Annotated in this window: 45 protein-coding genes and 1 pseudogene; 17 read left to right on the top strand and 29 right to left on the bottom strand. The window is 73.7% G+C overall.

Annotation, left to right across the window (positions count from 1 at the left end):
* Both AB0C69_RS03090 and AB0C69_RS03095 read right to left on the bottom strand, forming a co-directional pair.
* Window positions 1-1,090 (bottom strand): alpha/beta hydrolase (locus AB0C69_RS03090; protein ID WP_360349053.1); only part of this gene is annotated, 1,090 nt, incomplete at its 3' end.
* Window positions 1,091-1,192: 102 nt separating this feature from the next.
* A complete protein-coding gene (locus AB0C69_RS03095) occupies window positions 1,193-2,533 on the bottom strand; it encodes a glutamine synthetase family protein (RefSeq protein ID WP_360349056.1) in 1,341 nt (446 codons plus the stop codon).
* Window positions 2,534-2,684: 151 nt separating this feature from the next.
* On the opposite strand from AB0C69_RS03095, the gene AB0C69_RS03100 reads away from it, so the two are divergent.
* Entirely contained in the window at window positions 2,685-3,473 is a 789-nt protein-coding gene (locus AB0C69_RS03100) for an acetoacetate decarboxylase family protein (RefSeq protein ID WP_360349059.1), read from the top strand.
* Window positions 3,474-3,476: 3 nt separating this feature from the next.
* Here the strand turns inward: AB0C69_RS03100 and AB0C69_RS03105 are convergent, their stop codons facing one another.
* Window positions 3,477-4,097 (bottom strand): hypothetical protein, encoded by a 621-nt coding sequence (locus tag AB0C69_RS03105; protein ID WP_360349061.1) that lies wholly within the window; start codon window positions 4,095-4,097, stop codon window positions 3,477-3,479.
* A 196-nt stretch (window positions 4,098-4,293) separates the two neighbouring features.
* Between AB0C69_RS03105 and AB0C69_RS03110 the strand changes: the two genes are divergently transcribed.
* Window positions 4,294-4,866, top strand: coding sequence for a MarR family winged helix-turn-helix transcriptional regulator (locus AB0C69_RS03110; RefSeq protein ID WP_345175712.1), 573 nt, complete (start codon window positions 4,294-4,296; stop codon window positions 4,864-4,866).
* An 11-nt stretch (window positions 4,867-4,877) separates the two neighbouring features.
* Here the strand turns inward: AB0C69_RS03110 and AB0C69_RS03115 are convergent, their stop codons facing one another.
* Genes AB0C69_RS03115 through AB0C69_RS03125 form a run of 3 tightly spaced genes read right to left on the bottom strand, consistent with a single transcriptional unit; the run spans window position 4,878 to window position 8,061 of the window.
* Entirely contained in the window at window positions 4,878-5,723 is an 846-nt protein-coding gene (locus tag AB0C69_RS03115) for a fumarylacetoacetate hydrolase family protein (protein WP_360349064.1), read from the bottom strand.
* Entirely contained in the window at window positions 5,723-6,625 is a 903-nt protein-coding gene (locus AB0C69_RS03120; RefSeq protein ID WP_360349067.1) for a catechol 1,2-dioxygenase, read from the bottom strand. Before AB0C69_RS03120 ends, AB0C69_RS03115 begins: the two co-directional genes overlap by 1 nt.
* Complete coding sequence (locus AB0C69_RS03125) at window positions 6,613-8,061, bottom strand: aldehyde dehydrogenase (RefSeq protein WP_360349070.1); 1,449 nt, start codon at window positions 8,059-8,061, stop codon at window positions 6,613-6,615. Before AB0C69_RS03125 ends, AB0C69_RS03120 begins: the two co-directional genes overlap by 13 nt.
* 109 nt (window positions 8,062-8,170) lie before the next feature.
* On the opposite strand from AB0C69_RS03125, the gene AB0C69_RS03130 reads away from it, so the two are divergent.
* Window positions 8,171-9,628 carry an aldehyde dehydrogenase family protein gene (locus tag AB0C69_RS03130; RefSeq protein WP_360349073.1) on the top strand — a complete coding sequence of 486 codons (1,458 nt, stop codon included), beginning with the start codon at window positions 8,171-8,173 and terminating at the stop codon, window positions 9,626-9,628.
* Entirely contained in the window at window positions 9,625-10,311 is a 687-nt protein-coding gene (locus AB0C69_RS03135) for a gamma-glutamyl-gamma-aminobutyrate hydrolase family protein (protein WP_360349076.1), read from the top strand. Before AB0C69_RS03130 ends, AB0C69_RS03135 begins: the two co-directional genes overlap by 4 nt.
* 10 nt (window positions 10,312-10,321) lie before the next feature.
* On the opposite strand, the gene AB0C69_RS03140 is transcribed toward AB0C69_RS03135, so the two are convergent.
* Entirely contained in the window at window positions 10,322-10,936 is a 615-nt protein-coding gene (locus tag AB0C69_RS03140) for a methyltransferase domain-containing protein (protein WP_353830941.1), read from the bottom strand.
* On the bottom strand, window positions 10,933-12,411 hold the full coding sequence (locus AB0C69_RS03145; RefSeq protein WP_360349079.1) for a carboxyl transferase domain-containing protein: 1,479 nt from the start codon (window positions 12,409-12,411) through the stop codon (window positions 10,933-10,935). Before AB0C69_RS03145 ends, AB0C69_RS03140 begins: the two co-directional genes overlap by 4 nt.
* A 101-nt stretch (window positions 12,412-12,512) precedes the next feature.
* On the opposite strand from AB0C69_RS03145, the gene AB0C69_RS03150 reads away from it, so the two are divergent.
* Window positions 12,513-13,934 (top strand): amidase, encoded by a 1,422-nt coding sequence (locus tag AB0C69_RS03150; RefSeq protein WP_360349082.1) that lies wholly within the window; start codon window positions 12,513-12,515, stop codon window positions 13,932-13,934.
* Here the strand turns inward: AB0C69_RS03150 and AB0C69_RS03155 are convergent.
* Window positions 13,931-15,292 carry a HAMP domain-containing sensor histidine kinase gene (locus AB0C69_RS03155; protein ID WP_360349085.1) on the bottom strand — a complete coding sequence of 454 codons (1,362 nt, stop codon included), beginning with the start codon at window positions 15,290-15,292 and terminating at the stop codon, window positions 13,931-13,933. The genes AB0C69_RS03150 and AB0C69_RS03155 overlap by 4 nt on opposite strands.
* Window positions 15,293-15,624: 332 nt before the next feature.
* On the opposite strand from AB0C69_RS03155, the gene AB0C69_RS03160 reads away from it, so the two are divergent.
* Window positions 15,625-16,965, top strand: coding sequence for a serine/threonine-protein kinase (locus AB0C69_RS03160; RefSeq protein ID WP_360349088.1), 1,341 nt, complete (start codon window positions 15,625-15,627; stop codon window positions 16,963-16,965).
* A gap of 24 nt (window positions 16,966-16,989) precedes the next feature.
* Here the strand turns inward: AB0C69_RS03160 and AB0C69_RS03165 are convergent, their stop codons facing one another.
* Window positions 16,990-18,108, bottom strand: a complete 1,119-nt coding sequence (locus tag AB0C69_RS03165; RefSeq protein WP_345175729.1) for a PP2C family protein-serine/threonine phosphatase — start codon at window positions 18,106-18,108, stop codon at window positions 16,990-16,992.
* A gap of 131 nt (window positions 18,109-18,239) precedes the next feature.
* Here AB0C69_RS03165 and AB0C69_RS03170 point away from each other — a divergent pair, with 131 nt between their 5' ends.
* Window positions 18,240-18,473, top strand: coding sequence for a hypothetical protein (locus AB0C69_RS03170; RefSeq protein ID WP_345175731.1), 234 nt, complete (start codon window positions 18,240-18,242; stop codon window positions 18,471-18,473).
* 13 nt (window positions 18,474-18,486) lie between these two features.
* On the opposite strand, the gene AB0C69_RS03175 is transcribed toward AB0C69_RS03170, so the two are convergent.
* The 8 genes from AB0C69_RS03175 to AB0C69_RS03210 all read right to left on the bottom strand — a co-directional run bounded on the left by AB0C69_RS03175 (window position 18,487) and on the right by AB0C69_RS03210 (window position 24,535).
* Entirely contained in the window at window positions 18,487-18,963 is a 477-nt protein-coding gene (locus AB0C69_RS03175) for a ribose-5-phosphate isomerase (protein ID WP_345175732.1), read from the bottom strand.
* Between the two features lie 43 nt (window positions 18,964-19,006).
* Complete coding sequence (locus tag AB0C69_RS03180; RefSeq protein WP_360349093.1) at window positions 19,007-20,002, bottom strand: hypothetical protein; 996 nt, start codon at window positions 20,000-20,002, stop codon at window positions 19,007-19,009.
* Between the two features lie 62 nt (window positions 20,003-20,064).
* Window positions 20,065-21,009: an ATP-binding protein gene (locus AB0C69_RS03185; RefSeq protein ID WP_345175734.1), complete on the bottom strand. Its 945-nt coding sequence runs from the start codon at window positions 21,007-21,009 to the stop codon at window positions 20,065-20,067.
* Between the two features lie 183 nt (window positions 21,010-21,192).
* Entirely contained in the window at window positions 21,193-21,945 is a 753-nt protein-coding gene (locus tag AB0C69_RS03190) for an ABC transporter ATP-binding protein (protein WP_345175735.1), read from the bottom strand.
* On the bottom strand, window positions 21,942-22,706 hold the full coding sequence (gene cbiQ, locus AB0C69_RS03195; protein WP_353830945.1) for a cobalt ECF transporter T component CbiQ: 765 nt from the start codon (window positions 22,704-22,706) through the stop codon (window positions 21,942-21,944). Before cbiQ ends, AB0C69_RS03190 begins: the two co-directional genes overlap by 4 nt.
* Window positions 22,706-23,062, bottom strand: a complete 357-nt coding sequence (locus tag AB0C69_RS03200; RefSeq protein WP_360349098.1) for a PDGLE domain-containing protein — start codon at window positions 23,060-23,062, stop codon at window positions 22,706-22,708. Before AB0C69_RS03200 ends, cbiQ begins: the two co-directional genes overlap by 1 nt.
* Before the next feature lie 11 nt (window positions 23,063-23,073).
* Window positions 23,074-23,784, bottom strand: a complete 711-nt coding sequence (locus AB0C69_RS03205; RefSeq protein WP_353830947.1) for an energy-coupling factor ABC transporter permease — start codon at window positions 23,782-23,784, stop codon at window positions 23,074-23,076.
* Window positions 23,785-23,920: 136 nt separating this feature from the next.
* Entirely contained in the window at window positions 23,921-24,535 is a 615-nt protein-coding gene (locus AB0C69_RS03210; RefSeq protein ID WP_345175740.1) for a DsbA family protein, read from the bottom strand.
* 164 nt (window positions 24,536-24,699) lie between these two features.
* On the opposite strand from AB0C69_RS03210, the gene pepN reads away from it, so the two are divergent.
* Both pepN and AB0C69_RS03220 read left to right on the top strand, forming a co-directional pair.
* The gene (gene pepN / locus AB0C69_RS03215; RefSeq protein WP_360349103.1) at window positions 24,700-27,234 is read left to right on the top strand and encodes an aminopeptidase N; all 2,535 of its coding nucleotides are present in this window, start codon (window positions 24,700-24,702) and stop codon (window positions 27,232-27,234) included.
* 81 nt (window positions 27,235-27,315) lie between these two features.
* A complete protein-coding gene (locus AB0C69_RS03220; RefSeq protein ID WP_360349105.1) occupies window positions 27,316-28,308 on the top strand; it encodes a hypothetical protein in 993 nt (330 codons plus the stop codon).
* On the opposite strand, the gene malQ is transcribed toward AB0C69_RS03220, so the two are convergent.
* Both malQ and AB0C69_RS03230 read right to left on the bottom strand, forming a co-directional pair.
* On the bottom strand, window positions 28,289-30,391 hold the full coding sequence (gene malQ, locus AB0C69_RS03225) for a 4-alpha-glucanotransferase (RefSeq protein ID WP_360349108.1): 2,103 nt from the start codon (window positions 30,389-30,391) through the stop codon (window positions 28,289-28,291). The two genes, AB0C69_RS03220 and malQ, sit on opposite strands and share 20 nt — an antisense overlap.
* A 28-nt stretch (window positions 30,392-30,419) precedes the next feature.
* Window positions 30,420-31,844, bottom strand: coding sequence for an amidase (locus tag AB0C69_RS03230; protein WP_360349111.1), 1,425 nt, complete (start codon window positions 31,842-31,844; stop codon window positions 30,420-30,422).
* Window positions 31,845-32,208: 364 nt separating this feature from the next.
* On the opposite strand from AB0C69_RS03230, the gene AB0C69_RS03235 reads away from it, so the two are divergent.
* From AB0C69_RS03235 to AB0C69_RS03245, 3 genes are all read left to right on the top strand, one after another.
* Window positions 32,209-32,934 (top strand): nuclease-related domain-containing protein, encoded by a 726-nt coding sequence (locus AB0C69_RS03235; protein WP_345175746.1) that lies wholly within the window; start codon window positions 32,209-32,211, stop codon window positions 32,932-32,934.
* 246 nt (window positions 32,935-33,180) lie between these two features.
* Window positions 33,181-35,043: a dihydroxy-acid dehydratase gene (ilvD, locus tag AB0C69_RS03240; protein WP_360349114.1), complete on the top strand. Its 1,863-nt coding sequence runs from the start codon at window positions 33,181-33,183 to the stop codon at window positions 35,041-35,043.
* A 97-nt stretch (window positions 35,044-35,140) separates the two neighbouring features.
* On the top strand, window positions 35,141-35,488 hold the full coding sequence (locus AB0C69_RS03245) for a DUF1330 domain-containing protein (RefSeq protein ID WP_360349117.1): 348 nt from the start codon (window positions 35,141-35,143) through the stop codon (window positions 35,486-35,488).
* A 42-nt stretch (window positions 35,489-35,530) separates the two neighbouring features.
* Here the strand turns inward: AB0C69_RS03245 and AB0C69_RS03250 are convergent, their stop codons facing one another.
* Window positions 35,531-35,749, bottom strand: a complete 219-nt coding sequence (locus AB0C69_RS03250) for a zinc ribbon domain-containing protein (protein WP_360349120.1) — start codon at window positions 35,747-35,749, stop codon at window positions 35,531-35,533.
* Between the two features lie 31 nt (window positions 35,750-35,780).
* A complete protein-coding gene (locus tag AB0C69_RS03255; RefSeq protein ID WP_345175751.1) occupies window positions 35,781-36,290 on the bottom strand; it encodes an HNH endonuclease in 510 nt (169 codons plus the stop codon).
* Between the two features lie 261 nt (window positions 36,291-36,551).
* On the opposite strand from AB0C69_RS03255, the gene AB0C69_RS03260 reads away from it, so the two are divergent.
* The 4 genes from AB0C69_RS03260 (at window position 36,552) to AB0C69_RS03275 (ending at window position 41,239) form a co-directional block, all read left to right on the top strand.
* The gene (locus AB0C69_RS03260) at window positions 36,552-38,771 is read left to right on the top strand and encodes a prolyl oligopeptidase family serine peptidase (RefSeq protein ID WP_360349123.1); all 2,220 of its coding nucleotides are present in this window, start codon (window positions 36,552-36,554) and stop codon (window positions 38,769-38,771) included.
* Window positions 38,772-38,976: 205 nt separating this feature from the next.
* The gene (locus tag AB0C69_RS03265; protein ID WP_345174280.1) at window positions 38,977-39,441 is read left to right on the top strand and encodes an Rrf2 family transcriptional regulator; all 465 of its coding nucleotides are present in this window, start codon (window positions 38,977-38,979) and stop codon (window positions 39,439-39,441) included.
* 1 nt (window position 39,442) lies between these two features.
* Window positions 39,443-40,234 carry a DNA-formamidopyrimidine glycosylase family protein gene (locus tag AB0C69_RS03270; protein WP_360349126.1) on the top strand — a complete coding sequence of 264 codons (792 nt, stop codon included), beginning with the start codon at window positions 39,443-39,445 and terminating at the stop codon, window positions 40,232-40,234.
* A 126-nt stretch (window positions 40,235-40,360) separates the two neighbouring features.
* A complete protein-coding gene (locus tag AB0C69_RS03275) occupies window positions 40,361-41,239 on the top strand; it encodes a LysR family transcriptional regulator (RefSeq protein ID WP_360349129.1) in 879 nt (292 codons plus the stop codon).
* On the opposite strand, the gene AB0C69_RS03280 is transcribed toward AB0C69_RS03275, so the two are convergent.
* The 5 genes from AB0C69_RS03280 to AB0C69_RS03300 all read right to left on the bottom strand — a co-directional run bounded on the left by AB0C69_RS03280 (window position 41,240) and on the right by AB0C69_RS03300 (window position 45,161).
* Complete coding sequence (locus tag AB0C69_RS03280; RefSeq protein ID WP_360349132.1) at window positions 41,240-41,740, bottom strand: hypothetical protein; 501 nt, start codon at window positions 41,738-41,740, stop codon at window positions 41,240-41,242. It lies immediately after the preceding gene.
* Between the two features lie 93 nt (window positions 41,741-41,833).
* Window positions 41,834-42,301, bottom strand: a complete 468-nt coding sequence (locus AB0C69_RS03285; protein WP_345174272.1) for a DNA starvation/stationary phase protection protein — start codon at window positions 42,299-42,301, stop codon at window positions 41,834-41,836.
* Between the two features lie 130 nt (window positions 42,302-42,431).
* Window positions 42,432-42,785 (bottom strand): helix-turn-helix transcriptional regulator, encoded by a 354-nt coding sequence (locus AB0C69_RS03290; RefSeq protein ID WP_089313015.1) that lies wholly within the window; start codon window positions 42,783-42,785, stop codon window positions 42,432-42,434.
* A gap of 111 nt (window positions 42,786-42,896) precedes the next feature.
* Window positions 42,897-44,192 (bottom strand): CinA family nicotinamide mononucleotide deamidase-related protein, encoded by a 1,296-nt coding sequence (locus AB0C69_RS03295; RefSeq protein ID WP_360349137.1) that lies wholly within the window; start codon window positions 44,190-44,192, stop codon window positions 42,897-42,899.
* Window positions 44,193-44,648: 456 nt separating this feature from the next.
* Entirely contained in the window at window positions 44,649-45,161 is a 513-nt protein-coding gene (locus tag AB0C69_RS03300; protein WP_360349140.1) for a DUF1990 domain-containing protein, read from the bottom strand.
* Window positions 45,162-45,247: 86 nt separating this feature from the next.
* Between AB0C69_RS03300 and AB0C69_RS03305 the strand changes: the two genes are divergently transcribed.
* Complete coding sequence (locus tag AB0C69_RS03305) at window positions 45,248-46,033, top strand: MOSC N-terminal beta barrel domain-containing protein (RefSeq protein WP_360349143.1); 786 nt, start codon at window positions 45,248-45,250, stop codon at window positions 46,031-46,033.
* Between the two features lie 21 nt (window positions 46,034-46,054).
* On the opposite strand, the gene pgsA is transcribed toward AB0C69_RS03305, so the two are convergent.
* Both pgsA and AB0C69_RS03315 read right to left on the bottom strand, forming a co-directional pair.
* A complete protein-coding gene (gene pgsA, locus AB0C69_RS03310) occupies window positions 46,055-46,648 on the bottom strand; it encodes a CDP-diacylglycerol--glycerol-3-phosphate 3-phosphatidyltransferase (RefSeq protein WP_345174265.1) in 594 nt (197 codons plus the stop codon).
* Window positions 46,645-47,568: pseudogene (locus AB0C69_RS03315) on the bottom strand (MiaB/RimO family radical SAM methylthiotransferase); the annotation flags it as partial. The gene pgsA and the pseudogene AB0C69_RS03315, both read right to left, overlap by 4 nt.
* Between the last annotated feature and the right edge of the window lie 109 nt (window positions 47,569-47,677).

Here is a 47,677-nt window from a genome sequence, read left to right on the forward strand (position 1 = left end):
ACGAGATGCTCGGCACGCTGGTGCTGCGCACCGCCGACGAGGTCGACGACGCCGACCAGCGGATCCTGGAGCGGGCGGCGCTCGTCACCTCGCTGAACCTGCTGTTCCAGCGCAGCGCCACCGAGGCCGAGGGCCTGTTCGCGAACCCGTGGATGAGGTCCTCCTGCCGCCGCAGGGCGACGGGCACGCCCGCCTCGCGCAGCCGCTCGGCGAACTCCTCCCCCTCGTCCCGCAGCGGGTCGAACCCGGCGGTGACGAGGTAGGTGGGCGGGAAGCCGGAGAGGTCCTCGGCGACCAGCGGCGAGGCGGCCGGCTCGGCGCGCCGCGCCTCCGGGCAGTAGTGGTCGCTGAACCACGTCATGTCTTCGTCGGTCAGGTAGAACCCTTCGGCGAACAGGTCCCGGGACCGCCGCAGCACGGCCATGTCGACCGCCGGGTAGTACAGCAGCGCGAAGTCCGGCGTCCGCCGCGCCGTCAGCCCCACCACCGCCGCGAGGTTGCCGCCCGCGCTGTCGCCTCCGACCGCGACGGCTCCCGGGTCGGCGCCGAGGTCGCCGGCGTGGGACGCCGCGTACTCGTAGGCGGCCAGGGCGTCGTCGGCCGCCGCCGGGTACGGGTGCTCGGGCGCGAGACGGTAGTCCACCGACAGCACCCGCACCTCCGCGTGCACGGCGAGATAACGGCACACCGTGTCATGGGTGTCGAGGCTCCCGATGACCCAGCCGCCGCCGTGGTAGAAGACGAGCAGCGGCGAGCCCTCCGCGAGACCCTTCGGCGTGTAGAGCCGCGCCGGCACGCCGCCCGCGTCCACGTCCCGCGTCCGGACGGGGCGCGCCGGCACCTTAGGCAGGTACGCCTGCCCTCGGGCGATCCCGCGCCGCGCGTCCTCGACCGTGCCCCCGGCCAGCCTCCGCTCGCCCTCCAGCCGCATCATCGCGAGCAGCAGCTGCGCGTCCAGCGCCAGCTCCTGCCCGTCCCGCCGGACCGGCGCCCCGGCGACGAGCCGCTTCACCGGCCCCGGCAGCGCGAACACGGCGCGGAGCACGGCCCCGGTCACCCCCGGCGGCACCTTCTCGGTCAACGACGCCACACCAGCCTCCAGCCCTCGGGTCCCGGACACCGTACTCTCCAGTAGCCAGGCGGCACAGCCCCGGGCGCGAGCGCGTGTGACCACCTGGTCGTACGGGCCCGGTCAGAGGTGGTAGGCGTACTCGCGGAACTCCCAGTCGGTGACGTGCCGCCGGAATCGCGCGACCTCGTCCCGCTTGTAGGCCAGGAAAGCGGTCGCGAACTCCCGGCCGAGCACCTCGGTGAGCGCCTCGTCGGCGGCGAGCGCGTCGAGCGCCGCGGGCAGGTCGGCGGGCAGGACGGGCGCCTTCGCGGCGTCGTAGCCGTAGCCCTCCAGCGGCGGCGGCGCGGACGCCTTGTCGCGGATCCCCAGGTAGACGGCCGCGATCAGGCCGGCGACGCCCAGGTAGGGATTGGCGGAGGCGTCCCCGAGGCGCACCTCCAGCCGGGCCGCGGCGCCGCGCTCGGGCGGGATCCGGAGCATGGCGCTGCGGTTGTCCAGGCCCCAGTCGATCAGCCAGGGGGCGAGGCTGCCCGGGCCGAACCGCTTGTAGGAGTTGATCGTGGGGTTCAGCAGCGCGGCCAGGGCCGGGGCGTGCTCCAGCACCCCGGCGATCGCGTGGTGGGCGGTCTCGGACAGCCCGTCCGGCCCCCCGCCCTCGAAGACGTTGCGCCCGTCCGCCTCCAGGCAGGAGAGGTGGACGTGGAAGCCCGAGCCGCCGTCGTCGTTGAACGGCTTGGCCATGAAGGTGGCGAGCCGGCCGTCCAGCCGGGCGATCTCCTGGACGGCCGCCTTGAACCGGAACGCGCGGTCGGCGGCGTCGAGCGCGCCGGAGTGCGCGAGGTTGATCTCGAACTGGCCGCCGCCGAACTCGTGGTTGCCCATCGTGACGCCGAGGCCGAGGTCGCGCAGGTGCCGGAGCGTGCGCAGCAGGTGCCCGTCCGGGTCGCCCTTGCGGCCGGCGGTGTAGACGTTGCCGGGCGCGTCCCCGTACCGGCGCCAGCCGGTGGGAGAGGACGGGTCGGGCTCGCAGAGGTAGTACTCCAACTCGGGTCCGGCGACGGCCTCCAGCCCGAGTTCCCGCAGCTTCCCGATCGCCCGCCGCAGCACCTCCCGGGGCCCCTCGGGGCACGGCTCGCGGCTTCCGGGCTCGCACGCGTCGCCGATGCAGGACGCGACGCCGTCCTCCCAGGGGACGGGGGCGAGCGTCGACAGGTCGGGCCGCACGCAGATGTCGGGGAGCCCGGCGTCCAGCCCGCCCGGCACCTCGACGGTGCCGCCGCCCGGGGTCGTGTGGAAGACCGCCCGGCAGAACGACAGGCCGTGCTCGACCGCCTGGGGGAGCCGCTCGACGAGCACGTCCCGGGCGCGCTCGACGCCGATCAGGTCGGTGTAGGACACCCGGACCACGTCGATCCCGTCGGCGGCCAGCCGCTTCACCACGTCCTCGACCGGTCGGCTCACGGGCACTCCCCTCAGTTCATTTGGGACCAAACCATATGGCGGGCGGCGGTCCCTGGCAAGGGTCGCGACGAGAGGACCAGACCACGGGGCGGGGTGGCGGAACCGGGCGCCGCGGGCATATCGTATGGGCCCAAACGAATGGAGATACGTGGTGGCGACCGTGCGAGGCTTCCTGCACCCCAAGACCGCGACGGGGCGCTCGTCGCTCGTCCCGAGCCCGCCGTGGCACTACTCGGGCGACCTGCTCACGGTCGAGTACCGCACCGACCCGGCCCGCGTGGCCGAGCTGCTGCCCGCGCCGCTGTCCCCCGCCCCGGACGACCCGGGCGCCGTCGCGCTGATCTGGGCCGACTGGCAGTCCTGCGCGGAGTCCGGCGAGGAGCTGCTGGACCCCGTCCGGGCGCAGTACAAGGAGTGCTTCGCCGTCGTCCGCTGCTCGTTCGAGGGGCGCACCTACTCGCGCTGCGTCCACATCTGGGTCGACAAGGACTTCGCCATCGCGCGGGGCCTGCACCAGGGCTACCCGAAGAAGCTCGGCTCGATCCACCAGACCCGCCCGCACCCCTACGGCCGGGCCGCGCCCCGCATCGCCGCGGGCGAGCGGTTCGGCGCCACCCTCGCCGCCGCCGACCGCCGCCTGGCCGAAGCGGTGGTCACGCTGCACGGACCGTCCGAGACGAACGGCTTCGTCAACGGGCACCCGATGGCCCACCACCGCTTCCTGCCGTCCGTCGAGCCGGGCGGCGCGCCGTCCCTGGACGAGCTGATCGAGTCGGGCGCCTCCTCCTTCGAGGCGGGCCAGGCGTGGAAGGGCGAGGCCGACCTGCGCCTGTTCGACTCCCCCACCGAGGAGCTGTCCCGCCTGACGGTCGAGGAGCCCATCGCCGCCTACTACCGCCAGGTGGGCGTGGTGTGGAACGGCGGCCGCCGCCTGGCCTGACCGTCAGGACGCGCGTGCCCGGCGCCGCCAGTAGGCGAGCGTGACGGCGGCGAGCAGCGGCCCCCACGCCACCAGCGGCGCGTAGGCGACGACGCCGAGCACGCCCTGCCAGTCGTGGAAGTGGATGGGGAAGCCCTCGGGCAACGGGCGCCCCTGGATGGTCTCCTGGAACACCAGGCAGTTCACGACGGAGGCCGTCCACATCGGGGTCAGGATCGCGGCGCCCACGAGACCCGGGACCACGGCGGCCGCGACCGGCACGCGCCGTCCCCGAAGGCCCGGCAGCCACCGCGGGAACACCTCTCCCCAGCCGGCGACCATCCCGACGGCGGTGAACGCCACCGCCTCCGACAGGATCGACAGCAGCACCACGTACGCCTCCAGCGGCACCCAGCCGGGAAGGTCGCCTTTCGCGGTCCCCGAGTCCAGGCCGTCGCCGCTGAGGATCGGCAGGTGGAGGGCGAAGGCGGCGATCCGCCACAGTCCCGACGGCAGGACGGTGAACGGCACGGCCAGGGCCGCGATCCGCGCCCAGCGCGGGACGCCCGCGACCGGCGCGTGCGCGGCTTCCCAGCCCGCGCGCAGCCGCGCGAACGGAACCGATGGCGTGCTCGCAAGGGTCATGGCCCCACCCTCGCGCCCGCCCCGGCCGCGTTGATCACCCGCGGGCGCCACGCCCCTCCCCCGCACGGGGGAATCCCGGAACGGGGTCACGGGGATCGTACGGAGTCGAACGACCGCCGACGGGAGTAGATTCGCCTTCGGTCCGCCGGAGGCGCGCGAGCGGTTCGCCGGCGCCGGACCCTACGGGAGGACGCACGTGACCGGGCACCACACCCTGCAAGAGACCGAGCAGGCCATCCAGCGGCGGCTCGGGGACGTCCCGCTGCGGCACGACGCGATGATGGCGGTGTCCAACATCTACCGCGCCGCCGCCGCGATCCGGCAGCACTTCGAGAGCTCGGTCCTGCGCGGCGCCGACCTGACGTGGACGTCGTTCGTCGTCCTGTGGGTGGTGTGGATCTGGGACGAGATGGAGACGCGGCACGTCGCCGAGGAGGCCGGGATCTCCAAGGGCACGCTCACCGGGGTCGTGAAGACGCTGGAGGGGCGCGGCCTGATCGAGCGCGGCTCGCACGCGACGGACGGGCGGCTGGTCCTGCTGCGGCTGACCGGCAAGGGGCAGGAGCTGATGCGGGAGATGTTCCCCGCGTTCAACGCCGAGGAGGCGTTCGTGGTGGAGGGGCTGAGCGGTGAGGAGAACCGCGCCCTCGCCGGGACGCTCCGGTCGGTGGTCGAGCACCTGGAGGAGGAGGGCGAGGAGCGGCGGGCCGCGCTGCGCGAGCAGTCGCCGCCGCCGCCCCGGCGCTCGGGCCGCCGCTCGCGCGCCTGACGCCCTCCCGCTCACCCGCGCGGCGGGCGGACGCCCCGGAACTCCCAGTCTCCGCCGAACGCGGTGGAGACGACCTCCTCGGACTCGGTGGGCTGCGCGCCGCAGTCGTCCCGCACGGGGGCGGGCCCGGCGACGATGTGGTTGCGGAGCCGTCCGAGCCCCTCGGCCTCGACCTCGACGACGTCGCCGGGCCGGACGGGACGCGAGTTCGCCGGCGTGCCGGACAGCAGCACGTCCCCCGGATACAGCGTGATGGTGCGGGCGATGTCGGCGACGAGGTAGTGCATGTCCCACTCCATCTCGTCGGTGCTGCCGTCCTGCACGAGCTCGCCGTTCACGTACGTGCGCAGGTACTTTCCGCGGAAGTCCCAGTCGGTGACCAGGCCCGGCCCCAGGGGGCACAGGGTGTCGGAGCCCTTCACGCGCAGCATCGAGCCCGCGTCGGTGTCGCGGAAGTCGTGCAGGCCGTAGTCGTTCGCGACCGTGTAGCCGGCGATGTGGGCGCCGGCCTCCTGGGGGGAGACGTTGCGGGCCGTCCGGCCGATGACGATCGCGATCTCGCCCTCGTAGTTCAGGTACCGGCACCGCTCCGGGCGGACGACGGCGCCGCCGTGCGCGTTCAGCGCCGAGACCGGCTTGTGGAAGTAGGTCGGCGCGGGCGGCAGCTCCGTCCGGAACTCCTCCACCCGGCTGCGGTGGTTGAGGTGCACCGCGACCACCTTCGACGGCTCGCACGGCGGCAGGTGGACGGCGTCGGCCGCCCGCACCCGGCGGCCGTCCGCGGCGAGGAGGTCGTCACCGTCCCGGACGACCTGGGTCGCGGCGCCCTCCAGCAGGATTCTCCGGTACTCGGTCATCAGGCCGTCCATCCGTTCGCGGGGCGGTCGAACCAGATGTGCACCTGGCCCGTTCCGACGGAGTTCTCGTAGTCGCTGTAGAGGCGCCCGGGGGCGGTGCAGGCGTGCTCGCCGAGGGCGCCGATCATCATGAGGTAGTGGCCGAAGCGGGCCTCGGGCCTGAAGGCCAGGAAGTCCGGCATGGTGTCGAGGACGCGGGCGTGGTCGCCGTTCCCGAGCCAGGCGATGCGCTGCTCGTCGGCGGCCCGCGCCTGCGGCGTGAAGATGTGCTCGGGGCCGGACGCCTCGTGGTCGCGGATCACGCGCAGCGGCCAGAAGGTGTGCGACAGCGCGCCGGAGGCGATCAGCAGGACGCGCCGGCCGGTCGCGGCGACGGCGTCGCCGAGGGCGCGGCCGAGGCGCAGGAAGTCCTCGGTGTCGGCGGTCTGGCACACGCCGATCGAGATCCACCGCTTCCCCGGCACGCCCAGGTAGGGGTCGTCGCGGACGCCGAGGTGCGTCCACAGGTTGACGGTCGCGTAGTAGATCGGCAGGTGGGGGTCGTCGATCGGGGTGATGTACGTCCCGTGCCGGCCGGCGTAGCGCGCCACCGCGCGGGCCAGCTCGGGGTCGCCGGGGATGTCGTAGGGCATGCGGCACATGCCGCGCGGCAGTTCCTCGGACGTGTAGAGCCCGGCGCGGCGGTCCTGCGCCGTGGTGACGAACTCGACGGTGGTGGCCCAGTGCGAGTCGAGGACGACGACGGTGTCGTAGTCGTCCCGCTCGAAGACGTCCGCGCGGAGCCTGTGCAGGCCGGAGACGAGCGTGGTGTCCTCGCCGCCGTTCAGCTCGCGGCGCGTGGCCTCGGGCAGCACGATCGTGGGGACGTGCGCGAGGAGCCCCGCGCCGACTACCTCGCCCATGGCGCCGTCACCGTGTTCTTCAGGTCGCAGTAGAAGTCGAAGCTCCAGTCGCCGCCCTCGCGCCCGACCCCCGACTGCCGGGACCCGCCGAACGGGGCCCGCAGGTCGCGGACGAAGAAGCAGTTGACCCACACCGTCCCGGCCACGAGCCGCCCGGTGACGCGCCGCGCGCGCTCCGGGTCGCCCGTGGCGAGGGTGGCGGCGAGGCCGAACCGGGTGCCGTTCGCCATGGCGACGGCCTGGTCCTCGGAGTCGAAGGTCTGGAGGGTGAGGACGGGCCCGAAGACCTCCTCGGTGAGGATCTCCGCTCCCTCGGGGGCGCCGGTGAACAGCGTGGGCCGGTAGTAGAGGCCGCCCAGGTCGTCGTTCGGGCCCCCGCCGAGGAGGGCGCGGGCCCCGGCGTCCTTGGCGCGCCGGACGAATCCGTCCACCCGTTCGAGGTGGCGGCGGTGGATCTGCGGGCCGACGTCGGTGGACTCGTCGCGGGGGTCGCCCTGCCGGAGCCTGGACGCCTTCTCGACGAACCGCGCGGTGAACTCGTCCGCGACGGACGACTCGACGAGCAGCCGGGTGCCCGCGAGGCACACCTGGCCCGCGTTGTCGTACTGCTCGACCGCGAGGTCCGCTGCCAGGTCGAGGTCGGCGTCGGCGAAGACGAGCAACGGCGACTTGCCGCCCAGCTCCAGCGACAGCGGCGTCAGGTTCGCCGCGGCCGCGGCCGCGATCGTGCGGGCCGTGGGCACCGAGCCGGTGAAGCTGATCCGCCGCACGTCGGGGTGCGCGGTGAGCGGCCCGCCGACCTCCGCGCCGTAGCCCTGGACGACGTTGAGCACCCCGTCCGGCAGCCCCGCCTCGGCGGCGACGCCGGCCAGCAGGGACGCGGTGAGCGGCGTCCACTCGGCGGGCTTCAGCACGACGGTGTTCCCGGCGGCCAGGGCGGGCGCGATCTTCCAGGTGGCGAGCATCAGCGGCGCGTTCCACGGGGTGATGAGCGCGCAGACGCCCGCCGGGTCCCAGCTGACGTGGTTGGTGTGCCCGCGGGTGTCGAAGTCGTCGTGGCCGAGGCCGAGCAGCCGGTCGGCGAAGAACCGGAAGTTGTGCGCGACGCGGGGCATGACGCCGCGCCGGTGGGAGCGGACGAGCGCCCCGTTGTCGGCCGTCTCGACCCGGGCGAGCTCCTCGGCGCGCTTCTCCACGCCGTCGGCGACGGCGTGCAGCAGCCGCGCCCGCTCGTCCCTGCCCGTCCGGGCCCAGGCGGGGAACGCCCGGCGCGCGGCGGCGACCGCCGCGTCCACCTCGGCCGGACCGCCCCGCGCGATCTCGGCGATCGGCCGCTCGTCGATCGGGGAGACGTCGGTGAACACCGCGGCGGAGGCGGCGCGCTCACCGCCGATCCAGTGCCCGGTCTCGACGGCGACGCCCGCGACTGTTGCCATCGCTGCGCACCTCCAGTTTGTTTGGCCCCAAATAATCTAGGAAGCGGGGATGGCGGCGGTCAAGCCGTCCCAGCTATTGTTCGGGACCAAACGACTTGAGGGAGGGTCCGTGCCCGACGTCCCCTACGAGGAATGGCGCGCCCGCGCCGCCGGGCTCGCCCCGCACACCGGCCACCACATCGACGGGAAGTCCACCGGCTCCGGCTCGGTCCCCGTCGTGGCGCCCCGCGACGGGGCGACGATCGCGCACGTCGCGTCGGGCGGGGCGGCGGAGGTGGACGCGGCCGTCGCCGCCGCGCGCCGCGCCTTCGACACCGGCCCCTGGCCCCGCCTCGCGCCCGCCGAGCGCAAGGCCGCCCTCCTGCGCTGGGCCGGGCTCGTCGAACGCGACCGCGCGACGCTCGCCCTGCTGGTCAGCCTGGAGATGGGCAAACCGGTCTCCGAGGCGTACGGGATCGAGCTGCGCGCCGTCGCCGGATGCCTGCGCTGGTACGCCGAGATCGCCGACAAGCGGCTGGACGAGGCCCCCCGCACCGCCTCCTCGTCCCTGGCCCTGGTGAGCTGCGAACCCGCCGGCGTCGTCGCGGCCGTCGTCCCGTGGAACTTCCCGCTGACGATGGCCGCCTGGAAGGTCGCCCCGGCGCTGGCCGCGGGCTGCACGGTCGTGCTGAAGCCCGCCGAGGAGTCGCCGCTGTCGGCGCTGCACCTGGCCGCGCTCGCCGCCGAGGCGGGCCTGCCGCCCGGGGCGTTCAACGTCGTCAACGGCCCCGGCGAGACCGCGGGCCGCGCCCTCGGCGAGCACCCGTCCGTCGACGTCCTGGCGTTCACCGGCTCCACCGAGGTGGGGCGGCACTTCCTGCGCTACGCCGCCGCCTCCAACCTCAAGCGCGTCTGGCTCGAACTCGGCGGCAAGTCGCCCAACATCATCCTTCCGGACGCCCCGGACCTGGACGCCGCCGCCGACACGGCCGCCTGGGGGATCTTCTTCAACGCCGGCGAGATGTGCACGGCCCCGTCCCGGCTGCTCGTCCACCGCTCGGTCGCCTCCCGCGTCCTGGACCGGGTCGTCGCCCGCGCCGAGTCGCTCCGGGTGGGCGACCCGCTCGACCCCGCCACCGAGATGGGCCCGCTGGTCTCGCCCGCCCACCACGCCCGCGTCGTGTCGCACGTGGAGGCGGCCCGCGCGGACGGCGCCGGCGGGCGCGCCGACGGCCGGTTCATGGCCCCCACCGTGTTCGACCGGGTCGACCCGGGGATGCGGATCGCGCGCGAGGAGGTCTTCGGGCCCGTCCTGGCCGTCCTGGAGTTCGACGACGTCGACGAGGCGGTCGGCCTGGCCAACGACACCGACTACGGCCTCGCCGCCGCCGTCTGGACCTCCGACCTCTCGACGGCGCACCGCGTCTCCCGCGCCCTGCGCGCCGGGACGGTCTGGGTGAACTGCTACGAGGAGGGCGACATGAGCGTCCCGTTCGGCGGCGTCAAGCTCTCGGGCCACGGCCGCGACAAGTCCCTGCACGCCATGGACAAGTACACCGACCTCAAGACGACGTGGATCGAGCTGTGAGGCCCCTCATCGCGCTTCCCGCCCGGTTCTCCGCGAGCGCCTCGGCCCTGCGGCACCGGGCCGAGGTCGCGTCCCGGGCCCTGGTCGAGGCGGTGCACCGGGCGGGCGGCGAACCGTTCCTCATGCACCCGGCCTCGCCGTTCGACCCGTCCCGGCTGGAGCGCTGCGACGGCGTCCTGCTGCCCGGCGGCGGCGACCTGCACCCCCGCCGCTACGGGGCCGCGTCCGCGCACGAGGCCCTGTACGACGTGGACGACGAGCAGGACGCCTTCGACCTCGCCCTGGCCGCCCACGCCCTGGACGCGGGCCTGCCGACCCTCGCCGTCTGCCGCGGCCTCCAGGTGGTGAACGCGGTGCTCGGCGGCACCCTCCACCAGCACATGGAGCCCGACCACCGGCACCGGGTCCACTCCGTGCCGGTCAGGCCCGGCACCCTGCTCGCCAAGACCCTCGACGCCGAGGAGACCGTCGTGTCCTGCTATCACCACCAGTCGATCGCGGCCCTCGCCCCGGCCCTGGCCCCCACCGCCCGCGCCGCCGACGGCACCGTCGAGGCCGCCGAGCTCGCGGACGCGCGGGCGTGGTTCCTGGGCGTCCAGTGGCATCCCGAGGACACCGCCGCCACCGACCGCGACCAGCAGGCGCTCTTCACGGCCCTGGTCCAGGCGTCCGCCCGGCGGTGACCGCCGCGCGTCAGGGCTTGCGGACCAGGAGGCTGCCGGCGGGGACCGGGCGCTCGTTCTCCGCCGGACGGCGCAGGAGCCGCGCCACCTCCACCAGCCCCGCCTGGGCGGCCAGTTCGGCCATGACGTCGACGGGCCGGCGGTAGGCGAGGGCGACCTTGTGGTCGAACGCCTCCGCCTCGTCCTCGTCGGTCGACTGGAACCCGACCAGGAGCAGGCCGCCGGGGGCCAGCACCCGGTGGAACTCCGCGAAGGCGCGCGGGATCTCCTCCGGCCCCAGGTGGATGGTCGAGTACCACGACAGGACGCCCGCCAGGCCGCCGTCCGGGAGGTCGAGCGCCGTGATGTCGCCCTCGTCGAAGCGCAGGTGCGGGTGGTCGGCGCGGGCGCGGGCGATCATGGCGGGCGACAGGTCGAGCCCGAACGCGTCCAGGCCGAGGCCGTGCAGCAGCGCCGTCCCGCGGCCGGGGCCGCAGCCGAGGTCGGCGACCGGCCCGGCCGGGACCATCGCCGCGAACGCGGTGATCATCGCCCGGTCCAGATGGAGCTCGTCGAGCGCGTCGCGGAAGAGGTCGGCGTACAGGTCGGCGATGGCGTCGTAGGCGCTGGAGACGGTCTCGGTCATGATCCAGGACGGTAGCGCGCCTGGCGGGCGGCCGGGCCGGTGGGCGCGAGACCCGACAGCCCCCGCTCCACCGCCGCGGCGGCCCGGCGGCAGAACGCCTCCGGCTCGTCGGCGGCGTCCGGGCGCTCGTCGACGAGCACGTCCGCCAGCCCGCCGCGCAGCAGGTCCGCCGACCGGACGCCCTGCGCCTCGGCCATCTCGCCGGCCCGCGCCGGGGTCCGGTGGACGATCAGCGAGGCGCCCTCGGGCGGCAGCGGCGACAGCCAGGCGTGCCGGGCCACCAGGACGCGGTCGGCGGGCAGGAGCGCCAGCGCGGCGCCGCCCGTGCCCTCGCCCAGCAGCAGGCAGAGCGTCGGCGCCGGCAGGGTGATCAGATCGGCCAGGCAGCGGGCGATCTCACCCGCGAGCCCGCCCTCCTCCGCCTCGGCCGACAGGACGGCGCCGGGCGTGTCGACCACCGTGACCAGCGGAAGGCCCAGCTCCGCGGCCAGCCGCATCCCGCGCCGCGCGACCCGCAGCCCGGCCGGGCCGAGCGGGTGGCCGCCGCGCTGACCGCGCCGGTCCTGCCCCACCAGGACGCACGGCGCCGCCCCGAAACGGGCCAGGGCGAGCAGCAGGCCGGGCTCCGCCTCCCCCTGGCCGGTGCCCGACAGGGGCGTCACGTCCGCGGCCCCGAAGCGCAGCAGCTCGCGGACGCCCGGACGGTCCGGGCGGCGCGACCGCTCGATCGAGTCCCACGCCGTCCCCTCCGGCGGAACGCCCGCGGGCGGAGGCGAGGGCGCGGGCGCCGAGGGCGGCCGCCCGCACAGGACGTCCAGCGCGGCGGACGCCACCCCCGCGAGGTCGTCGATGGCCACCACGGCGTCCAGCAGGCCCTTGGCCGCCAGGTTCTCGGCGACCTGCACCCCCGGCGGGAACGGCTCTCCGTGCAGGCCCTCGTAGACGCGGGGGCCGAGGAACCCGATCAGCGCGCCGGGCTCGGCGGCCGTCACGTGCCCGAGCGACCCCCACGACGCGAACACCCCGCCGGTCGTCGGATGCCTCAGGTAGACCAGGTAGGGCAGGCCGGCGGCCCGGTGGGCCATGACGGCGGCGGTGATGCGGGCCATCTGCACGAACGCGGCCGTCCCCTCCTGCATGCGGGTGCCGCCGGAGCACGGCGCGGCCAGCAGCGGCAGTCCCTCGGCGGTGGCGCGCCCGACGGCCGCGACGATCCGGTCCGCGGTGGCGAGTCCGATCGAGCCCGCGAGGAACCGGAACTCCGACACGACGAACGCGACGCGGCGCCCGCGCAGCAGGCCCTCCCCCGTCAGGACGGCCTCGTCGCAGCCGCTGCGCTCGCGGGCGGCCGCGAGAGCCTCGGCGTACGCGGAGGCGGGGGGCGGCTCCCCGGCGGGCGGAACGTCCCAGGACGTCCAGGCTCCCTCGTCCAGCACGCGGCGCAGCAGGTCGCGCGCCCCGACACGATCCGTCACGAAGCCCCTTCCGCCGGTCCCTCCTGCATGATGTCCTCACCCGGGGACCGCCGGGCGCCCGGGGTGGACACTGGTGGGGACCCCGCGCACGAGGAGGGCATGTGTCCGAGGAGATCTGCTTTTCGTCCGCCCGCGAACTGGCGCGCCGGATCCGCGCCCGCGAACTGTCGGCGCGCGAGGTCCTACAGGCGCATCTCGACCAGATCGAAAGGACGAACCCGCAGGTCAACGCCATCGTCACGCTGGTCGCCGAACGGGCGGAACGGCAGGCGCGCGAGGCCGACGAGCGGCTGGCGGCCGGAGAGCGGCCGGGCCCGCTGCACGGCCTGCCCGTGGCGCACAAGGACACCCACGCCACCGCCGGAATCCGCACCACCTCCGGTTCGCCGATCTTCGCCGACCACGTCCCGGACCGCGACGAACTCGTCGTCGAGCGGATCCGCGCCGCGGGCGCCGTCACGCTCGGCAAGACGAACACGCCGGAGTTCGCCGCCGGGTCCCACACCTTCAACCCGGTGTTCGGCCTGACCCGCAACCCCTACGACCCGTCCCGGTCGGCGGGCGGCAGCAGCGGCGGCGCCGCGGCCGCTCTGGCGTGCGGCATGCAGCCGCTCGCCGACGGCGGCGACATGGGCGGCTCGCTGCGCAACCCCGCCTCGTTCTGCAACGTCGTCGGGCTGCGCCCGTCGCCGGGCCGGGTGCCGTCCTGGCCGGTCCTCGCGGGCTGGTCGACGCTGGGCGTGCAGGGGCCGATGGCCCGGAACGTCGCGGACGCCGCGCTGCTGCTGTCGGTGCTCGCCGGCCCCGACCCGCGCAGCCCGATCGCGCTGGAGACGCCCGGGGCGGCGTTCGCCGCGCCGCTGGACCGCGACATCGCCGGGCTGCGCCTCGCCTGGTCCCCCGACCTCGGCGGGACGATCCCCGTCGACCCGGCCGTCACCGGCGTGCTCGCGCCCGCCGCCAAGGTGTTCGAGGAGCTCGGCTGCGCCGTCGAGGAGGCCTCGCCCGACCTGACCGGCGCCGACGAGGTCTTCCGCACCCTGCGCGCCTGGCACTGGGACATCACCCTGCGCCCCCTGCTGGACGAGCGCCGCGCCGACTTCAAGCCCTCCCTGGCCGAGAACATCGACGCCGGGCGCTCCCTCACCGGCGCCGACCTCGGCCGCGCCGAGACGCTCCACACGGCGCTGTTCCACCGCGTCCGGGAGTTCTTCGAGCGCTACGACGCGCTGCTGCTGCCGGTCAGCCAGGTCCCGCCCTTCGACGCCGGCGCCGAGTACCCGGGCGAGGTCGCCGGGCGGCCGATGCGCGACTACCTGGAGTGGATGCGGTCGTGCTTCCTCATCTCGGCGACCGGGTGCCCCGCCCTGTCGGTGCCCGCCGGGTTCACCTCCGACGGGCTGCCGGTGGGCCTGCAGATCGTCGGCCCCCACCACGCGGACCTGGCCGTCCTGCGGATCGGCCACGCGTTCGAGCGGGCGACCCGGCACGGCGACCGGCGACCGCCCCTCGCCCTGCCCTAGACCTCCTCACGGGGGATGCGCAGGACGAACCGGGCGCCCTGGTCGCTGTCGGCGGCCACGAGCGTGCCGCCGTGCGCGCGGGCGATGTCGCGGGAGATCGTCAGCCCGAGGCCGGTGCCGCCGCGGTCCAGCTCGCGGCCCTCGGCGAGCCGGTGGAACCGCCAGAAGATGCGCTCGCGGTCCTCCGGCGCGACCCCCGAGCCGTCGTCGCGGACCTCCAGCACCGCCTCCGGCCCGTCCGCGGTCACCCGCACCCAGATCCGCGACTCCGCGTGCCGCTCCGCGTTGTCCAGCAGGTTCGTCAGCAGCCGGACGAGCTGGGCCTCGGTGACCCGGACCACGACGCCCTCGTCCGCCGCGACCTCGACCGGGATCCGCCGGGGCCGCCGGCTCACCTCCGCCCGGACCAGCTCGCCGAGGTCGACCCGCTCCCGCGGGACGTGTACGCCCGCGCCCAGCCTCGCCAGGATGAGCAGGTCGCCGACGATGCCCTGCAACCGGTCGGCGTCGGCGAGGGCCGCCCGGGCGACCGCCGGCCAGTCCTCGTCCTCCGGCTGCTCCAGCGCCGCCTCCAGCTGGGTGCGCAGACCCGTCAGCGGGCTGCGCAGCTCGTGCGAGACGTCCGCGACGAACGCGCGCTGCCGCGTGAGGACGTCCTCCAGCCGGTTCAGCATCACGTTCACCGACTCGGCGAGCTCGGACACCTCGTCGTTGGGCGCCGGAACGGTCACCCGGCGGTCGGCCCCGCCGGTGATCTCCGTCATCTCGGCGCTCATCACCCGGACCGGCCGCAGCGCCCGCCGCACCGACAGCGACACGATCCAGCCCACCACGGTCGTCGCGACCAGCACCGTCACGACGAGCAGGGCGAGGAAGACCGGCCTGGAGCGGGTGACCGTCGTGATGGGGGCGCCGACGTAGACCGTGCGGGTGCCGAAGCGGGTGTCGACCCGCTCGGTGACGAAGTAGAAGTCCGCGAGCCCCTGGAACCGCACGGTGTGGTACTCGGGGCGGCCCGCCACCGGTGAGACCGGGACCTTCACGGGGCCGTGGCCGTGCAGCGTGTCGCTGGCCGCGAGCACGCCGCCCTCGCCGTCCTGGACCTGGAGCAGCGGGAAACCGGGGTCCTCGACGCGGATCGTCCCCCGCACGTCGGTCTCGCGCACGAGCGTGGAGAGGTCGGTCACGACCAGGGTGCCGCGGTCGTGCAGCCCGCGGTAGACGGTGCCGCGGAGGACCTGGTAGAAGAGCGTGACGCCGCCGACGAGCAGCAGCGCGACGATGAGGGTGGCGGCCGCGGTCACGCGGGTCCGCACCGACCAGGACGCCGGCGACAGCCGGTCCCCGAGTATCCGCACCCGGCGCCCCTCCCCCTCCGGCTCGCGAGCGGCGGCCGGTGCCGCGCCGCGTCGACGCGCCGGGGGGAGGGCGCAGGACGGTTCTTACCGGGCCGTTGCCCTGCAAAACATCGCCACATATCGGACCGGCGCCCGTGCGGGCGGCGCCTCCCACCCCTGGGGAGCCGCCCACACGGGCACCGCTTCCCTCACTGTGCACGCCTCCGATGCACGGGGTGCTACATCGACGTGACGATCACGTTTCCACCCTTCTTCGGAAAAACCCGCCATAATTCGCCGCCGATAGGGGATGGGTGGGCGGGAGAGACGGAAGGGGGGTGCTGGAGCACCGCATGGACACTGACTTCAGGCCACTCGAACCCGCCGACCCCCGAGAGGTCGGCGGCCACCGACTGCTGGGCAGGCTCGGATCCGGCGGCATGGGGACGGTCTTCCTCGGAGCCGACCCGGTGTCGGGCGGGCGCGTCGCGGTCAAGACGATCCATCCGCACCTCGCCGAGGACCCGTCCTACCGGCGGCGCTTCCGCGACGAGGCGCACCTCGCGAGCCGGGTCGCCTCGTTCTGCACCGCGCGCGTCCTCGCGCAGGGCGAGCAGGACGGTCTGCCCTACCTCGTCACCGACTACGTCGGAGGCGTGTCCCTGCACGACAGGCTCACCTCCGGCGGCCCGCTGCCGCCCGCCGACCTGCACGGCGTCGCCGTGGGCGTCGCCTCGGCGCTCGCCGCGATCCACGCGGCGGGGCTCGTGCACCGCGACCTCAAGCCCGCCAACGTGATGCTCACCCTGTCCGGCTGCCGCGTCATCGACTTCGGCATCGCGGGCAGCCAGGACGCCCCGGACGATGCCGCCACGACCGGCCAGGTGTTCGGCACCCCCGGGTGGATCGCCCCGGAGGTGCTCGTCGGGGGCGCCTCGTCCCAGGCGGCCGACATCTTCGCCTGGGGCTGCCTCATCGCCCACGCCGGGACGGGGCAGATGCCGATCGGCGGCGACCCCGCGACGCTGCGCACCGCCGCCGGGGACGCCGACCTGTCCGGTCTCCCGGACGCGCTGGTCCCGCTCGTCCGGTGGGCGCTGGCGGAGGACCCGGCGGACCGCCCCACCGCGACCGACCTGCTCCTCGCCCTCGTCGAGCAGCCGCAGCCGCACGCCGCGGCCCGTCCCGCGGCGCGCCCCGCGCCTCCGGCCGGCCCGCCGCGCACCGCTCCCCGGCGCTCCCTCACCCCGCACTCACGGCGGCGGCGCCCCACGCCCGCGCCCGCGACGCCGTCGCGGAGGTCGGGCGCCGAGGACACCGACACCAGGGCGTTCACGCCGCTCGGCGTGGCGGACGTCACGACGTCCACCCGCGCGCGCCTGCTGGCGGGCGCCGGGGCCGCGGCGGGCACCCTCCTGCTCGGAGCGGTCGTCCTCGGGATCACCGGCGCCAAGGCCCCTCCGCCGTCCTCGCCGGGGACGCCGGCCCCGTCCGCGCCGGCGGTCTCCGCCGCGCCGACGAAGAAGGCGAGCGCCGTCAGGGCCGGAACGTCCAAGCGGCCCCTGGCGAAGACCGCCAAGCAGAAGCCGGTCCAGAAGCCGAAGCAGAAGCAGAAGGCGCAGGAGAAGAAGCCGAAGACGAAGCCGAAGCACGCGGCGAAGCACGGCAAGGCGAAGGGAAAGTCCAAGCGCTGAGCCCGGCCCCCAGGGCCGCGCTCGTCAGGTGCGCCAGATCAGGACGAGGGCGCAGTCGTCGTCGCGCGCCGCGGCCATGGTCTCCACCAGCTCCCGCGCGCCGCGGCCGAACCCCTGCGGGACGAGCCGCTCCGCCTCGCCGAGCAGCCGGTCGATCCCGGCGTCGAGGTCGCTGCCGGGCGACTCCACCAGGCCGTCGGTGTACAGGAGCAGCGCGTCGCCCGGACGCAGCTGCCCCCGCTCGGGCACGCAGTTCAGGTCGGGCACCACGCCCAGCACCACGCCCTTGGCCGAGCTGACCCGCCAGGCGCCGCTGCCCGCGTCGAACTGGACGGCGGGCGGGTGCCCCGCCGACTCGACCGTGTACTCCCCCGTGCGCAGGTCGACCACGACGTGCACGGCCGTCACGAAGCCCTCGTCCCACTGCTGGCGGTGCAGGTACACGTTGCAGGCGGGGAGGAAGTTCTCGGGCTGGACCGATCCAAGCAGGCCGCCGAAGGCCCCCGAGAGCATCAGCGCCCTGGTTCCGGCGTCGGTGCCCTTGCCCGACACGTCGACCAGCGCGACCTCCAGCGTGTCGCCGTCGGAGGCCGACACCACGAAGTCGCCGCCGAACGAGGAGCCTCCCGCCTGGAGCATCACGACCTGCGAGTTCCAGCCGTCGGGCAGCCGCGGCATCTCGCCGTGCCGCCGGAGCCGGTCGCGCAGCTCCAGCAGCATCGAGTCGCCGCGCAGGCCCTGCACGCCGAGCTGCTGGCGGGTCCGGGCGAGGGTGACGGCGAGCACCGCGGTGATGCTCAGCGTGGCGATCATGCCGAGCCCGAAGGCGGCGACGTCCTTCCAGACGTTGTAGGCGGCCATCGCCGCCACCACGGCCAGCAGCGCGGCCAGGCTCCGCACCTTCAGCAGCAGCCCGCCGACCACCACGATCAGCACCAGCGCGCCGGACGGCGCCAGCCCGCGCGAGTCGCCGGACGTGGCGATGCCGATCGCGAGCGCGAGGAGCGCCAGCGGCACGAAGACGTACCGGTCCCGGGTGAGGGTGCCCCGCCTGAGCCAGCGGTAGAGCACGACCAGGAACGGAACTCTGCGCAGCACGGCACGCACACGCGGCGGGAGCAGCTGCACCAGACGTTGAAGCATGACTCCGGCACTGTATCGAGCAATGCGCCCGGTCGGTCAGTATCCGAGGGCACCGGTGACGCACTGTCACGATCGTGCTACGCGAAATCGGGGTAGATGTCGCTTTGCGACTATCTCGGAGGGAGCGGCCCATGGTCCAGCCGGGCATGCGGATCACGGTGGACGCGGCGATGCGGGCCCGCGACGTCTCGCGCCCGCGCGCCGGGAGCGGGAGCCCGCCCGCGGCGGGCCCCGGACCCGGCGCCGCCTCCGGATCGAACCCGAGCAAGCCCGGCGACACCGGCAGGCGGACCAAGGCCGAGAAGAACGAGCGGCGCCGCCTCGACAAGCGCGGCGCCCGCAGGCCCTCCGAGAACGGCTCCTAGGCGGGGCGGCCGGTCAGCCCTCCCGCGGCAGCGGGGGCAGCTCGCCGGAGTGCTCGTAGGCGCTGAGCATCCTGATCCGCCGGGTGTGGCGCGGCTCCTTGGAGTAGGACGTCGCGAGGAACAGCTCCACGAAGCGGGTCGCGGTGTCGAGGTCGTGCTGCCGCGCCCCGAGCGCGATGATGTTCGCGTCGTTGTGCTCGCGGGCGAGCGTTGCGGTGTCCTCGTTCCAGACCAGGGCCGCACGCGCGCCCTTGACCTTGTTCGCCGCGATCGCCTCGCCGTTGCCGGAGCCGCCGATCACGATGCCGAGCGCTCCCGGCTCCGCCACCGTCCGCTCGGCCGCCCGCAGGACGAACGGCGGGTAGTCGTCCACGGCGTCGTACACGAACGCGCCGCAGTCGACGGCCTCATGCCCGTTCGCCTTCAGCCAGGAGACCAGGTGCTCCTTCAGTTCGAAGCCGGCATGGTCGGATCCAAGAAACACGCGCATGCGCCCGATTGTCGCAGGCCCCCGCCGGGCCCGCGCGCGCGGGTCAGGCGTCGTCGTCCCGCCTGCGGTCGATCATGGTCCGGTCGGCGGGATCGGGATCGTCGTCCTCGGGGGCGTCCTTCGGTTCGTCCTTCGGACCGTCCTCGCGGCCTTCCTGCGGGCCCTCCCCAGGGCTCTCCTTCGGCTCCTCCGGCGCCCCCTCCGAGCTCTCCCCAGGCGCCGCGTCCGGCTCCTCGGGCGTCTCGGGAGGCGTCCGTTCCTGCGGCGGTGCGGACGGCTGCGGCGGGACGGGCGGCACGCCGAACTGCCCCGGCTGCGGGGCCTGCCCGGGCTGCGGCGGCTGCGGCGGGACGGGCGGGGCGCCCCAGGCCGGCTGCTGTGGCTGCCCCTGCGGCGGGACGTAGGGGACGGCCGAGGGGTGCGGCGGCATCTGCTGCGGATAGGGAGGCTGCTGCATCGGCACGCCCGGCTGGGCCATGGAGGGCTGCGCCGGGGCGTAGGGCTGTCGGGGCCCGGCCTCGCGGGTGCGGGCGAGGAAGAACCCGGCCAGCGCGCCGAGCCCGGCCAGCCAGCCGAAGGCGAAGCCGAAGGAGGCGCCCTGGCCGACCGTGGAGCTGAAGGTCCGGCCGAACGACCCGTCGTGGAACTCGAACGCCCAGCGGGTCAGCGGGGCGGCCACGATTCCGGAGACGCCGCCCGCGACGACCGCCGCCCACCAGCCGATGATCAGGGCGCCGAACGGGCCGCGCTCCGGATCGGCCAGCCGGGCGCCCGCCAGGACCAGCCCGACCAGCACGGCGAAGAAGACGAGCAGGCTGAAGTCCTCCGCGAACGCCCCCTTCACGCCGGGCCCTTCCATCGGCGTGAGCCGCCAGGCGAGCGTGAGCAGCCACGACACGACCGGTCCGATGCCCTCGTCGTACCTGAGGTCGCTCCTGTTGATCTGCTCGACGACCCACTGGTTTCCGAAGAGGAGGGCGAGGAGGGCCATGGGAACCACCGCGCCGCCCGTCATCGCGAGCATCCGCCGCATCGTCATGGCGGGCAGAGTAGTGCGGTTCGGTCTCCGCCGGTAGGGCCCGCGCTACCCGCTGTAGGCGCTCAGGAGGCGGGGACGGGGAAGCGGAACCCGGGGTCGACCTGCGCCTCCAGGTCCTCTCCGGCGGCCCGGCTGGCCCAGCTCCGCGCGTTCTTGACGTGGAACTCCACGGCCTGCCGCTGGAACTCGTCCCAGTCCTTGACGCGGCCGTCCACCTCGGCGCGCATGCGGTCGAGGGCGGCGGTGTTGCCGTCCTCCAGCGCGACGCCCTCACGGCCCTGCTCCAGCGCCCGGACGGCGGCGGACTGGCCGACCCAGGTGAGCAGGTCGTCGCCGACGTGCTCGCGCAGGTAGGCGACGTCCTCCTCGGACTGCACCTTGTTGCCGACGACGCGGATGGCGACGTCGTAGTCGCGGGCGTACTCGGTGTACTGCCGGTAGACGCCGACGCCCTTGCGGGTGGGCTCGGCGACCAGGAACATCAGGTCGAACCGCGTGAACAGCCCGGAGGCGAACGTGTCGGCGCCGGCGGTCATGTCGACGACGACGTACTCGCCCGCCCCGTCCACCAGGTGGTTGAGGTAGAGCTCCACCGCGCCGGTCTTGGAGTGGTAGCACGCCACGCCGAGGTCGTCGTCGTTGAACGGGCCGGTGGCGAGCAGCGTGACGCCGTCGACCTCCTGGCCCGCCTCGTGGAAGGGGTCGTCGCCGCGGAACCGCAGCAGCCGCGACCCGGAGCCGGGCGGGGTGGTCTTGACCATCGCTTCCGCGGAGGAGATGCGCGGGTTGGCGCCGCGCAGGTGCTCCTTGAGCTCGGGGAGCCGGTCGCCCAGCGCGGGGATCTTGGCGGCGCGGCCCTCGTCGAGCCCGAGCGCCACGCCGAGGTGCTGGTTGATGTCGGCGTCGATGGCGACCACGGGCAGCCCCCGTCCGGCCAGATGGCGGACGAACAGCGCCGACAGGGTGGTCTTGCCGCTGCCGCCCTTGCCGACGAACGCAACCTTCACGAATGCCCCCATTCTGGATATGAAAACCGTTACCACTGTCAGGACACGAGTCTCCCGGAGCGGGGCCGGGCAGGCAAGCGGAACGGCCGAAGTGCCGTCGATCGGCGCGGGGGCAGGGCAAGGCAGGGGGCGCTGCGGGGATGCTGCGGAGGGTGCTGCGGGGGTGCTGCGGGGGTGCGGCGGTCAGCGCGGCGCCGCGGCCGGGTCGAACCCGAAGGGCAGCTCCAGGCGGTGCGCCGCCAGCAGCCCGGCGTCGCCGAGCAGTTCGCGGGTGGGCCGGTCGGCCGCGATGACCCCGCCGGAGAGGATCACCGACCGCGGGCACAGTTCGGCCGCGTACGGCAGGTCGTGCGTGACCATCAGGACCGTCACGTCCAGGCTCAGCAGGATCTCGGCGAGCTCGCGGCGGCTGGCCGGGTCCAGGTTGGACGACGGCTCGTCCAGCACGAGGATCTCCGGCTCCATCGCCAGGACGGTGGCGACGGCGACGCGGCGGCGCTGGCCGAAGCTGAGGTGCTGCGGCGGGCGGTCGGCGGCGTCCAGCATGCCGACGCGGGCGAGCGCGTCCCGCACCCGGCGGTCCAGGTCCTCGCCGCGCAGGCCGAGGTTGGCGGGGCCGAACGCGACGTCCTCCCGGACGGTCGGCATGAACAGCTGGTCGTCGGGATCCTGGAAGACGATCCCGACGCGGCGGCGGATCTCCCGCAGCGCCTTCCTGTCCTTCGGGTCGACGGCGAGGCCGCCCACCCGGACCTCGCCCAGGCCGCCGTGCAGGATGCCGTTCAGGTGCAGGACGAGCGTGGTCTTCCCGGCGCCGTTCGGCCCGAGCAGCGCGACGCGCTCCCCGCGCCCGACCGCCAGGTCGACGCCGAACAGCGCCTGCGTTCCGTCGGGGTACGCGTAGGCGAGGCCCTTCACCTCGAGCGACAGGGTCATGGGGCCATCCAAGCAGCCAGCGCGACGAGCGCGGCGGCCGAGGGCAGCGCGGCGGCGGCCGTCCACTGCGCGGCGGTCGCGCCCGCGCCGTCGACGGCGGGCATCCGGCCGTCGTACCCGCGGCTGATCATGGCCAGGTGGACGCGCTCGCCGCGCTCGTAGGAGCGCAGGAACAGGGCGCCCACGGATCGGGCGAGCACCCCCGTCGCGCGGATGTCGCGGGCCTCGAAGCCGCGGGCCGCCCGCGCGACCCTCATCCGGCCGAGCTCCGCGGCGACGACGTCGCCGTAGCGCAGCATGAACCCGGCGATCTGCGTGATGAGCTGCGGCATCCGCAGCCGTTCGATGCCGAGCAGCAGCAGCCGCGGCTCGGTCGTCGCGGCCAGCAGGATCGACGCGACGACACCGAGGGTGCCCTTGGCGAGGATGTTCCAGGCGCCCCACAGCCCGCTCTCGCTGAGCCGCAGTCCCAGGACGGTGACCTTCTCGCCGTTCGCGACGAACGGCATGAGGAAGGCGAACGCGACGAACGGCACCTCGATGACGATCCGCCGCGCGACCGTCCCGAACGGGATCCGGGCCGCCGCGGTGACCGCCGCGAGCAGCAGCGCGTACACGCCGAAGGCCCAGATCCGCTCGCGCGGCGTGGCGACGACCAGCAGCACGAACGCCAGGACGGCGACGAGCTTGCACTGCGGCGGCAGCCGGTGCACCGGCGAGGCGCCCGGCACGTAGAGCCGGTGCGCGTGGCCCGCGCCCATCAGCCCTTCCGGGACGGCTCGGACGGCGCCTCGGTCTCCCGCTCCGGAGCCGTCCGGTCGGCGGCCGTGCCGCGCCCCCGGACCGTCCAGAACAGCCCGCCGCCCACGAGGAGGACCAGGCCCACACCGATCACGCCGGACAGCCCGCCGGACAGCCGCGCGTCGTCGACGCCCTTGACGCCGTAGTCGCCGAGCGGCGAGTCCTTGAGCGAGTGGTCCTTCTCCTTGGCGCTGATGCCCTTGTCCTCGGCGACCTTCTCCAGGCCGTCGGGGTTCGCGCTGGCGTAGTAGCTGACGATCCCGGCCAGGACGAGGGAGACGAGCAGGAACCCGGCGAAGAAGCGCTTGGTGGTCATCGTGGTCCTCCTCAGGCCCGGGACGGCTTCGGTTCGGCGGCGTTCCGCCCGCCCGTGCGCAGCTCCAGCGGCTTCATCAGCCCGCGCGCCCCGTGCACCAGGTCGGGCCGGACGGCGAGCACGCTCGACACGGTCACCGCGGTGATCAGCGCCTCGCCGATGCCGATCAGCACGTGCACGCCGATCATCGCGGCGGCGACCTTCCCGATCGAGACGTCGGCCGTCCCCCCGGCCGCGTAGATCAGCGTGAAGGCGACGGCCGCGGCGGGCACCGAGACGACGGCCGCGGCGAACGACGCCCCGGACACCGACGCGCGCGTCTTGGGCAGCACCCGCAGCAGGAGCCGGAACAGGCCGTAGCCGACGGCCACCGTGACCAGCGCCATCGTGGTGACGTTGACGCCCAGCGCGGTCAGGCCCCCGTCCGCGAACAGCAGCGCCTGCATGAGCAGGACCACCGACACGCACAGGACGCCGGTATAGGGCCCGACGAGGATCGCGGCGAGCGTGCCGCCGAGCAGATGCCCGCTCGTCCCGGACGCGACCGGGAAGTTGAGCATCTGCGCGGCGAACACGAACGCGGCCGTCAGCCCGGCGAGCGGCGCGGTGCGGTCGTCCAGTTCCCGCCGGGCGCCGCGCAGCGCGACCCCGACCCCGGCCACCGCGACGGCGCCCGCCGCGAGCGAGACCGGCGCGTCGATGAATCCGTCCGGTACATGCACGACTCAACCACCCCTACCTCTTTGCAGCCAGCAGGACCAGTTTGTCGGCATAGACCTCGTAGTTGCAACATCCTCGCAATAGCAACCGATGTGTGGCCCGCCGGCGAGGCCTCCCGGGGACGTCCCCGGGCGGCGCTCAGTCGAAGCTCGGGTCTTCCGTCCTCGTGCGCTTCAGCTCGAAGAAACCGGGCGTGCTCGCGACCGCCAGGACGCCGTCGAAGAGCTTGACGGCGGCCTCGCCGCGCGGGATCGGGGTGACGACGGGGCCGAAGAAGGCGTGGCCCTCGACCTCGATCACCGGGGTGCCGACCTCCTGGCCGACGCGGTCGATCCCGTCCTTGTGGGAGGCGCGCACGGCGTCGTCGTAGTCGGTGGACTCGGCGGCGTCCGCGAGGGCCGGGTCGAGGCCCGCCGCGGTCAGCGACGCCTCGAAGAACGCGCGGTCGAACTTCTGCCGCTCGTGATGCCTGCGGGTGCCCAGCTCGGTGTAGAGCCGCCCGAGCACCTCGGGGCCGTACTTCTGCTCGGCGGCGACGCACACGCGGACGGGGCCCCAGGCGTCGGCGAGCATCCGCCGGTAGTTCTCGGGGATGTCCTTGTCCTCGTTGAGGACGGCCAGGCTCATCACATGCCAGCGCACGTCGATCGGCCGCTGCTCCTGCACTTCCAGGATCCATCGGGAGGTGATCCACGCCCAGGGGCAGAGGGGGTCGAACCAGAAGTCAACGGGTGTGGGAGCGTCCTCGGGCAACGTGGCCTCCTAGAGAGTGTGCATGTCCTCAAGCGACAACCCGGGGGCGCTCGTCCCGATTCCCGTCGGCGAGAGGTCGCCGAAGTCCGTGGCGGACGGGCCGTAGGGTCGTCCGGTTGGTAGACATGGGGACACCAAGCCTTTAAGCCGACCAAGGAGTTCATGTGGCAGGCAACCTCACGCGCGACGAGGCGCGGGAACGGGCCAGGCTGCTCAGCGTCGCGTCGTACGCGGTCGACCTGGACCTCACGACGGGCGAGGAGCGGTTCGGCTCCACCACCGTGGTCAGGTTCGGGAGCGCCGAGACCGGCGCGTCGACCTTCATCGACCTGCACGGCGCCGTCGTGCGGGAGGTGACCCTGAACGGCGAGTCCCTGGACCCCGCGTCCTACGACGCCGAGAAGGGCCGGATCCCGCTGCCGGGCCTGGCGGCCGACAACGAGCTGCGGGTCGTGGCCGACTGCGCGTACTCCCGGTCGGGTGAGGGCCTGCACCGGTTCGTCGACCCGGTCGACGACAGCGTCTACCTGTACTCGCAGTTCGAGACGGCCGACGCGCACCGCATGTTCACCTGCTTCGACCAGCCCGACCTCAAGGCCACCTTCGAGCTGACCGTGAAGGCGCCGGAGAACTGGGAGGTCGTCACCAACGAGGCCGCCGAGACGGCCGGAGGCGGGACGTGGCACTTCCTGCCCACGCCGCAGATCTCCACCTACATCACCGCGCTCGTGGCCGGGCCGTACCACGTCGTCCGCGACGAGTACCGCCGCGAGGACGGCACCGTCATCCCCCTCGGCGTGTACTGCCGCGCCTCGCTGGCGGAGCACCTCGACGCCGACGCGATCGTCGACGTGACCCGCCAGGGCTTCGGCTACTTCGAGAAGGTGTTCGGCCGCCCGTACCCGTTCTCGAAGTACGACCAGCTCTTCGTGCCCGAGTTCAACGCGGGCGCCATGGAGAACGCGGGCTGCGTGACGTTCCTGGAGGACTACGTCTTCCGGTCCCGGGTGACCGACGCGGCCTACGAGCGGCGCGCCGAGACGATCCTGCACGAGATGGCGCACATGTGGTTCGGCGACCTCGTCACCATGCGCTGGTGGGACGACCTCTGGCTGAACGAGTCGTTCGCCACGTACATGAGCGTCCTGTGCCAGGCGGAGGCCACCAAGTGGAAGGGCTCGTGGACGACGTTCGCGAACCTGGAGAAGGCGTGGGCCTACCGGCAGGACCAGCTGCCGTCCACCCACCCGATCTCCGCCGACATCCCCGACATCCGCGCGGTCGAGGTGAACTTCGACGGGATCACCTACGCCAAGGGCGCGTCCGTCCTGAAGCAGCTCGTGGCCTATGTCGGCCTCGACAACTTCCTGGAGGGCGTGCGGCGCTACTTCGACCGGCACGCGTGGGGCAACACCGTCCTCACCGACCTGCTGGGGGCGCTGGAGGAGACGTCCGGCCGCGACCTGGCGTCCTGGTCGAAGGAGTGGCTGGAGACCGCCGGGGTCAACACGATGCGGCCCGAGTACGAGGTCGACGGCGAGGGGAACTTCTCCTCGTTCACCGTCCTCCAGGAGGCAAAGGCCGACTACCCGACGCTGCGCGCGCATCGCCTGGCCATCGGCCTGTACGACAAGACCGCCGACGGACTCGTGCGGCGCGACCGGGTCGAACTGGACGTGGTCGGGGCCCGCACCGAGGTCCCGCAGCTCGTCGGCAAGAAGCGGCCCGACCTGGTCCTGGTCAACGACGACGACCTCACCTACGCCAAGGTCCGCCTGGACGAGCACTCCCTGAAGACGCTGATCGAGGACATCGGCGAGGTCAGGGACAGCCTGCCGCGCGCCCTGTGCTGGTCGGCGGCGTGGGACATGACCCGCGACGCCGAGATGGCGACGCGCGACTACGTCCGGCTCGTCGTCAAGGGGATCCGCGGCGTCACCGACATCTCGGTCACGCAGACGCTGCTGCGGCAGGCGCGCACCGCCGTCCAGCAGTACGCCGACCCGGGGTGGCGCGAGGAGGGCCTCGCCCTGATGGCCGACACCCTGGCGGACCTGGCGCGCGAGGCCGAGCCCGGCTCGGACCTCCAGCTGGCCTACACCCTGGCGTTCACCGGGTCGGCGGTCACCGGCGAGCACCTGGCGTTCGTCCAGGGCCTGCTGGACGGCTCGCAGGTCCTCGACGGCCTCACCGTCGACACCGACCTGCGCTGGGCGCTGCTGCGCCGCCTCGTCACCACCGGCAAGGCGGGCGAGGCCGAGATCGACGCCGAGCACGAGCGGGACCGCACCGCCGCCGGGGAGCGGCACGCCGCCGCCTGCAAGGCCGCGATCCCCACCCCCGAGGCCAAGGCGGCCGCCTGGGAGCGGATCATCGCGGGCGACCTGCCGAACGCCGTCTTCCGGGCGACGCTCGGCGGCTTCGTCGAGCCTGACCAGGCCGCGCTGCTCGTCCCCTATGTCGACCGGTACTTCGCCGAGGTCGGGCGCGTGTGGAAGGAGTGGACCAGCGACATGTCCCAGACGTTCGCCGAGGTCGCCTACCCGTTCCTGGTGATCGAGCAGTCCACGGTCGACCGCACCGACGCCTACATCGCGGAGAACGACCCGCCGGCGGCGCTGCGGCGGCTGCTGTCGGAGGGGCGCGACGGCGTCGCGCGCGCCCTGCGCGCCCGCGCGAAGGACGCCGCCTCGGCCTGACCCGGCCGCGCCCGTCCCAGCGAACCGGCCCAAAGGCCCCGTGACCATGCGATCGTTGCATGGTCACGGGGAGGGGACGAAGTGGAGACGGCTCGCGACGTTCTGACGGCGCTGGCGCGGCGCTACGCCTTCGGCGATCTGGAGGCGCTGCTGAGCCAGGGCACCCTGGCCGCGGACGGCCGCTCCGCGCCGGTCGCGGCGCTGTGCGCGTTCGGGCAGCGCGTCCTGGACCTGGACGCCGAGGACTTCGGCATGCCCGAGGAGGCCGGCGAGGTCCCGCGGGACCTCCTCGACCGGGCCCGCGCCAGCCGCATGCCGCAGGCCCCGCGGGAGCACCCCCGCGGAGCGCTCGCCAGCCTCCGGCCCGCGTACTCGTTGCTGCTGGAGGTCATCGCGATCCGCTGGCACCGCCGCGACATGGCCGCACTCGTCGCCGCCGTCCACATCGCCGGCGAGTACCTGCCGATGCTGGCCTGGGAGCCCGTCCTCGGCCACGCGGGCGACCCGGCGCTGATCGGTTCCGCCGTGCGCGGCGAGGGCAGCCGCTTCGGCGTCCCCGTCGAGCCGGGGTCGGTCCGCATGTGCGACCACACCCGGCCGGAGCGCTCCGCCTGCGAGCGCACCCTGCGGGTCGCCAAGGAGCCGCCGTCCGGCTGGCGCGCCTACCTCGACCGCCAGCACAGCCAGGTCTCGGCCGCGCTCGGCGACTGCGCCGCCCGCTGCCGCACCCCCTGCACGGTCATGACCCGCCTGGACGGCCTCGTCCGCGCCGACCTCAGCGACCGCTGCCGGCTCGCCGCCGACTTCGCCGACGGCGCCCTGGTGAAGCTGCGGCACGCCGCGCCGGTCGGCCACGGGTTCGGCGTCCCCTCGCCCGAGGAGGTCCAGGCCGCCTGGACCCGCGCCCGCAGGTCCCTGGCCCGGCATCCGCTGGGCAAGTCCGCATTGGCGGACGACGACTCCTACCCCCTGCCGGGCCTGCCGGCCGTCTTCTCGGCGATCGCCGCCGCCGACCTGCGCCCCGACACGCTCCTGCGCGACGTCACCGAGCGCATCACGTCGACGCTCGCCTGAAGAGCCTGAGCGTCCCGCGGTTCCTGAGGTCGTCCAGGAGGACGGGGCGGCCCTCCGCGTCCCCCAGCGGGACCCGCCAGTTCGGGTACTCGTCGACGGTGCCCGGCTGGTTCTGGGTGCGGCGCTCGCCCACGGCGTCGGCCAGGGAGACGCCGACGAGACGGGCGGGCGTCCGGGTGAGGAACTCCTGCAGCCCGGTGACGATCTCCTCGTCGTAGGCGCCGGAGCCGTCCGCCAGCGCCCGCACGACCACGGCCGGCTCGGCGGCCAGCAGGCCCTCGGCGTGCAGCACGGCGAGCCAGTCGGCCAGCTGGCGGCGGTGGTCGTCCTCCTCCTCGGCGCGGGGACGGGTGAGCAGCCCGAGGCGGTCGCGCAGGTCGATGTGGTCGCCGTGCACGAACCCGGTGATCGGCGGCATGTCGTGGGTGCCGACGGTCGCCAGGGACAGCTCCCGCCACCGGCCCGGCGGCTTGGGCCGGCCCCGCTCGTCCCGTTCGAACCACAGCAGGGACGTGCCGAGGACGCCGCTGTCGGCCAGCGCCTCCCGGACCTCCGGCTCGACGGTGCCGAGGTCCTCCCCGACGACGACGGCGCCGAAGCGCTCGGCCTCCCAGGCCAGCGATCCGAGCAGCGCGTCGCGGTCGTAGCGGACGTAGGTGCCGTCGGCGGGGGACGCCCCCTCGGGCACCCACCACAGGCGCGACACCTGCATCGCGTGGTCCAGGCGGATCCCGCCGGCGTGCCGCAGCGCGGCGGCGGCCATCTCGCGGAAGGGCCGGTAGGCGTCGAGGGCGAGCGCGCCCGGCCGCCACGGCTGCTGCCCCCAGTCCTGCCCGCGCTGGTTGAACTCGTCGGGAGGCGCGCCGACGCTCATCCCGGCCGCGCATGAGTCGCGGTACATCCAGGCGTCGGCGCTGCCGTGCGGCACCCCGACCGCCAGGTCGTGGACGATCCCGAGGGGCATCCCGGCGTCCCGGGCCGTGCGCTGCGCCTCCGCGAGCTGCCCGTCCAGCCTCCACTGGAGCCACTCGTGGAAACCGGCACGGGCGTGGTACCGGGGGGCGTCCACCACTCCGTGGTCGTGGGCGCTCCGCAGCCCGGACGGCCAGCGCCGCCAGTCCGTGGACCCCTGCTCCTCGCTGATGGCGCACCACGTCGAGAAGCTCGCGAGGGCGGCGCCCTCCCTCCGCCGGAACTCCTCGAACCCCGGGTCGCGGTCCCGGCGGCGGCGGTGCATCGCCTCCAGGGCCTCCAGCTTCACGGCCCACACGGCGTCCCGGTCCAGCAGGCCCTCCTGGGCGCGCAGCTTGGCGGCGACGGCCTCGAACCGCTCCCGGTCCGCGGCGGGCAGCTCGGCGTACTCGGGCATGTCCTCGATCCGCAGATAGAGCGGCGAGGGGAAGCGGCGGCTCATCGGCGAGTACGGGGACGCCCCGATCGGCGGGACGGGCTCGGTCGCGTGCAGCGGATTGACCAGCACGAAGCCCGCGCCGAGCTCCCGGCCGCTCCAGTCCGCGAGGTCCGCCAGGTCGCGCAGGTCGCCGAGCCCCCACGACGCCGCGGAGCGCACCGAGTACAGCTGCGCCGTGAACCCCCACATCCTCGGCGGCGGCCGCAGCGCGCCGGGCGCCACCAGCAGTTGCGTGTACCGCGTCCGCTCCCCGTTCCGGACGCGCAGGCCGCGCCAGCCGGGCGGGACGTCCGCGAGCCCGTCCAGGGGCTCGAAGGAGCGCTCGGCGGGCGGCACGTGGGCGCGCTGCGGCGCCAGGACCTCGTCCGTGCCGGTCTCGATCTCCACCTCGGCGGCGCCGTCCAGGTGACCGCCGAGCGCGGCGCGGATCCGCCCGGCGGTGCCGGCGCCGGCCCGGCGGACGACGACGGCCGGCGGGAGCTCCCGCGCCCGCTCCCGGTGGCGGTCGAGCTCCGCCCGGACGGCGGAGGGGGTGGAGGCGTCCACCCCGAGGGCCGCGAGGACGGCGGCGAGCGTGTCGCGCGAGACCTCCGTCACCCGTCCCCGCCAGTCCTCGTAGCGCGTCGCGACGCCGTGCAGCCCGGCCAGTCTGATCAGTTCGTCGTCAGCCACGCCTGCACCATGCCCGGTGCGGGGCGCGTCACGCCGTCCAGACCGGGGGCTTGCGGCCGATCCAGGGGCGGGCCTCCTCCAGCTGCGCGGACAGCGAGATCAGCGTGCCCTCCCCGCCGAGCCGCCCGGCGAGCATGACCCCGATGGGCAGGCCCTCGGCGTTCCAGTGCAGCGGGACGTTCACCGCGGGCTGCCCCGAGATGTTGTACATGGCGCAGAACGGGGTGAAGTGCGTCTGCCGCCGGAAGTTCTCCTCCGGGTCCTGGTCGTGGAAGTAGCCGACCGGCACCGGCGGCATGGCGAGCGTGGGGTGCAGGATCGCGTCGAACTCGTCCATCACCGGGAACGCCGCGCGCAGCGCCCCCTGGAGCGCGGCGTGGGCCTGGAACAGCTGCGGCGCCGTCGTCTTCTCGCCGTAGCCGCGCAGCCAGCGGGTCAGCGGCTGGAGCAGCTCCTCGCTCCCCTCGGGGACGGGCGTCATCGTCGCCATCACGCCCCACAGGGTCGCGAAGTGCGGGACGAGATCGGAGCCGAGCACATCCGGCAGCTCCACGACCTCGTGGCCGAGCTCCTCGAGGAGGGCGGACGCGTCCTTGTAGGCGGCGACGCAGTCGGGGTGGACCTCGACGTCCGGCACCGGCGGCCGGAGGCTCCGCGCGATCCGCAGCCGGCCCGGCGCGCGGTCGGCGCGGGCGAGGAACGGCCCGTCCGCCTCCGGCGCCCGGTACAGGTCGCCGGGCATGGGGCCCGCCATGACGTCCAGCATGAGGGCGGCGTCGCGGACGGTCCGCGCGATCGGCCCGTTGGTGGAGAGGCCGAACAGGTCGGGGATGACCGGTCCCTGGGAGATCCGGCCGCGGGTCGGCTTGATCCCGAACAGCCCGCACACGCTGCTCGGGATCCGGATCGAGCCGCCGCCGTCGCTGCCCTGCGCGATCGGCGCCAGCCCGGACGCGACCGCCGCCGCGGCCCCGCCGCTCGAACCGCCGGCCGACCGGGACGGGTCCCACGGCGTGCGGGCCGGGGGCGACACGGCGCCCTCGGTGTAGCAGGGCAGCCCGAACTCGGGGGACGCGGTCTTGCCGAGCAGCACCGTCCCGGCCGCCGCGAGCTTCGCCACCACGTGGTCGTCGGCGAACCCGGTCAGGTCGGCGTAGACCGCCGAGCCGAACGTCATCCGGACGCCGTCCACCATGTTCAGGTCCTTGATCGGCACCGGGACGCCGTGCAGCGGCGGCAGCTCCGCCGCGTCCGCCGTCTCCAGCACCGCCTTCTCGGCGCGGCGCGCCTCCTCGCGGGCGCGGTCGGCGGTGACCGTCACGTAGGCGCCCACCTGCTCGTCCAGCCGTTCGATGCGGGCCAGGTAGTGGTCGGCGATCTCGACCGGGGAGACGTCCCGGGCGCGGACGGCGGCGGCCATGCGTGTGGCGCTGAGGTCATGAATCTGTGTCACGATCCGGAACGCTAGACGCCGTGTGCGCGGGCATCAAAGAGGGCACACACGACAGCAGCGGCGGAAGGAGATTAATACTGGCCTACCCGACCGTGCCGTAAGAGAATCACTGACGTGGGGCGACAAAACATTAACCCGGCATGACTGGTCGCCCACCCTCCCGATGATTACTCTGCGCACGGAGGATCATGCCCCCGAAGGGAAAGGAACACGGAGCGTCACCATGGCGACCATGGAGCGGGGCAACACGCAGAATGCCAGGGCGCGACCCGAGTCCGAGGAGGCGCGTGAGCACGATGACACTCATGAACACGATGACATTCGTGAACTCGATGAGACGCGTGAGCACGATGACCAGCCCCCGGTGAAGGAGCGGCTGGAGGCGAGCGCCGCCGCGGCGATGCTCGACGATCCGAAGATCCGGCGCTGGGCGTACCGGATCGGCGCGGCGGTCGTCGCCGGCGCCGCCGCCCTCGCCCTGACCAGCTGGCGGCTCGGGCTGACGGTCGCGGTGCTCGTCGTCATCGGCGACTACGTGCGGCAGTCCCGCAAGAGCTCCACCGTGACCGCCTGGCAGAAGTCCTCGGCGGCGGAACGGCGCACCGAGCGGCAACTGAAGTCCCTGCGGCGCAACGGATACCTCGTGCTGCACGCGCGGGCGGTCCCCCGCGACGACGAGGGCGTCAGCGACGGGCGGATCGACCACCTGGTCATCGGGCCGAGCGGCGTCTACGCCATCGACTCGGAGAAGTGGGACAAGCGCCTCCCCGTGCGCACCATGTCCCACCTCAAGCTCTTCCACGGCCCCTTCAACAAGAAGGACCGGCTGGACGAGGCGCGCTGGGAGGCCCAGATGGCGAGCATCATCCTCGCCGAGCGGGTCGGCTTCGACGTGCCGGTGCAGCCCTCCGTGGCGATCTACGGCCCGTCCATCCCGTGGAAGGTCATGCGGGTGCGCGACGTCGACGTCTACGCGGGCAACCGGGCGCGCTCGTACCTGCGCCGCCGTCCGAAGATCCTCACCGAGAGCGACGTGCAGCGCATCTTCCAGGCGGCCGAGGACGCTCTGCCGCCGAAGTACCCCGACTGAGGCCGAGGGCGGCCCCGTTCCGGGCCGCCCGCCGCAAAGCCGGGACACCGTCGTCCCGGCTTTTTTCCTGCCCTCCTGCGGTTGGTAGCATCGAAGGCCACGGGCCGGCCCGGGCGCGACCTCCGCTGAGCCGGCGGCAGCGCCGCGACCCGCCGCTGCGCGTATCCCTTCCAGGCGACCCGCCCGCCCACGCCGAACCATGCGCGGCCCGTCGTCCCCGCACGTCCCAGGTTTGGAGAGGTCGAAATGCCACCGCTCAGGTCACGCACGGTCACCCATGGCAGGAACATGGCGGGCGCCCGCGCGCTCATGCGGGCCAGCGGCGTGGAACGCGAGGACTTCGGCAAGCCGATCGTCGCGGTGGCCAACAGCTTCACCCAGTTCGTGCCCGGCCACGTCCACCTCGACGAGGTCGGCAAGGTCGTCGCCGGCGCCGTCCGGGAGGCCGGCGGCGTGCCCCGCGAGTTCAACACGATCGCGGTCGACGACGGCATCGCGATGGGCCACGACGGCATGCTGTACTCGCTGCCCTCCCGCGAGGTGATCGCCGACGCGATCGAGTACATGGTCAACGCGCACTGCGCCGACGCCCTGGTCTGCGTCTCCAACTGCGACAAGATCACCCCGGGGATGCTGCTGGCCGCGCTGCGCCTGAACATCCCGACCGTGTTCGTCTCCGGCGGCCCGATGGAGGCCGGCAAGCCCGTCGAGGGCGTCATGGGCGGCAACAAGCTCGACCTGATCGACCCGATCATCGCCTCGGCCGACGCCTCCCTGCCGGAGGACAAGCTGCTGGAGATGGAGGAGAGCGCCTGCCCGACCTGCGGTTCCTGCTCGGGCATGTTCACCGCCAACTCGATGAACTGCCTCACCGAGGCGATCGGGCTGGCGCTGCCCGGCAACGGGACCGTCCTCGCCACCCACACCGCCCGCCGCCGCCTCTACGAGGACGCCGGCCGCACCGTGGTCGAGATCGCCAAGCGCTACTACGACGGCGACGACGAGTCCGTCCTGCCGCTGAACATCGCCACCCGCGAGGCGTTCGAGAACGCCATGGTCCTCGACGTCGCGATGGGCGGGTCCACCAACACGATCCTGCACCTGCTCGCCGCCGCCACCGAGGGCGGCGTCGACTTCGGGCTCGCCGACATCGACGCGATCTCCCGCCGCGTCCCGTGCGTCTGCAAGCTGGCCCCCGCCACCGCCAAGTACCACGTCGAGGACTGCCACCGTGCCGGCGGCATCCCGGCCCTGCTGGGCGAGCTGAACCGCGCCGGCCTGCTGAACGCGTCGGCCCACTCGGTCCACTCCGCGTCCCTCGACGAGTTCCTCGCCAAGTGGGACGTCCGCTCCCCCGACGTCCTGCCGGAGGCCGTCGAGCTGTTCCACGCCGCGCCCGGCGGCGTCCGCAGCACCTCGGCGTTCTCGCAGAGCGCCCGCTGGGAGTCGCTCGACCTCGACCGCGAGAACGGCTGCATCCGCTCCGCCGAGCACGCCTACACCGCCGACGGCGGCCTGGCCGTCCTGCGCGGCAACATCGCCCCCGACGGCGCGATCGTCAAGACCGCCGGAGTGGACGAGGAGCTGTGGACCTTCACCGGCCCCGCCGTCGTCTTCGAGTCGCAGGACGACGCCGTCGAGGGCATCCTCGGCGGCAAGATCAAGGCCGGCGACGTCATCGTGATCCGCTACGAGGGCCCGAAGGGCGGGCCCGGCATGCAGGAGATGCTGTACCCGACGAGCTTCCTCAAGGGCCGCGGGCTCGGCAAGGCGTGCGCGCTGATCACCGACGGCCGGTTCTCCGGCGGCACGTCCGGGCTGTCCATCGGGCACGCCTCCCCCGAGGCCGCGGGCGGCGGGATCATCGCCCTCGTCGAGGACGGCGACCGCGTCGTGATCGACATCCCGAACCGCGTGCTGGAGCTGGACGTCCCGGCCGACGAGCTGGAGATCCGCCGCGAGAAGCTGCTCGCCGACCTCGGCGGCTACCGGCCCCGCGACCGCCACCGCCCGGTGAGCGCCGCCCTGCGCGCCTACGCCGCGATGGCCACGTCCGCCTCGACCGGCGCCGCGCGCGACGTCTCCCAGCTCGACCACCTCAACGGCTGAGCGGTTACCTGGCGGGTAATCGCGCTCATTCCCCGCTTGGGGCAAAGTGGTGGGTGTCGGGCAGACCAGCCCGGCCCCACCACTGAAGGAGACCGCGATGACCGCCTACGCCCTTGCCCACATGACCCCCCAGCCGCCGCTGCCCGAGGACGTCTTCGTCTACATGGAGAGCATCCAGGAGACCATGGACCCGTTCGGCGGCCGGTTCATCGTGCACGCCAGCGAGACCGAGGTGGTCGAGGGCCCGTTCGACGGCGCCTACGTCATCATCGAGTTCCCCGACATGGACAAGGCCCGCGACTGGTACAACTCGGACGCCTACCAGGCGATCGCGGCGAAGCGCAGCGACCACATTCCCGGACACCTCGTGCTGCTCCAGGGCGTCCCGCGGGACTACGACGTCGCCGCGACCGGCAAGGCGCTGCGCGCGGCCCAGGCCGGTTGACCGGTCAGGCACTGACCGGTCGGCAACAGAGCAGGTCGGCGGTCAGGAGCAGCAGCCTCCGCCACAGCAGCCCCCGCCCCCGCTCGGCGGGGGCTGGGGAGCCCCGCCGCGGGAGGAGCCGGTGACGGCGACCGTGGACAGGAGCTTGACGGTGTCGTCGTGGCCGTCCGGGCACGGGGCCGGGTCGGACGCGTTGATCATCGGGCGGGAGACCTCGAAGGTCGACCCGCACGCGCGGCAGCGGTAGTCATAGCGAGGCACGCCCCCAGGATACGTCCCCCCGGTGTGCGCGTCAGGCCGCGGGCTCGGTCACATAGGCGGCCCACTGCGGGTCGCCGTCGTTGACGAGGCCGATGAGCCGCCAGTGCGCGCCCCTCGGAACGGCCGGGGTGACGCTGAGCGTCCAGCCCAGCTCCGACAGCAGGCGGTCGGCCTTGCTGTGGTTGCACGTCATGCAGGAGGCCACGCAGTTCTCCCACACGTGCTGGCCGCCTCGGCTGCGCGGATGGACGTGGTCGATCGTCTCGGCGCGGCGCCCGCAGTAGACGCAGCGGAAGTTGTCGCGGCGCATCAGCGCCGCGCGGGTCAGGGGCACGCGGGTGCGAAAGGGGATGCGGACGTAGCGGCGGAGCCGGATGACGGACGGGATCTCGACCGTCATCGTGGCCGAGTGGAGCACGGCACCGGAGGTGTCGTGATGGACGATCTCCGCCTTCTCGCGAAGCACGAGGCAGACCGCCCTCCGCAGAGGAAGCGTGGTGAGGGGTTCGTACGTCGCGTTGAGGAGGAGGACCTGTCGCATCAGACGCCCTCCGCCGGGCCGCGTTCTGCGTTCGCCTCGGTGGTCGCGGCGCAGCGCGCCTCCCACCGAGGCCCGATTATCGTCTCCGGCACCTGCGCACTCGCCATGAGGACCTCCCCAGGGGCGAACCGACCAGAATCAGTGTGGCGTCTGAGGGAGGTCGTCCGCTACCCCAATAATCCCCATCCGCACACCGCTCGAACACGGAACCCGCGGGGAGTACCGGGGCGGGCAGCGCTAAACGCCCAATAAAGTGCATCCATGACGCCGTATCCGTCCGCGCAGCGCCAGGACATCGTCGAGGACATCCACGGCCACCGGGTCGCCGACCCCTACCGCTGGCTGGAGGACCCGGACAGCGCCGAGACCGCCGAGTGGCGCGCCGCGCAGGACCGGCTCTTCCACGAGACCATCGACACGCTGCCCGGCCGGGACGCCCTGCGGGCCCGCCTGCTCGAACTGCTCGGCGCGGGAAGCGTCGGAGCCCCCGTGTGGCGGGGCGAGCGGCGCTTCTTCACCCGCCGCTCCGCCGACCAGGAGCACCCGGTGCTCTACACCGTCGACCCCGACGGCTCCGAACGCGCCCTGGTCGACCCCACGGCCCTCGACCCCGCCGGGACGACGACGCTGGACGGCTGGCAGCCCGACAAGGAGGGCCGCCTCCTCGCGTACAAGGTGTCGACCGGCGGCGACGAGGAGTCGCTGCTGTACGTCATCGACGTCGCCACGGGCGACCGGGTGGAGGGGCCCATCGACCGGGCCCGGTACTCCTCGGTGGCCTGGCTGCCGGGCGGCGAGGCGTACTACTACACGCGCCGCCTGCCCGTGGAGGACGTCCCGGCGGGCGAGGAGCAGTACCACCGCCGCGTCTACCTGCACCGCGTCGGCACCGAACCCGACGCCCACGACGTGCTGGTCTTCGGCGACGGCCTGGACAAGACCAACTACTACGGGGTCGGCGTCAGCCGCGACGGCCGCTGGCTCACGATCTCCGCGTCGCAGGGCACCGCGCCCCGCAACGACCTGTGGATCGCCGACCTGACCGCGTCCGCCCCCGAGGCGCCCGCGCTGCGGGCCGTGCAGGAGGGCGTCGACGCCTCCACCGGCGTCCACGTGGGCCGCGACGGCCGCGCCTACGTCTTCACCGACCGCGACGCGCCCCGGTCACGCCTGTGCGTCGCCGACCCGTCCGACCTCTCCTACGGGACGTGGCGGGACCTGCTCCCCCAGGACACCGAGGCCGTCCTGACCGACTTCGCGATCCTGGACGACCTGGAGCGCCCCGTCCTGCTCGCCGGGTGGACCCGCCACGCGATCAGCGAGATCACCGTCCACGACCTGGCGTCCGGGGAGCGGCTCGGCGCCGTCCCGACCCCCGGCCTCGGTTCCATCGGCGGCATCGTCGAGCGGCCCGAGGGCGGGCACGAGGCCTGGTTCGGCTACACCGACGGCGTGACCCCCTCCTCCGTCCTGCGCTACGACGCGCGCACCGGCGAGACGACGCCGTGGGCGTCCGCGCCGGGCACGGTCGACGTCCCCGAGATCGAGACGCGCCAGGTCGTCTACACCTCCCGGGACGGGACGCAGGTGCGCATGCTCGTCTCGTCCCGTCCGGGCCTGACCGGGCCGCGCCCCGCGATCCTCTACGGCTACGGCGGGTTCAACATCTCGCTCACGCCGTCCTACTCGGCGAGCGTCCTCGCGTGGGTCGAGGCCGGCGGCGTCTACGCGGTCGCCAACCTGCGCGGCGGCTCCGAGGAAGGCGAGCAGTGGCACCGCGCCGGCATGCGGGACCGCAAGCAGAACGTCTTCGACGACTTCCACGCCGCCGCCGAGAAGCTGATCGCGGACGGCCTCACCACGCCGTCCCAGCTCGCGATCTCCGGCGGCTCCAACGGCGGCCTCCTCGTCGGCGCCGCCCTCACCCAGCGCCCCGACCTCTACCGGGCGGTGGTGTGCTCCGCGCCGCTCCTGGACATGGTCCGCTACGAGCGCTTCGGCCTCGGCCAGACCTGGAACGACGAGTACGGAACGGCCGACGACCCCGAGGAGTTCGGCTGGCTCATCGGCTACTCGCCCTATCACCGCGTCAGCCCCGGCACCGCCTACCCGGCCGTCCTGTTCACCACGTTCGGCAGCGACACCCGCGTGGACCCCCTCCACGCCCGCAAGATGTGCGCCGCCCTCCAGCACGCGACCACGTCCGAAGCCCCGATCCTCCTGCGCGACGAAGCCGAGGTGGGCCACGCCGCCCGCTCGGTGACCCGCTCGGCCGACCTCACCGCCGACACCCTCACCTTCCTGGCCGCCCAGACCGGTCTCGTACCTATGGCAGTGCTCTCCTCCTTCGGGCCCGGAGGCCCTCCATCGTCGAGAACTGCGGGCGATCGCTGCATCGCTCCGACTCGCCTTGGCGGCTCGCTTCGCGATCAGGTTCTCGCTCCGCTCGAACCTGCCTTCGGACGCGATCGCAACCATTGAGGTTGTTGCGTGGTTGCGGTGGTGGTTGAGGTTGGTGCAGTTGGGGGTGCTGGGGCGCGCGGGGGGTGTGGGGTGACCGCGTGGCCTTCTAGACCACGGCGCATCGCCGGACAAGAGCCCGGTTCCGGCGGTGCGCCGTGCTTCGGGGTTGGCGGGAGGGGCGCTGGGAACCGAAGTGGTCCTATCGGCAAGGGATAATGCGAATATGCGATTGTCCGCCCGGGTCGACTACGCGCTACGCGCCTCCGCCGAGCTGGCGGTCGCCGGGAGCCATCCGGTGACCGCGGTCCAGCTCGCCGAGGCCCAGCAGATACCGCCCAAATTCCTGGAGAACATCCTCGGCCAGCTGCGGCGGTCCGGGCTCGTGCGGAGCCAGCGGGGGCCCGAGGGCGGCTACTGGCTGGCGCGTCCGGCCGAGCGGATCTCGATGGCCGACATCATCCGCGCCATCGACGGGCCGCTGCTCGGCGTGCGGGGCGAGCGGCCCGAGCACGTGGGGTACGAGGGGCCCGCGCGGTCCCTGCAGGAGGTGTGGATCGCGCTGCGCGCCAGCGAGCGGTCGATCCTGGAGCAGGTCACGCTCGCGCACATCGCCGCCGGCGAGCTCCCGCCGTCCGTCCAGAAACTGACCGAGGACCCGTCCGCCTGGGAAAGCCCCTCCCTGATCTGACATGCCCGAGGGCGACGTCGTCTGGCTGACCGCCCGGCGCCTGCGGGAGGCGCTGAAGGGGCGGGTGCTGACGCGCTCGGACTTCCGCGTGCCGAGGTACGCGACGGTCGACCTGCGCGGACGGACCGTCCTGGACGCGATCTCGCGCGGCAAGCATCTCCTGGTGCGGGTGGAAGGCGGGCTGACCGTCCACACCCACCTGAAGATGGAGGGGCGCTGGCAGATCCGCAGGGCCGGGCCCCCGCCGCGCGACCACCGGGTGCGGCTCGTGCTGGCGAACGCGGAGTGGCAGGCGGTCGGGTACTCGCTGGGGGTGGTCGAGTTGCTGCGCACCGACGAGGAAGCCGCAGCGGTCGGGCACCTCGGGCCGGACCTCCTCGATCCGGCGTGGGGGCCGGAGCTGGCGGCCGAGTCCGTCGCGCGGCTGGCGGAGGAGCCGGAGCGGGCGATCGGAGAGGCGCTGCTCGACCAGACGAGGGTCGCGGGAATCGGCAACGTCTACAAGGCCGAGGTTCTGTTCCTGCGGGGCGTGAACCCGTGGACCGCCGTGCGGAACGTTCCCGACATCTTGGGGCTTGTGCAGCTCTCTCACCGCCTTCTGGAGGCCAACAAGGAGCGGCACGGCCACATCACGACCGGTGAGCTGGGGCGCGGCCGGGAGCACTGGGTGTACGGGCGCGCCGGACGTCCGTGCCGCAGGTGCGGAACCCGGATCGAGCGGGCGGAGCAGGATGAGCGGGCGACCTTCTGGTGCCCGCACTGCCAGCCGGTCGGCGCCCGCCCTGCCCCCTGAGTCCAGGGCGGGTCGCCGCCTTTCCGGGTCGCCGGATCCTGCGCCCTTGCGCAGAGCCTGCGCCGGTCCGTGTTCCAAGTCAATTCTCGGGTTTTGTTGGACTTCCCCAAGGTCTAGCTTGGGTGGGTGACTTTGGACGATCTCCGTGTGTTCGTGGCGGTCTGTGCGGCGGGGAACCTGAGCGCGGTGGCGCGGGAGCTGTCGTGCAGCCAGTCGGCCGTCAGCCAGCACGTCAAGCGGCTCGAACGCGAGACCGGGCTCGTGCTGCTGGAGCGGCGGCCGCGCGGGGTGGCTCCGACCCGCGCGGGACGCGTCCTTCACGAGGCGGCGCGGGAGGGGATCGCCGGGCTGGACGCCGCGCTGCGCCAGCTCGACGATCTTCGGCGGGGGGGGGGGGGCACCGTCCGGGTCGCGACCGGGGCCACGACCGTGCGGCATTTCATGGCGGCGGGGGTGGCGGAGTTCCGGGACCGGCACCCCGACGCGGCGCTCCAGTTCGAGACCGCCGGGTCGAGCCGCCGGTGCCTGGAGGCGGTCCGGTCGCACACGGCGGATCTGGCGTGGGTGACGATCGGGCCGGCGCTGGAGGGCGTCGAGCAGCGGGCGTCGTGCGAGCTGCCGTGGGTGCTCGCCGTGCACGCGGACGATCCGCTCGCCTCGCGGGCGTCCGTGGTGCTGGGCGAACTGGCCGCCATCCGCTACATCGAACTGCCCGCGCACTCGACGTCCCGCGTCCATCTGGAGATGCATCTGGAACGCCACGGAGTGCGGCTCGCGTCGACCACGAGCGTCGCCGACTGGGACACCGCGCTCCTGCTGGCCGAACTGGACCTCGGCCAGGCCATCCTGCCCGCGCTGCCCGGATGGGGAGCGGGGCCGGGAGACGTCCGGCTGGTTCCGATCCCGGAGCTGCCGCCGCTCACCGCCGGATGGGCGGCGCGCCGCTGGGACGCCCTGAGCCCGCTCGCCGTCGAGTTCGCCGAGACCGTCCTGGCGCATCTCTGATCAGCGGACGGTCACCCGCCCGTTCGCCACGGTCAGCACCACCTGCGGGGGGCCTTCGCCGCAGTGGGGGCCGTTGGGGAACGTGGCTTTCGGTGTGACGTCGAGGCGCTGGGTGAGGGAGGTCCGGCCCTTCGCGTCGCGCAGCTTGAGGGTGATGTCGACGGGCTCCTTGGGGAGGCCGGGGAGCCGCGCGAAGCCCGACTTGCCGCCGTCCGGCGACGCGGAGGCGCCGCAGACGGCGTCGGGGCCGTCGCCCTCGCAGCCGGTCGAGACGGCCTTCGAGGTCGGCGCCAGCTCGATCCGGGGGTCCTGGCACGTCCCGTTCCAGCACGCCCGCAGGGAGGCGGCGGCGACGCGGGAGCCGTCGGGGACGACCAGGTTCACGCCGGCCTCGGATCCGATCATCGTGCAGGGACGGCCCGCGCCGTCGCTTCCGGAGCCGCAGGCGGCCAGCGCGAGCAGGGCGGCGGCGAGCGGCAGGGCTCGGGAGAGTGCGTGCATCCCTCATAATCCGCAGATCGCGGATCGAAGCGGGGCGGAACGCAGAAAACCCCGGTCCTCGCCGGGCGGCGGGCCGGGGTCTTCGCCGGTGGGTCAGGTCTGCGCCTGGAACATCCAGTGCTGCTTCTCGAGCTCGGCGGTGATGCTGATGAGCAGGTCCTGCGTCACCGGGTCCGGCTCGTCGGTCGCCTCGATGCGCTCCCGGAACCGCGCGATGATCTGCGCGAGGATGTCGGTGATCGCGGCGACGACCTTGTCGTCGGCGAGGTAGCCGGCCTCCAGCTGCGGGATCGTCGTACGGTCGGCGACCGTGCGCACGCGGCCGTCGGGGTTCGCCCCGATCGCCACGGCGCGCTCGGCGACGTCGTCCTGGCCGCTGCGGGCCAGCGCGACGATCTCGTCGAGGTGCTCGTGGACGACCTTGAAGTTGCGTCCGGTGAGGTTCCAGTGCGCCTGCTTGGCGACCAGAGCGAGATCGATCAGATCGATGAGAGCGCCCTGCAAAGCGTCCCCGGCGGCCTTCAGTGCCGCGTCGTTGAGCGGGCTCTTGACCGACGCCATGAACGGGCTCCTTCCGCATCGTTACGGTTATCCGTTACAACACGGGAAGCTCCCCGGGAATGCCGAGTTCATGCCGTGAGGCCGCGCACACCCGCGACCCCGGGTCGGGGCATGAACGCGCCGGAAACGGTCAGGCGGCGACCATGTCGGCGCGAAGCTCGCCGGTGATCTCCTCCGGGGTCTCCGGAATGCTCTCGGCGGAGATGCGCTCGTGCTCCGGCGCACCCGCCATGACGGGCTCGTGCTGCAGCTCGGCGAGGGCAAGCTGATCCGCGACTTCCCTCAGCACATGCGACAGCGGGACGCCCAGGGCCTTGCAGATAGAGGACAGCAACTCCGAAGAGGCCTCTTTCTGACCCCGCTCGACCTCGGAGAGGTAGCCGAGTGACACCCGCGCTGCCGCGGACACCTCACGGAGGGTGCGTCCCTGGCGCAGCCGCAGCTGCCGCAGTACGTCACCGAGCAGCTGGCGAAGCAGGACCATCGTCTCGCTCCCTCCCTCAGTTCGGACCATCTGCCGGTTCCACCGTACCCGCCTTGGCGGCGGCGGTGGCAGACCGTTGATTTCGTGTTCGCTCGCAACGTAACGCTGTAATCAGCCCCGATCTTCCCGATCTGCCCGAGCCTCTCCGCTCCCGTCGGCGACGTCAAGTCCCAGCAGCCGGCGTCTCAGCAGCTCAAGCGCGTGCACGACGGTCATCCGGCGGATCACCGCACGGATCTCCGGCCCCGTCCCGGGCACCGGGAGTTTCGGTCCGACCACCGTCAGCGATTCTCCAGGTCCGGCCAGGCCGATATAGACCGTTCCCACGGGACGGCCGTCCTGCGGATCGGGGCCGGCGACGCCCGTGACCGCGAGCCCGTACGTCGCCCCGACCGCGTCCCGGACGCCCGCGGCCATCCCGGCGGCCACGTCCGGGTGGACGGCCCCGTGCTCGGCGAGCAGGTCGCCCGGGACGCCGAGCAGCCTCTGCTTCAGGTCGGTCGCATAGGTCACCATGCCGCCCGCGTAGGTGCCGGACGACCCCGGCGTCGCGGTCAGCTCGGCGCCGATGAGGCCGCCGGTCAGCGACTCGGCCGTGGCGACGGTCTCGCCCCGCTCCAGGAGCAGCCGGTGCACGACCAGGCCGAGCGACTCGTCGTCGACCCCGTAGACCGACGGGCCGAGCAGCTCCCGGACGCGCGACTCCACGTCCGCCAGCCGCCCGGCGGCGTCCCGGCCGGCCACGGTGATCCGGATCTTCACCTCGGCGGGGTCGGGCAGGTAGGCGAGCTTCACCCCGTCCATCGCCTCCACCTCGGCCAGGCGGGTCGCGATGACCGACTCCCACAACCGGGCGGTGCGCAGCGTGCGGCGCGCGACGGACGGCAGCCCGGCGACCTCCGCGAGCTCCGGCAGGACGACCTCGTCCATGATCGTGCGCATCTCGAACGGCACGCCCGGCAGCGCGTAGGCGACCCCGCCGGGCAGCTCGACGCGCAGGCCGGGAGCCGAGCCGGCGGAGTTGGCCAGCAGCCGCGCGCCCTCGGGGACGTCCGCCATGCGCAGCGCCATCGGCTGCAGCTCGCGGCCGGCCCGCGCGACCCGCTCGCGCAGCCGCCGCTCCAGCTCCGGGTCGCGGACCAGGGCGACGCCCGCCGCCTTGGCGAGGGCGTCGCGCGTCACGTCGTCGTAGGTGGGGCCGAGCCCGCCGGTCGTGATGACCGCGTCGGCCCGGTCGAGCGCGGACTCCACCGCCGCGACGATCACGTCGAGCTCGTCGCCGACGACCACGCTGCGGGTGACCTCGACGCCGTGGTCGGCGAGCCGGCGGCCGAGCCATGCGGCGTTCCCGTTGATCGTGTCGCCGAGGAGCAGTTCGTCCCCCACGGTGAGCAGTTCGACCCGCATCGCGTCCCCATCCGTCCCCGCCGCGCGGGATCCGCCGCCTCGCGCGAGCGTCCCCGAATCTACCGGCGCGGGCCCGCGACGGGCCCGGCGGATCGCCGGTTCACCGGAAAAACCGACCGAATGAGGACGCCGCCGGATCCCCGCCTTCACACCCGCCCCACCGGCATAACGCTTTTCCGTCGTCGCGAAATGAGACGGCCGCGTTTATGTCCGCCGAGCCCGGACCGCGCCGGACGCTGCGCGCGGCCGGGACGCCGCCCGGGACGCGCATCGTCGCAGCACGTCATCGGCTCCGGCCGCCGACAATGGCGAGAAGCGCAGGTCACATTGTGAGTCAAAACTCATTCCGCCGATTCGTGCACGGGGACGCCGGCAGGGATAATCGAAAAGCGCGGGGGCGCCCCTAAAGCGGGGCCGCGGGGCCACGACCGGGGTGGGCGTGGTCCCGCGGCCCACCTAATCCCGCGCCAGCCGGCGCAGCACGGTTCCGCAGCGGCGGGCATAGGCCCGCTGGAACACGCGCCCGAGCGGGCCGGCCAGCCTCGCGGCCGCCGTCGCCGGACGGCTGAAGGCCGTGACCGTCAGCCACACGTCGCCCTCGTCGTCCAGGTGCACGACGAACGACTCCTCCCCCGACTCCGGGTGGCCCGGGAGCGTGCCGTACGCCCATCCGGCGTAGCGCTCCTCCTCCCGCGTCCACACGATCCGGCAGGGCGCCTTCAGGCGCAGCGGCCCGGCGCCCAGCCCGACCACGACGCTCACCCCGGGTGCGGCGCGCGGCGCCGACGCCTCCACCCGGACCGGCAGCGCCCGGTGCATCCAGAACTCCATGACCGCGTCCGCGGCGTTCCGGAAGGACGCGGGACCCCGCCCGACGAGCGTCCGCTGCCGCATGTGCCGGTACCCGGCCGGGCGTTCGGCGTCACGCGTCGCGCCGACCTCCGGGTAGGTGAAGTCCTGCGCGGTCATGCCCTCGGCCTCCAAGCTGACGTATCCGCGTCAAGTATCGCCCGTACGCCTGGCCACCCGGGCGGCCGGTCCGTAACGTCCGACGCATGATCGCCGTTGTCGCCGCCCTGAACGTCTTCCCGGTCAAGAGCGCGGGGGCGGCCCCGGCCGCCGAAGCCGAGCTCTCGCCGGACGGGTTGCGCCACGACCGGGAGTTCATGCTCGTCCGTCCTGACGGGCGGCACCTGTCGCAGCGAGAAGTCCCCGAGCTGGCGCTGCTCCATCCCGCGTTCGACGGCGTGAAGCTCGTCGTGCACACCGCGCTCGCGCCCGCGCCCCTGATCTGCGTGGCGGCGGACGGCCCCGCCCGCGACGTCACCGTGCACCGCCGTCCGTGCCGGGGAGTGGACCAGGGCGACGAGGCGGCCGGCTGGTTCTCCGAGACCCTGGGACTCCCCTGCCGGCTCGTCCGCTTCACCGGGACGCGCCCCACAGCGCTCGGCGGCGGCACCCTGACGTACGCCGACGGCTACCCCGTCTCGGTGCTGTCGGAGGAGTCGCTCGACGACCTGAACCGGCGGATGGGCGCCCGCCTCCCGATGGCGCGCTTCCGTACCAACATCGTCCTGCGCGGGCTCGGCCCCTACGGCGAGGACTCCGTCACCCGGCTGCGCGGCGACCAGGTGGACATCGAGCTCGTGAGGCCGTGCGGCCGGTGCGTCATCGTCAACACCGACCAGGACACCGCCCGGCGGTCCCCCGAGCCGCTGCGCGCTCTCGCCCGGTACCGCGCGGAGCGCTTCGACGGCGCCCGCGAGATCATGTTCGGAAGGCTCGGCGTGCCCCGCGCGCTCGGCGCCCTCCGCGTGGGCGACGAGCTCACCGCCTCCTGACGGCTCGCGACGCGCCCTTGCTCAGGAGGTCTCGTCGGACGTGCGGCGCATGCGCCAGGCCTGGACGACGTAGTCGATCCCGGTGACGACCGTGACGACGAGCGCCGCGCCCATCGTGACCCAGCGCAGGTAGTCCAGGGGGCCCGGGAGGATGTAGAAGCCGATGGCGAAGACCTGGAGCGTCGTCTTCAGCTTGCCGCCCTTGCTCGCCGGGATCACGCCGCGGCGGATGACGACGAACCGCATCACCGTGATGCCGATCTCGCGGACGAGGATGGCGGCGGTCACCCACCACCACAGCTCGCCCATCGCCGACAGGCTGATCAAAGCCGCCCCGGTGAGCGCCTTGTCCGCGATCGGGTCGGCGATCTTGCCGAAGTCGGTGACGAGGCCGCGCGCCCGGGCGATGTCGCCGTCGATCTTGTCGGTGATCGAGGCGACCGCGAACACGGCGAAGGCGGCGAACCGCCAGCCGGTGCCGTCCAGGAAGAACAGCCAGACGAAGAGCGGCACCAGCGCGATCCGCAGGAGCGTGAGCGCGTTGGCGATGTTCCACACGCCGGCCTGCGGCGGATCCGGCGTGCCCGCGACCGGCTCGGGCGTGCCGGCGATCACGAGACGTCCGCGACGAGGTCCACCCCGTCGCTGCCCACTACCCGGGCCTCCACGATGTCGCCCAGCGCGAGCCCCTCGCCGCGGACCAGGACCGTCCCGTCCACCTCGGGCGCCTGGTGCTCGGCGCGGCCCTCGAAGCCGCCGTCCCGCGCCCCGTCCCCGGCCTGGTCGGCCTTGTCCTCCAGCAGGACGCGGACCACGGAGCCGACGCGGTCCTCGGCGCGCTGCGCGGTCAGCTCCTCGGCGAGGCCGGACAGCTCCTCCACGCGGGCGGCGACGTCGGCCGGGTCGAGCTTGCCGTCCAGGTTCGCGGCCTCCGTGCCCTCCTCGTCGGAGTAGCCGAACACGCCGACGGCGTCGAGCCGGGCTGCGGACAGGAACTCCACCAGCTCCTCGAAGTCGTCGTCGGTCTCGCCGGGGAAGCCGACGATGAAGTTGGAGCGCACGCCCGCCTCCGGAGCCAGCGCCCGGATCTGGTCCAGCAGCCCGAGGAACCGCTCCCGGTCGCCGAACCGGCGCATGGAGCGCAGCACCGGGCCGCTCGCGTGCTGGAAGGACATGTCGAAGTACGGCGCGACGCCGGGCGTGCCGCAGATCGCCTCGATGAGGCCGGGGCGCGTCTCGGCGGGCTGCAGGTAGCTGACCCGCACCCGCTCGACGCCGTCGACGGCGGCGAGCTCCGGCAGCAGCTTCTCCAGCGCCCGCAGGTCGCCGAGGTCCTTGCCGTAGGACGTGGAGTTCTCGCTGACGAGGACCAGCTCGCGGACGCCGTGGTCGGCGAGCCAGCGCGCCTCCTCCAGCACCTCCGCGGGCGGGCGCGACACGTACGCGCCGCGGAACGCGGGGATCGCGCAGAACGTGCAGCGCCGGTCGCAGCCGGACGCCAGCTTCAGCGGCGCGACCGGGCCGCCGCCGAGGCGCTGGTCTCCAGGATGCCGAAGCGCCGGATGTACGGGAGGTTAATCGCCGCGCCGCCGCGTGCAAACCTGGACCAATGCGCGGACGGCGGTGCAGGTCAGCGCACCACCT

Origin of the sequence: Actinomadura sp. NPDC048032 (assembly GCF_040653175.1) — a bacterium.
Taxonomy (GTDB): Bacteria; Actinomycetota; Actinomycetes; order Streptosporangiales; family Streptosporangiaceae; genus Spirillospora; species Spirillospora verrucosospora.

Bases quoted from the DNA above. Each gene is read 5' to 3' on its own strand.
- AB0C69_RS03105 (WP_360349061.1), bottom strand. From the start codon at position 4,097: ATGACCCTTGCGAGCACGCCATCGGTTCCGTTCGCGCGGCTGCGCGCG.
- AB0C69_RS03115 (WP_360349064.1), bottom strand. From the start codon at position 5,723: ATGACCGAGTACCGGAGAATCCTGCTGGAGGGCGCCGCGACCCAGGTC.
- AB0C69_RS03120 (WP_360349067.1), bottom strand. From the start codon at position 6,625: ATGGGCGAGGTAGTCGGCGCGGGGCTCCTCGCGCACGTCCCCACGATC.
- AB0C69_RS03125 (WP_360349070.1), bottom strand. From the start codon at position 8,061: ATGGCAACAGTCGCGGGCGTCGCCGTCGAGACCGGGCACTGGATCGGC.
- AB0C69_RS03140 (WP_353830941.1), bottom strand. From the start codon at position 10,936: ATGACCGAGACCGTCTCCAGCGCCTACGACGCCATCGCCGACCTGTAC.
- AB0C69_RS03160 (WP_360349088.1), top strand. From the start codon at position 15,625: ATGGACACTGACTTCAGGCCACTCGAACCCGCCGACCCCCGAGAGGTC.
- AB0C69_RS03165 (WP_345175729.1), bottom strand. From the start codon at position 18,108: ATGCTTCAACGTCTGGTGCAGCTGCTCCCGCCGCGTGTGCGTGCCGTG.
- AB0C69_RS03170 (WP_345175731.1), top strand. From the start codon at position 18,240: ATGGTCCAGCCGGGCATGCGGATCACGGTGGACGCGGCGATGCGGGCC.
- AB0C69_RS03175 (WP_345175732.1), bottom strand. From the start codon at position 18,963: ATGCGCGTGTTTCTTGGATCCGACCATGCCGGCTTCGAACTGAAGGAG.
- AB0C69_RS03180 (WP_360349093.1), bottom strand. From the start codon at position 20,002: ATGACGATGCGGCGGATGCTCGCGATGACGGGCGGCGCGGTGGTTCCC.
- AB0C69_RS03190 (WP_345175735.1), bottom strand. From the start codon at position 21,945: ATGACCCTGTCGCTCGAGGTGAAGGGCCTCGCCTACGCGTACCCCGAC.
- cbiQ (WP_353830945.1), bottom strand. From the start codon at position 22,706: ATGGGCGCGGGCCACGCGCACCGGCTCTACGTGCCGGGCGCCTCGCCG.
- AB0C69_RS03200 (WP_360349098.1), bottom strand. From the start codon at position 23,062: ATGACCACCAAGCGCTTCTTCGCCGGGTTCCTGCTCGTCTCCCTCGTC.
- ilvD (WP_360349114.1), top strand. From the start codon at position 33,181: ATGCCACCGCTCAGGTCACGCACGGTCACCCATGGCAGGAACATGGCG.
- AB0C69_RS03245 (WP_360349117.1), top strand. From the start codon at position 35,141: ATGACCGCCTACGCCCTTGCCCACATGACCCCCCAGCCGCCGCTGCCC.
- AB0C69_RS03255 (WP_345175751.1), bottom strand. From the start codon at position 36,290: ATGCGACAGGTCCTCCTCCTCAACGCGACGTACGAACCCCTCACCACG.
- AB0C69_RS03260 (WP_360349123.1), top strand. From the start codon at position 36,552: ATGACGCCGTATCCGTCCGCGCAGCGCCAGGACATCGTCGAGGACATC.
- AB0C69_RS03265 (WP_345174280.1), top strand. From the start codon at position 38,977: ATGCGATTGTCCGCCCGGGTCGACTACGCGCTACGCGCCTCCGCCGAG.
- AB0C69_RS03270 (WP_360349126.1), top strand. From the start codon at position 39,443: ATGCCCGAGGGCGACGTCGTCTGGCTGACCGCCCGGCGCCTGCGGGAG.
- AB0C69_RS03280 (WP_360349132.1), bottom strand. From the start codon at position 41,740: ATGCACGCACTCTCCCGAGCCCTGCCGCTCGCCGCCGCCCTGCTCGCG.
- AB0C69_RS03285 (WP_345174272.1), bottom strand. From the start codon at position 42,301: ATGGCGTCGGTCAAGAGCCCGCTCAACGACGCGGCACTGAAGGCCGCC.
- AB0C69_RS03290 (WP_089313015.1), bottom strand. From the start codon at position 42,785: ATGGTCCTGCTTCGCCAGCTGCTCGGTGACGTACTGCGGCAGCTGCGG.
- AB0C69_RS03295 (WP_360349137.1), bottom strand. From the start codon at position 44,192: ATGCGGGTCGAACTGCTCACCGTGGGGGACGAACTGCTCCTCGGCGAC.
- AB0C69_RS03300 (WP_360349140.1), bottom strand. From the start codon at position 45,161: ATGACCGCGCAGGACTTCACCTACCCGGAGGTCGGCGCGACGCGTGAC.
- AB0C69_RS03305 (WP_360349143.1), top strand. From the start codon at position 45,248: ATGATCGCCGTTGTCGCCGCCCTGAACGTCTTCCCGGTCAAGAGCGCG.